52 protein-coding genes and 1 tRNA gene (1 of these 53 running past the window's edge) are annotated in these 57,671 nt (G+C 46.3%); 23 read left to right on the forward strand and 30 right to left on the reverse strand.

All coding sequences use genetic code 11. The features are described 5' to 3' along the window. Window positions 1-106: 106 nt before the first annotated feature. Window positions 107-183: transfer RNA gene (locus tag QMA41_RS23730), tRNA-Asp, on the forward strand. A gap of 552 nt (window positions 184-735) precedes the next feature. Here QMA41_RS23730 and QMA41_RS23735 read toward each other — a convergent pair. Then, window positions 736-2,052 (reverse strand): sodium:proton antiporter, encoded by a 1,317-nt coding sequence (locus QMA41_RS23735; protein WP_281630749.1) that lies wholly within the window; start codon window positions 2,050-2,052, stop codon window positions 736-738. A gap of 169 nt (window positions 2,053-2,221) precedes the next feature. On the opposite strand from QMA41_RS23735, the gene metH reads away from it, so the two are divergent. Then, window positions 2,222-5,899, forward strand: coding sequence for a methionine synthase (gene metH / locus QMA41_RS23740; RefSeq protein ID WP_281630750.1), 3,678 nt, complete (start codon window positions 2,222-2,224; stop codon window positions 5,897-5,899). 63 nt (window positions 5,900-5,962) lie between these two features. Here metH and mgtE read toward each other — a convergent pair whose 3' ends face one another. The 12 genes from mgtE to QMA41_RS23800 form a co-directional block, all read right to left on the reverse strand. After that, entirely contained in the window at window positions 5,963-7,318 is a 1,356-nt protein-coding gene (gene mgtE / locus QMA41_RS23745) for a magnesium transporter (RefSeq protein ID WP_281630751.1), read from the reverse strand. Window positions 7,319-7,428: 110 nt separating this feature from the next. After that, complete coding sequence (locus tag QMA41_RS23750; protein WP_281630752.1) at window positions 7,429-7,707, reverse strand: HPr family phosphocarrier protein; 279 nt, start codon at window positions 7,705-7,707, stop codon at window positions 7,429-7,431. A gap of 3 nt (window positions 7,708-7,710) precedes the next feature. Beyond that, a complete protein-coding gene (gene rapZ / locus QMA41_RS23755; RefSeq protein ID WP_019274209.1) occupies window positions 7,711-8,574 on the reverse strand; it encodes an RNase adapter RapZ in 864 nt (287 codons plus the stop codon). Beyond that, the gene (ptsN, locus tag QMA41_RS23760; protein ID WP_006963172.1) at window positions 8,574-9,020 is read right to left on the reverse strand and encodes a PTS IIA-like nitrogen regulatory protein PtsN; all 447 of its coding nucleotides are present in this window, start codon (window positions 9,018-9,020) and stop codon (window positions 8,574-8,576) included. The genes rapZ and ptsN overlap by 1 nt, the downstream gene beginning before the upstream one ends. 5 nt (window positions 9,021-9,025) lie before the next feature. After that, window positions 9,026-9,313: a ribosome hibernation promoting factor gene (hpf, locus tag QMA41_RS23765; protein WP_006963171.1), complete on the reverse strand. Its 288-nt coding sequence runs from the start codon at window positions 9,311-9,313 to the stop codon at window positions 9,026-9,028. Between the two features lie 24 nt (window positions 9,314-9,337). Further along, window positions 9,338-10,798, reverse strand: a complete 1,461-nt coding sequence (locus QMA41_RS23770) for an RNA polymerase factor sigma-54 (protein ID WP_281630753.1) — start codon at window positions 10,796-10,798, stop codon at window positions 9,338-9,340. A gap of 51 nt (window positions 10,799-10,849) precedes the next feature. After that, entirely contained in the window at window positions 10,850-11,575 is a 726-nt protein-coding gene (lptB, locus tag QMA41_RS23775) for an LPS export ABC transporter ATP-binding protein (RefSeq protein WP_006963168.1), read from the reverse strand. A 2-nt stretch (window positions 11,576-11,577) separates the two neighbouring features. Then, window positions 11,578-12,075 (reverse strand): lipopolysaccharide transport periplasmic protein LptA, encoded by a 498-nt coding sequence (gene lptA / locus QMA41_RS23780; RefSeq protein ID WP_006963166.1) that lies wholly within the window; start codon window positions 12,073-12,075, stop codon window positions 11,578-11,580. Next, window positions 12,056-12,619, reverse strand: a complete 564-nt coding sequence (gene lptC, locus QMA41_RS23785) for an LPS export ABC transporter periplasmic protein LptC (RefSeq protein ID WP_019274207.1) — start codon at window positions 12,617-12,619, stop codon at window positions 12,056-12,058. Before lptC ends, lptA begins: the two co-directional genes overlap by 20 nt. Further along, a complete protein-coding gene (kdsC, locus tag QMA41_RS23790; protein WP_006963163.1) occupies window positions 12,616-13,173 on the reverse strand; it encodes a 3-deoxy-manno-octulosonate-8-phosphatase KdsC in 558 nt (185 codons plus the stop codon). Before kdsC ends, lptC begins: the two co-directional genes overlap by 4 nt. Continuing rightward, window positions 13,173-14,138, reverse strand: coding sequence for a KpsF/GutQ family sugar-phosphate isomerase (locus tag QMA41_RS23795; protein WP_281630754.1), 966 nt, complete (start codon window positions 14,136-14,138; stop codon window positions 13,173-13,175). The genes kdsC and QMA41_RS23795 overlap by 1 nt, the downstream gene beginning before the upstream one ends. A gap of 27 nt (window positions 14,139-14,165) precedes the next feature. Further along, on the reverse strand, window positions 14,166-15,137 hold the full coding sequence (locus QMA41_RS23800; protein ID WP_281630755.1) for a calcium/sodium antiporter: 972 nt from the start codon (window positions 15,135-15,137) through the stop codon (window positions 14,166-14,168). Between the two features lie 235 nt (window positions 15,138-15,372). Here QMA41_RS23800 and mlaF point away from each other — a divergent pair, with 235 nt between their 5' ends. From mlaF to QMA41_RS23840, 8 genes are all read left to right on the forward strand, one after another. After that, window positions 15,373-16,167: a phospholipid ABC transporter ATP-binding protein MlaF gene (gene mlaF, locus QMA41_RS23805; protein ID WP_281630756.1), complete on the forward strand. Its 795-nt coding sequence runs from the start codon at window positions 15,373-15,375 to the stop codon at window positions 16,165-16,167. Beyond that, window positions 16,167-16,958 carry a lipid asymmetry maintenance ABC transporter permease subunit MlaE gene (mlaE, locus tag QMA41_RS23810; protein ID WP_006963153.1) on the forward strand — a complete coding sequence of 264 codons (792 nt, stop codon included), beginning with the start codon at window positions 16,167-16,169 and terminating at the stop codon, window positions 16,956-16,958. Before mlaF ends, mlaE begins: the two co-directional genes overlap by 1 nt. Before the next feature lie 2 nt (window positions 16,959-16,960). After that, on the forward strand, window positions 16,961-17,452 hold the full coding sequence (mlaD, locus tag QMA41_RS23815) for an outer membrane lipid asymmetry maintenance protein MlaD (RefSeq protein ID WP_006963152.1): 492 nt from the start codon (window positions 16,961-16,963) through the stop codon (window positions 17,450-17,452). A 2-nt stretch (window positions 17,453-17,454) separates the two neighbouring features. Then, window positions 17,455-18,096 carry a phospholipid-binding protein MlaC gene (locus tag QMA41_RS23820; protein WP_281630757.1) on the forward strand — a complete coding sequence of 214 codons (642 nt, stop codon included), beginning with the start codon at window positions 17,455-17,457 and terminating at the stop codon, window positions 18,094-18,096. Further along, complete coding sequence (locus tag QMA41_RS23825; RefSeq protein WP_281630758.1) at window positions 18,093-18,401, forward strand: lipid asymmetry maintenance protein MlaB; 309 nt, start codon at window positions 18,093-18,095, stop codon at window positions 18,399-18,401. Before QMA41_RS23820 ends, QMA41_RS23825 begins: the two co-directional genes overlap by 4 nt. A gap of 13 nt (window positions 18,402-18,414) precedes the next feature. After that, window positions 18,415-18,669, forward strand: coding sequence for a BolA family iron metabolism protein IbaG (gene ibaG / locus QMA41_RS23830; protein WP_006963149.1), 255 nt, complete (start codon window positions 18,415-18,417; stop codon window positions 18,667-18,669). 9 nt (window positions 18,670-18,678) lie between these two features. After that, on the forward strand, window positions 18,679-19,944 hold the full coding sequence (gene murA / locus QMA41_RS23835; protein ID WP_281630759.1) for a UDP-N-acetylglucosamine 1-carboxyvinyltransferase: 1,266 nt from the start codon (window positions 18,679-18,681) through the stop codon (window positions 19,942-19,944). 112 nt (window positions 19,945-20,056) lie between these two features. Continuing rightward, entirely contained in the window at window positions 20,057-20,797 is a 741-nt protein-coding gene (locus tag QMA41_RS23840; protein ID WP_281630760.1) for a 1-acylglycerol-3-phosphate O-acyltransferase, read from the forward strand. 142 nt (window positions 20,798-20,939) lie between these two features. Here the strand turns inward: QMA41_RS23840 and arcA are convergent, their stop codons facing one another. Further along, window positions 20,940-22,169, reverse strand: a complete 1,230-nt coding sequence (arcA, locus tag QMA41_RS23845) for an arginine deiminase (protein ID WP_281630761.1) — start codon at window positions 22,167-22,169, stop codon at window positions 20,940-20,942. Window positions 22,170-22,734: 565 nt separating this feature from the next. Between arcA and rraB the strand changes: the two genes are divergently transcribed. Beyond that, on the forward strand, window positions 22,735-23,148 hold the full coding sequence (gene rraB, locus QMA41_RS23850) for a ribonuclease E inhibitor RraB (protein WP_006963145.1): 414 nt from the start codon (window positions 22,735-22,737) through the stop codon (window positions 23,146-23,148). A 133-nt stretch (window positions 23,149-23,281) separates the two neighbouring features. Beyond that, complete coding sequence (locus tag QMA41_RS23855) at window positions 23,282-24,082, forward strand: hypothetical protein (RefSeq protein WP_006963144.1); 801 nt, start codon at window positions 23,282-23,284, stop codon at window positions 24,080-24,082. A gap of 6 nt (window positions 24,083-24,088) precedes the next feature. On the opposite strand, the gene QMA41_RS23860 is transcribed toward QMA41_RS23855, so the two are convergent. From QMA41_RS23860 to argR, 5 genes are all read right to left on the reverse strand, one after another. Continuing rightward, on the reverse strand, window positions 24,089-24,481 hold the full coding sequence (locus tag QMA41_RS23860) for a DUF2061 domain-containing protein (protein ID WP_281630762.1): 393 nt from the start codon (window positions 24,479-24,481) through the stop codon (window positions 24,089-24,091). 143 nt (window positions 24,482-24,624) lie between these two features. Further along, entirely contained in the window at window positions 24,625-25,062 is a 438-nt protein-coding gene (locus QMA41_RS23865) for a universal stress protein (RefSeq protein WP_006963142.1), read from the reverse strand. 134 nt (window positions 25,063-25,196) lie between these two features. After that, window positions 25,197-27,776, reverse strand: a complete 2,580-nt coding sequence (locus tag QMA41_RS23870) for a TRAP transporter permease (RefSeq protein WP_019274198.1) — start codon at window positions 27,774-27,776, stop codon at window positions 25,197-25,199. Between the two features lie 228 nt (window positions 27,777-28,004). Next, a complete protein-coding gene (locus tag QMA41_RS23875; protein WP_006963140.1) occupies window positions 28,005-28,973 on the reverse strand; it encodes a TAXI family TRAP transporter solute-binding subunit in 969 nt (322 codons plus the stop codon). Between the two features lie 335 nt (window positions 28,974-29,308). Further along, window positions 29,309-29,779, reverse strand: coding sequence for a transcriptional regulator ArgR (gene argR, locus QMA41_RS23880; RefSeq protein ID WP_006963138.1), 471 nt, complete (start codon window positions 29,777-29,779; stop codon window positions 29,309-29,311). 330 nt (window positions 29,780-30,109) lie between these two features. Here argR and mdh point away from each other — a divergent pair, with 330 nt between their 5' ends. Together mdh and QMA41_RS23890 are read left to right on the forward strand one after the other, a co-directional pair. Next, window positions 30,110-31,042: a malate dehydrogenase gene (gene mdh / locus QMA41_RS23885; protein ID WP_006963137.1), complete on the forward strand. Its 933-nt coding sequence runs from the start codon at window positions 30,110-30,112 to the stop codon at window positions 31,040-31,042. Between the two features lie 99 nt (window positions 31,043-31,141). Continuing rightward, window positions 31,142-31,333, forward strand: a complete 192-nt coding sequence (locus QMA41_RS23890) for a hypothetical protein (protein ID WP_006963136.1) — start codon at window positions 31,142-31,144, stop codon at window positions 31,331-31,333. 57 nt (window positions 31,334-31,390) lie between these two features. On the opposite strand, the gene QMA41_RS23895 is transcribed toward QMA41_RS23890, so the two are convergent. The 5 genes from QMA41_RS23895 to QMA41_RS23915 form a co-directional block, all read right to left on the reverse strand. Further along, window positions 31,391-31,780: a RidA family protein gene (locus QMA41_RS23895; protein ID WP_004747250.1), complete on the reverse strand. Its 390-nt coding sequence runs from the start codon at window positions 31,778-31,780 to the stop codon at window positions 31,391-31,393. Between the two features lie 127 nt (window positions 31,781-31,907). After that, window positions 31,908-32,369, reverse strand: coding sequence for an aspartate carbamoyltransferase regulatory subunit (gene pyrI, locus QMA41_RS23900; RefSeq protein WP_281630763.1), 462 nt, complete (start codon window positions 32,367-32,369; stop codon window positions 31,908-31,910). Between the two features lie 14 nt (window positions 32,370-32,383). Further along, the gene (pyrB, locus tag QMA41_RS23905; protein ID WP_029236336.1) at window positions 32,384-33,313 is read right to left on the reverse strand and encodes an aspartate carbamoyltransferase; all 930 of its coding nucleotides are present in this window, start codon (window positions 33,311-33,313) and stop codon (window positions 32,384-32,386) included. A gap of 247 nt (window positions 33,314-33,560) precedes the next feature. After that, window positions 33,561-34,565 (reverse strand): ornithine carbamoyltransferase, encoded by a 1,005-nt coding sequence (locus QMA41_RS23910; protein ID WP_281630764.1) that lies wholly within the window; start codon window positions 34,563-34,565, stop codon window positions 33,561-33,563. A 118-nt stretch (window positions 34,566-34,683) separates the two neighbouring features. Further along, on the reverse strand, window positions 34,684-36,060 hold the full coding sequence (locus tag QMA41_RS23915; protein ID WP_006963132.1) for a PhoH family protein: 1,377 nt from the start codon (window positions 36,058-36,060) through the stop codon (window positions 34,684-34,686). Window positions 36,061-36,533: 473 nt separating this feature from the next. Between QMA41_RS23915 and rapA the strand changes: the two genes are divergently transcribed. Then, window positions 36,534-39,443: an RNA polymerase-associated protein RapA gene (gene rapA, locus QMA41_RS23920; RefSeq protein WP_281630765.1), complete on the forward strand. Its 2,910-nt coding sequence runs from the start codon at window positions 36,534-36,536 to the stop codon at window positions 39,441-39,443. 62 nt (window positions 39,444-39,505) lie between these two features. Here the strand turns inward: rapA and QMA41_RS23925 are convergent, their stop codons facing one another. Next, window positions 39,506-40,777 (reverse strand): divalent metal cation transporter, encoded by a 1,272-nt coding sequence (locus tag QMA41_RS23925; RefSeq protein ID WP_281630766.1) that lies wholly within the window; start codon window positions 40,775-40,777, stop codon window positions 39,506-39,508. Window positions 40,778-40,964: 187 nt separating this feature from the next. Between QMA41_RS23925 and QMA41_RS23930 the strand changes: the two genes are divergently transcribed. Next, window positions 40,965-41,702: a pseudouridine synthase gene (locus QMA41_RS23930; RefSeq protein ID WP_281630767.1), complete on the forward strand. Its 738-nt coding sequence runs from the start codon at window positions 40,965-40,967 to the stop codon at window positions 41,700-41,702. Between the two features lie 29 nt (window positions 41,703-41,731). Continuing rightward, entirely contained in the window at window positions 41,732-42,694 is a 963-nt protein-coding gene (locus QMA41_RS23935; RefSeq protein WP_281630768.1) for a D-2-hydroxyacid dehydrogenase, read from the forward strand. Here the strand turns inward: QMA41_RS23935 and QMA41_RS23940 are convergent. After that, complete coding sequence (locus QMA41_RS23940) at window positions 42,691-43,428, reverse strand: transporter substrate-binding domain-containing protein (RefSeq protein WP_281630769.1); 738 nt, start codon at window positions 43,426-43,428, stop codon at window positions 42,691-42,693. The two genes, QMA41_RS23935 and QMA41_RS23940, sit on opposite strands and share 4 nt — an antisense overlap. Window positions 43,429-43,726: 298 nt before the next feature. On the opposite strand from QMA41_RS23940, the gene QMA41_RS23945 reads away from it, so the two are divergent. Next, on the forward strand, window positions 43,727-44,902 hold the full coding sequence (locus QMA41_RS23945) for a YjgN family protein (RefSeq protein ID WP_281630770.1): 1,176 nt from the start codon (window positions 43,727-43,729) through the stop codon (window positions 44,900-44,902). Further along, window positions 44,902-45,894 carry a M48 family metallopeptidase gene (locus QMA41_RS23950; RefSeq protein WP_281630771.1) on the forward strand — a complete coding sequence of 331 codons (993 nt, stop codon included), beginning with the start codon at window positions 44,902-44,904 and terminating at the stop codon, window positions 45,892-45,894. Before QMA41_RS23945 ends, QMA41_RS23950 begins: the two co-directional genes overlap by 1 nt. 61 nt (window positions 45,895-45,955) lie before the next feature. On the opposite strand, the gene QMA41_RS23955 is transcribed toward QMA41_RS23950, so the two are convergent. The 3 genes from QMA41_RS23955 to pepA all read right to left on the reverse strand — a co-directional run bounded on the left by QMA41_RS23955 (window position 45,956) and on the right by pepA (window position 50,936). Beyond that, window positions 45,956-48,829: a valine--tRNA ligase gene (locus QMA41_RS23955; protein WP_065740768.1), complete on the reverse strand. Its 2,874-nt coding sequence runs from the start codon at window positions 48,827-48,829 to the stop codon at window positions 45,956-45,958. A gap of 96 nt (window positions 48,830-48,925) precedes the next feature. Next, window positions 48,926-49,375 carry a DNA polymerase III subunit chi gene (locus QMA41_RS23960; RefSeq protein WP_006963123.1) on the reverse strand — a complete coding sequence of 150 codons (450 nt, stop codon included), beginning with the start codon at window positions 49,373-49,375 and terminating at the stop codon, window positions 48,926-48,928. A 52-nt stretch (window positions 49,376-49,427) separates the two neighbouring features. Beyond that, a complete protein-coding gene (gene pepA / locus QMA41_RS23965; RefSeq protein WP_019277979.1) occupies window positions 49,428-50,936 on the reverse strand; it encodes a leucyl aminopeptidase in 1,509 nt (502 codons plus the stop codon). Window positions 50,937-51,127: 191 nt separating this feature from the next. Between pepA and lptF the strand changes: the two genes are divergently transcribed. Next, window positions 51,128-52,231 (forward strand): LPS export ABC transporter permease LptF, encoded by a 1,104-nt coding sequence (gene lptF, locus QMA41_RS23970; RefSeq protein ID WP_006963121.1) that lies wholly within the window; start codon window positions 51,128-51,130, stop codon window positions 52,229-52,231. 3 nt (window positions 52,232-52,234) lie between these two features. Further along, window positions 52,235-53,305 (forward strand): LPS export ABC transporter permease LptG, encoded by a 1,071-nt coding sequence (lptG, locus tag QMA41_RS23975; protein WP_006963120.1) that lies wholly within the window; start codon window positions 52,235-52,237, stop codon window positions 53,303-53,305. A gap of 52 nt (window positions 53,306-53,357) precedes the next feature. Here lptG and mutS read toward each other — a convergent pair whose 3' ends face one another. Then, a complete protein-coding gene (gene mutS, locus QMA41_RS23980) occupies window positions 53,358-55,922 on the reverse strand; it encodes a DNA mismatch repair protein MutS (protein ID WP_281630772.1) in 2,565 nt (854 codons plus the stop codon). 84 nt (window positions 55,923-56,006) lie between these two features. On the opposite strand from mutS, the gene pncC reads away from it, so the two are divergent. Together pncC and recA are read left to right on the forward strand one after the other, a co-directional pair. Then, complete coding sequence (gene pncC / locus QMA41_RS23985; protein ID WP_281630773.1) at window positions 56,007-56,510, forward strand: nicotinamide-nucleotide amidase; 504 nt, start codon at window positions 56,007-56,009, stop codon at window positions 56,508-56,510. 180 nt (window positions 56,511-56,690) lie between these two features. Continuing rightward, window positions 56,691-57,671, forward strand: the 5' portion of a protein-coding gene (gene recA, locus QMA41_RS23990; protein WP_031343405.1) for a recombinase RecA. Its footprint extends 66 nt past the window's final position; only the first 981 of its 1,047 coding nucleotides appear in the window; it begins with the start codon at window positions 56,691-56,693; the stop codon falls past the right edge of the window.

Below are 57,671 nucleotides of genomic sequence, written 5' to 3' on the forward strand. Positions count from 1 at the left end.
GAACTCAGAAGTGAAACGCAATAGCGCCGATGGTAGTGTGGGGCTTCCCCATGTGAGAGTAGGACATCGCCAGGCTTTAAATTTAGACTTAGAGTCTAACCAGTGCGGAGCGGTAGTTCAGTTGGTTAGAATACCGGCCTGTCACGCCGGGGGTCGCGGGTTCGAGTCCCGTCCGCTCCGCCACTTATTCAGAGAAAGCCCTAACAGCGATGTTAGGGCTTTTTCGTATCTGCAGTATTATTTTTTGGTCTATGGCCAACGAGTCCAGTTTAAGTGCAAATCCGGACTCAGTTATCACTTATACGGTGTCTCCACCTTCTGCTACTTATTGAGAAAGCCAGTCTAAGGACTGGGTTTTGTTGTTTAGGAGCATTGGTATTCCTTGAAGGGAATAAATCTTTCTTGAGCGCAAACTCAGCCATCCGCACTTATTTTAGATCCCAGCAGGCACGCTTGTTTTTTTATATGCTAAGTTATTTTGCTCTTAGGCTAAGGAGTTTGTACCTACCGCGGACCTAATGATCTAACATTTAGCGAGAAGCTTAGGTTTTGCAGTTGATGTTTGAATAGTTTTCTCTCTACAGTGAAGTGCAATCTGGCAAAACAGCTTTCTAATCTATTGATTCCAAATTTGAAAATAAGCAAGCGAGCATCTCTAGATTTTCATTGTTTATCGCTGGACAACAAAAAAGCCGCTCATAGAGAGCGGCTTTGAAGTAATTAATTAGATACGGGTTATTCTTTCTCTAATGACTCCGCTGTTTCCGGCTCGAGCTGCATTTCTTTTTCTGCCTGCTTTGCTTTTTCTATCATAGGGGTAATCGTCGAACCTTGAACGAGGATCGAGAACACCACTACAGAATAAGTCATGACGAGAATGATCTCTTTCACGTCGATGAGCTTGTCTTGGATAACCCAAATTCCAGAAGGGATAGACAGCGCCATCGCCAAGGCTAGACCACCGCGTAATCCACCCCAAGTTAGGATTTTCACTGACCAAGGGTTGTATTTACGATGACGTTTAAACCCAATGTACGAACAGAACACGCTTAGATAGCGGGCAGCTAGTACCAGTGGTACCGAAAACGCCATTAGAATCCAATCTTCCTTATGGAATTCAAATAGCAACATCGACATACCGATTAATAGGAACAAAACGCCGTTGAGGAACTCATCGACTAGTTCCCAGAAGTGATCGAGGTGATCTTCACTTTCTTTAGAGAATCCGATAAATCGTGTCCAGTTCCCGATCATAATACCGGATACCACCATGGCTAATGGCCCAGAAACATGCAGAACTTCCGCAAACGCATAGCCAGCGGTCGGTATACCTATAGTTAGCAGTAACTCCATAGAGTGATCATCGGTCGCACTGATGAGGTAGTGGAACAGCAGACCAAGTGCAAAGCCATAAACGATGCCGCCAATAGCTTCCTGAATGAACAGCATCGTCACGCTACCAACCGTTGGTGCTTCAGTGCCAAAAGCGATTGTAAACAGGGTGACAAAAATGACTAGACCAAAACCGTCATTAAACAAGGACTCACCTTCGATTTGGGTTGAGATACGTTCCGGTGCATCCAGTTTTTTTACGATAGCCAATACTGCAATCGGGTCGGTTGGCGAGATCAATGCGCCAAACAATAAGCAGTAAACTAAGTCGAATTGCACACCTATCAGGTGGCAGAATCCGTAAAGTGCGAAACCAATAAAGAAGGTAGAGAACAGTGTCGCTCCGAGTGCGAGCACTGTAATTTCCCATTTTTGGTCTTTGAGGTGAGGCAGTTTAATCCCAAGACCACCTGCAAATAAGAGAAAGCCCAATATCCCCTTAAGCAGAAAATCTTCGAAGTTAATGCTCGACATTGTCTTCGAAGCAATTTCTGTTAAATGAAACCAGTTATTTTGACCTGCGATAAGGATAAGAAGGGATAAAACCATGGAACCAGCAGTGATGGCAATTGTAGTTTGCATCTTGCCTATCTTGCTGTTTACAAAAGCAATTAACATTGCCGCTGCAGATAGAAAACAGAGAGTATAGTAGACCGACATTGGATTCTCAGCATGTAACAAATTATGAATGAGAATTTTGTTCCTGACGTGATTAAATAGCAAACACTTTTTTGTCATGCAGAGGTGATTAATTTAGTCATTTAGACGTCTAGACTCCTTTTTAATGTGTGATAGGATGGAAACATAACTAAAGGAATGAGGCTGTACTGTGGGAAGTAATGTAAGGCAACAGATAGAAGCTCAACTAAGAAAACGCATCTTACTGATAGATGGCGGCATGGGGACTATGATCCAGGGCTATAAACTGGAAGAACCCGACTATCGAGGTGAACGTTTCGCCGACTGGCATTGTGACCTTAAAGGCAATAATGACCTTCTGGTTCTGACACAGCCCAAATTGATTAAAGATATTCATGCTGAGTACTTAGAAGCAGGCGCGGATATTCTTGAGACCAACACGTTTAATGCAACGACTATCGCAATGGCTGACTACGATATGGAAAGCCTGAGCGAAGAAATCAACTTTGAAGCTGCTAGGCTCGCTCGCGAAGTGGCAGACGAGTGGACGGCAAAAACACCAGATAAACCACGCTATGTGGCGGGTGTTCTCGGTCCAACTAACCGTACTTGTTCGATTTCGCCTGATGTGAATGATCCCGGCTATCGTAATGTCACGTTTGATGAGTTGGTTGCTGCGTATTCCGAATCGACGCGTGCCTTAATTAAAGGTGGCTCAGACCTCATTCTAATTGAAACGATTTTTGATACCTTGAATGCGAAGGCTTGTGCCTTTGCTGTCGACAGTGTTTTCGAAGAGATGGGTGTTAAATTACCGATCATGATTTCGGGAACGATCACTGATGCTTCAGGACGAACGCTTTCCGGCCAAACCACGGAAGCGTTTTACAATTCTTTGCGTCATGTTCAGCCGCTGTCATTTGGTTTGAACTGTGCTTTAGGTCCGGACGAGCTCCGTCCATACGTCGAAGAAATGTCGCGTATATCCGAAAGCTTTGTATCAGCGCACCCGAATGCGGGCTTACCGAATGCGTTTGGTGAATACGACCTTTCACCTGAAGATATGGCTACGCACGTTAAAGAATGGGCGGAAAGTGGCTTTCTGAATCTAATCGGTGGGTGTTGTGGTACCACACCAGAACATATTCGTCAGATGGCAGAGGCCGTTGAAGGCGTGACTCCTCGTCAACTACCAGACTTACATGTGGCGTGTCGTTTGTCTGGTCTAGAACCGTTGGCTATTGAAAAAGACACTTTGTTCGTCAACGTTGGTGAGCGAACTAACGTGACTGGCTCCGCTCGCTTCAAGCGATTGATTAAAGAAGAGCTTTACGATGAAGCGTTAGAGGTTGCTCGCCAGCAGGTTGAAAATGGCGCTCAGATCATCGATATCAATATGGATGAGGGCATGTTGGATGCCGAAGCATGCATGGTGCGCTTCCTCAACCTGTGTGCGTCTGAGCCAGAAATTTCTAAAGTGCCTATCATGGTTGACTCTTCAAAGTGGGAAGTCATTGAAGCAGGACTGAAATGCATTCAGGGTAAAGGCATTGTTAACTCTATCTCGCTTAAAGAAGGCAAAGAGAAGTTTGTTGAACAAGCTAAGCTAATCCGCCGCTATGGCGCTGCTGTCATTGTAATGGCCTTTGACGAGGTAGGGCAGGCAGAAACACGCGAGCGCAAACTTGAAATCTGTACCAACGCATATCGTATTCTGGTTGATGAAGTCGGCTTCCCACCAGAAGACATTATCTTTGACCCGAACATCTTTGCTGTGGCGACTGGTATTGAAGAGCACAACAATTATGCGGTCGATTTTATCGGAGCAGTTGCGGACATTAAACGAGATTTGCCGCATGCGATGATCTCTGGCGGTGTGTCAAACGTCTCGTTCTCGTTCCGTGGTAATAACTATGTACGTGAAGCGATTCACGCTGTATTCCTTTATCACTGTTTCAAAAATGGTATGGATATGGGGATCGTGAATGCAGGTCAGCTGGAGATTTACGATAACGTCCCTGAGAAACTGCGTGAAGCAGTAGAAGACGTGGTACTGAACCGTCGTGATGATGGTACTGAGCGCTTGCTTGATATTGCAGCTGAGTACGCAGGTAAAGGTGTCGGTAAGGAAGAAGATGCCTCTGCGCTTGAATGGCGTACTTGGTCAGTAGAGAAGCGATTAGAGCATGCATTAGTTAAAGGTATCACCGAGTTTATTGTTGAAGATACTGAAGAGGCACGTGTTAACGCCAGTAAACCATTGGAGGTGATTGAAGGGCCGCTAATGGATGGTATGAACGTGGTCGGTGACTTGTTTGGTGAAGGTAAAATGTTCCTTCCTCAGGTGGTGAAATCGGCACGTGTAATGAAGCAGGCCGTAGCGCACTTAGAGCCGTTCATTAACAAGGAAAAACAAGCGGGTTCTTCAAACGGTAAGATACTACTGGCAACAGTGAAAGGGGATGTTCACGATATTGGTAAGAATATCGTTGGTGTTGTGCTTCAATGTAACAACTACGAGATCATTGATCTTGGTGTGATGGTGCCATGTGAGCAGATCCTTAAAGTAGCGAAGGAAGAGAACGTTGATATCATCGGGCTTTCCGGCTTAATTACTCCATCGTTGGATGAAATGGTGCATGTGGCAAAAGAGATGGAGCGTCTTGATTTTGATCTGCCATTACTGATCGGTGGCGCGACAACGTCGAAAGCACACACTGCGGTTAAGATTGAGCAAAACTACAAGCACCCAGTGGTTTACGTCAATAATGCTTCAAGAGCCGTTGGGGTGTGTACTTCATTACTGTCTGATGAGCGTCGTCCTGAATTTGTTGAAAAACTTGATGCCGATTACGTACGTGTGCGCGACCAGCATAATCGCAAGAAACCGCGTACTAAACCTGTCACTTTAGAACAAGCTCGAGCAAATAAGGTCGCGATTGACTGGGAAGCTTATACTCCACCAGAGCCAGCCAAACCGGGTGTACATGTTTTCGACGACTTTGATGTAGCAACATTACGTGAATACATTGACTGGACTCCATTCTTTATGACTTGGTCTTTAGTTGGTAAGTACCCTGCCATTCTTGAGCACGAAGAAGTCGGAGAAGAAGCAAAGAGGCTGTTTGCTGATGCAAATGAGCTGCTTGATAGGGTCGAGCGAGAAGGTTTGCTTAAAGCACGTGGTATGTGTGCGCTATTCCCAGCAGCAAGTGTTGGAGATGATATCGAAGTGTACACCGATGAGTCGCGTACTGAAGTGGTTAAAGTATTACATAATCTACGTCAGCAGACTGAGAAGCCTAAAGGCTACAATTACTGTCTCTCTGATTACATAGCACCAAAATCTTCAGGTAAGGAAGACTGGATTGGCGCATTCGCAGTAACCGGTGGTATTGGAGAACGTGAACTCGCTGATGAATACAAAGCAGCGGGAGATGATTACAACGCGATTATGATTCAAGCTGTGGCGGATCGCTTGGCTGAGGCTTTTGCTGAATACCTGCATGAAAAAGTGCGTAAGGAAATTTGGGGCTATTCCGCGGATGAAGATCTCTCTAACGATGATCTGATACGTGAAAAATATCAAGGTATTCGCCCAGCTCCAGGTTATCCAGCTTGTCCAGAGCATACTGAGAAAGGCTCACTTTGGGAGTTGCTCAATGTGGAAGAGACGATTGAGATGTCTTTAACCAGCAGCTATGCAATGTGGCCAGGAGCGTCTGTATCAGGATGGTATTTCTCTCACCCAGATTCGCGTTACTTTGCGATCGCGCAGATTCAGCAGGATCAGGTCGAAAGTTACGCTGATCGTAAAGGTTGGGATATGTTAGAAGCTGAAAAATGGTTAGGGCCGAACATTAACTAATTTTCTGCAAGTTGGATCAAAAAAGCACAGCAAAAGCTGTGCTTTTTTATTGATGGCTACCTGTCAGATCATGATGGTAGCAAGACCAAGGAACACTGAGAGGCCAATTACATCGGTGACTGTGGTTAATGCCATCCCTCCGGCCAAAGCAGGGTCAATGTTCATTTTCTTCAATAAGATCGGGATGGTTACGCCCGCGATACCAGCGACCAAAAGGTTGGTTAGCATGGCTGCGGAAATAATGCCACCGAGCATCCAGTTACCTTTCCAAGCTATGACGATACCACCAATTATCAATGCCCACATGATACCGTTCAATAGGCCGATTGCTGCTTCTTTCATTAGTAGCTCTCGTTTGTTGGCATCACCTATATGACCTAAGGCTAGGCCCCGGATCACCAGAGCGACAGTTTGATTACCCGCAACTCCGCCCATTGAAGGAACGATAGTCATCAAGACAGCAATCGCCGCCATCTGATCTAAGGTCGCTTCAAACATGTTTGAGACTGATGCCGCAGCAAGTGCCGCCAGTACGTTCGCCCCCAACCATATGCTGCGTTTACGGGCAGATTTGACCACCGGAGCGAAGGTGTCTTCGTCATCGTCCATACCCGCCATACTCATCATGGAGTGTTCGGCGTCTTCACGAATTACATCAACCACGTCATCAATGGTAATACGACCGACTAGGTGCTGGTTTTCATCAATGACGGGAGCAGACACCCAATTTCGGCGCTCAAATAGGCTGGCAATATCGGAGTCGCTCATGGTGACTTCGATGGCTTCGTCTGAATCTTCCATCACTTCAGCGACTTTGATATCAGGTTGAGTAGTGATCAAAGTTGTGATCGGTAACTGGCCAATCAGCTGGCTGTTTTCATCTATCACATACAGTGCGTCGGTCGCTTCGGGAAGCTCCCCTTTCATACGCAAATAACGTAAGACAACATCGACATCGACATCACCACGAATGGTGATTACGTCGGTGTTCATCAATCCGCCAGCGGTATCCTCGGGGTAAGAAAGTGCGGTTTCCACTCGCAAGCGATCGGCGGTGTCCATTTGTGACAGAACTTCACGTGAGACATCGTCTGGCAGACTACGTAAGACATAAGCAACGTCATCTGTGTCCATGCCTTCGGTGGCTTCGGCCAGCATCTCGGGTTCCATTTTAGAAACCAGGGCATCTTTGACGTCTTCGTTCAGTTCGTCGAGGATCTCACCATAATCTTCTGGATCGGTGAGTTGCCAAAGGACTTCACGACTCTTTCGTGGTGAGGCTTCTAACAGATGGGCAATGTCTTCTGGCTCCATGTCCTGTAATTGGCGACGGACATGGACAAAGCGGCCATTTTCTAGAGCCTCGGTCACTTCTTGGAGGGCTTGGTGAGCTTGGTCGAATTCAATTTGCTCTGCCATTTCTTCCTCCTGACTCTAAATACTTACAATGCGTTGAATAGTAACTTAATTTTAGTGTTTATTTAATAAGTTAATATGAAGGTAATGATTTTTCTTATATGGGAGGAAAATTATTCCGCCTCTTCGAATTTATCTTCAATGAGGTGGCAGACGGCTTCCAGAGCTGGGCTTGCATCACTACCCTCAGCACTGATAGTGACATGCTCTCCCTGAGCAGACTCGAGCATGAGTAGTCCCATAACGCTATCAGCGGTCGCTTCTTTACCTTCATGGTTTTGGATAGTGAGAACCGCATCAAAAGACTGAGCGAGTTCGACAAGTTTAACGGCAGCACGAGCATGAAGGCCCAATCGGTTTTGGATGAGGACGGTTCGACTCTGTTGCTGCATGCGTTATTCCTTATGTTGTTTCTCGAGTGTCGCGTGGCGAATCTGAACCTGATGGCCCATTTGAGCGAAGTACTCGCCAATTTGTTGGGTAAGATAAACTGAACGGTGCTTACCGCCAGTACAACCTATTGCGACCGTTAGATAGCTGCGGTTGTTTTTTTCTAGTAATGGTAGCCAGTTTTCAATGAATTTCTGGATCTGCTGTTTAAGATCCAATACATCCTGATGGCTTTCCAGAAAAGATTTGATCGGTGTGTCGAGCCCCGTCATTGGGCGCAATGCGGGTTCCCAATGTGGATTCGGCAGAAAGCGTACATCAAACACATAGTCAGCATCACTTGGCAAGCCATACTTAAAGCCAAATGACTGAAATACCATCACTAAGTCTTTGCGCTCTCGACCTTCAACACGCATGCGAACCGTCTCACTTAAGTCATGCAGTGATTGGTTGCTACTATCGATGATCAGATCAGCGTGTTCTTTCAATGGAGAAAGAATACAGCGTTCTTTTTCAATGGCTTGTTCAAGAGACGTGTTTTCGAGACTGAGTGAAAGGGGGTGTATGCGCCTCGTTTCGCTGTAGCGTTTGAGTAACGTGTCTTTCTTGGCGTCCAGAAAAAGAACACTAACGTCGGAAGATTTTTTTAGCTTCGTCAGCACATCGGTCACGAGATTCGGTTCGGTAGGCAGATTCCGGATATCAATACTGACCGCTACATTTTGCTTACTTGATTTGACCGATTTGACGAAATTATCGAGTAAATCCACCGGAAGGTTATCGACGCAGTAGTAGCCAAGGTCTTCAAGTACGCGAAGCGCGACGCTTTTACCTGCACCTGATTGGCCACTAACGACGATAAGGCGCATTACTGATTCACCATGATGTCGTAAAGCTCCTCATCAGATTGCGCTTTACGCAGCTGTTTGAGGACTTGTTTGTTGTTTAATCGTTCTGCCATGCTGGAAAGCGTTTTAAGGTGCTCTTTACACTGCGCATCAGGCACAAGAAGAGCAAAAAGGAGATCGACAGGACGATTATCTATCGAGTCAAACTCGACAGGAGATTCACATTGTATGAGTACAGCAACGGCTTTGTCACTGGATTGCATACGAGCATGGGGAATGGCTATTCCATTTCCGATGCCAGTACTGCCCATTTTTTCGCGGCTGAGCATACACTCAAAAAGTTCAGTGGAGTTTTGACCAGTCTGCTCGGCGACGATCTCACTGATCATTTCTAGAGCGCGTTTTTTACTGGTGCATTGGACTGCACTTTTGGTGCAGTCCAATGAAAGGATTTCGCTTAGTTGCATGATGTTTAGTGCGTGTTTAGTTTTTCTTTATGCTTGTTGAGCTGTCTGACCAGCTTATCAACAAGAGAGTCGATAGCGGCATACATACTTTCTTCGTCTGCAGATGCATGGATTTCGCCCTGATTGACGTGAAGGGTAGCTTCAGCGATTTGACGGAGTTTTTCAACTTTTAAAACAACATGAACGTTATTTATGTGGTCAAAGAAACGCTCAAGCTTTTGAAACTTTTCGTTTACGTAGTCTTGCATTGAATCGGTGAGATCAACGTGGTGGCCATTAATATTGATTTGCATAGACTTTCCTTCTCGGTTAGATGCCTAAAGCAGGCGTTTGCGCTGACTCGAAGGGGCAATGCCTAGTGATTCTCGGTATTTAGCTATTGTTCGTCTAGCGACCTGAATCCCTTGGTCAGCGAGTAGAGCTGCAATTTTACTGTCACTCAGTGGTTTAGCACTGTTTTCAGCAGCAACGAGCTTTTTAATCAATGCTCGGATTGCAGTTGATGAACATTCTCCACCATTGTCGGTACTGACATGGCTGGAGAAGAAATACTTCAGTTCGAAAATACCACGAGGGGTATGCATGTATTTTTGGGTTGTGACACGTGAAATCGTGGATTCGTGCATATCGACATCTAAGGCGACGTCATTGAGAACCATCGGCTTCATCGCTTCTTCACCATACTCGAAGAAATCACGTTGATGTTCAACAATACACTTAGCAACTTTGAGTAGCGTCTCATTTCTACTTTCTAGGCTCTTAATCAGCCATTTTGCTTCCTGCAAGTTTGAGCGAATGTATTGGCTATCTGAACTGTTGCCTTTGCCAAGTGCTGCGTATTGTTGATTGACCTTAAGACGTGGTACTGAGTCTGGGTTGATAGTGACTACCCACTTACCATGATCTTTGAACACAGAAACATCGGGTATGACATATTCTGCGTGCTCTGCAGCGATTCGGCTGCCAGGCCGAGGATCGAGCTGCTGAATGAGTTTGAGAGCTTCTTTGAGCTCAGCTTCTTTAAGCTTCGCTTCTTTGATGATCAGCTTATAGTCGCGATTGCCCAGTTGGTCGATGTAGTCAGTTAGCACTAACTTGGCTTCTCTCAACCACGGTGTATCTTCTGGGAAGGTGGCCAATTGGAGCAGCAAGCAGTCTTGCAAGTTATTTGATGCGACACCCAGTGGGTCAAATTGCTGAACGCGTTTGCGCACGGCTTCGATTTCTTCGAGTTCTATTTCTTCATTATCAAAGCTTTCAAGAATATCTTCAGTAGAAATGGTCAGGTAACCATAGTCGTCTACAGCATCAATGATGGCCATTGCGATGGTGCGATCCGTTTCGCTAAAAGGAGTCAGGTCTAACTGCCAAGTCAGGTAGTCATGCAGGGATTGTGTGGTTTCACCTTGGTAGACGGGCGCATCATCATCTAACGCAATACCTGTACTGCCAGTGTTGGCGCTGTAGACATCTTCCCAGGTGGTATCAATCTCAAGTTCGTTGCTGATTTCAGATTTCTCGATCAGTTCTGAGCTGTCTTTGACTTCTGGCTCAGCAATTTCAGCGTTCGGCTCTTTTTCCTCACTCGCTGCTTTTTCTTCAACACTTGAGGTCTCTTCGCTGCCTTCTTCGACTTCTAGCAGAGGGTTAGAATCCAAGGCTTCCTGAATTTCCTGTTGAAGATCTAACGTTGACAACTGCAACAAGCGAATTGCTTGCTGAAGCTGCGGGGTCATCGCTAACTGCTGTCCTAGCTTGAGTTGTAATGAGGGTTTCATTCAGTATTACTTGCCTTAGATGCTATAGAATCTTACCGTTCTTCACTTTAATCATAGACGGAATTGTTCGCCGAGATAAACTTGTTTTACTTGTTCGTTGTTGAGTACTTGTTCTGGCGTACCTTCGGCGATCAAGTGCCCCTGACTCACAATGTAGGCTTTTTCACACACGTCTAATGTTTCACGTACGTTGTGGTCTGTGATCAAAACACCCAGCCCACGATCGCGCAGATGCTCTATGATCTTCTTGATATCAATGACCGAAATCGGGTCGACACCAGCGAAGGGTTCATCCAGCAAGATAAATTGAGGATTGGCAGCCAAAGCTCGGGCGATCTCTACACGACGGCGCTCACCCCCTGATAGTGCCATACCTGCACTGTGGCGAATGTGCTGAATGTGGAATTCTTCCAATAAGTCTTCCAACTTATCTTGGCGCTGTTCACGAGTGAGCTCTTCACGAGTCTCCAGAACCGCCATAATGTTATGTTCTACAGATAGCTTACGGAAGATGGATGCTTCCTGTGGTAGATAGCCAATCCCCATACGAGAGCGGCTATGCATAGGCAAGATACTGATATCCTGCCCGTCAATCGTAATTGAGCCTTCATCGCGAGCGACTAAGCCGACAATCATGTAAAACGACGTAGTTTTACCTGCACCGTTTGGACCAAGTAAACCGACGATCTGCCCTGAAGTGACTTCCAAGCTAACATCGGTCACCACTTTACGGTTACCGTAAGTTTTCGCTAAATGCTCTGCTTTGAGATTTGCCATAATTATTCTTGTACTGCTTGTGGCTGGAGAACCGTAGAGACGCGGTCGCCTTTTTCTTTGCCGTCAGCAATCAGCTTCTGAGAAGAGATTTTGTAACGGATTTTGGTACCGCGAATGACACTATCATCTTGAGACAGCATGGCCTCATCTATCATGGTGAGTTGGTCATCAACCATGACGTAGTACAGCTCTTTTGCTTCACCATAGAGGGTTTTACCGTCATCGGTGAGCTGAGAGAAAGTCGCCAAATCGCCGTATCCTTCGATCTCTTGAATGGAGCCGTCTTTCGGATCACGGGTTACAATGACTTTATCGGCGTTAATATTGATACTGCCTTGCTTGAGTTTTACGTCACCTAGGAAGGTTACTTTGTTGCTCTGCATATCAAGCTGCTGGCTGTCTGAATCAATATAAACAGGTTGATCCTGATCGGTAGACAGCGCCAGCGCTTGTCCTGAAATCAGCAAACAAGAAATTAGACTAAGGTGTGAGAGTTTCATATCTGCCTTGTACATGTTTGTATAGGATGGCGTTGTTTTCAGCAAAGTTGCCTTTCATCGCCTGACCTACTGTTTCAAACTGAGGGCCAACCAAGGTGACTTGGTTGTCCGCCCAAAAATCACGATTGTCCAACTGGATGCCAAGCACATCCGTCGACATGGTATCAAAGCCAGAATCTGGCAATAAGTTTTTCGCCAATACGTTGTCGTATAATGTCAGGACATGGTCTTGCCCGAGAATGCCTCGGTCTGCAGTAACCTCCCACTCTTGGGTTGTGCCTTCCTTGTAAACTTTTAAGACCGGTTGATCAAAAAAGGTATCACCGCTTTTTGCGTAGTGATCGAGTTTTACGGACGTAATGACATAGCTGCGAATCCCTTCTTCGTTGTAAGAGGTATTCACTAAATCTTCACCGCTAAACATAGGTAATTCAGTATCCGGTTCTACCTGAATGTCGAATGTCTTACCTTTATCAAACAGGTAATAAGCGGACCAACAAATAACAAATGCCAGTATCAGGTAACCGATACGGGATAAACTCATATACTTAGACCTTTGTGGACATCAAGTTCATTGCGCGCTTGTAAAATGAGGTCACACACTTCTCTGACTGCGCCGTGTCCGCCACGTATTGAAGTGACGTAATTTGCGCGTTGCGCCAGTAGTGGATGTCCGTCAGCGACGCAGACTTTTAAAGCTACTTTTTCCATGACAGGCCAGTCGATAAGATCATCACCGATATAACCGGTTTGTTCTGGCGCAATATTCAATTTGCTGCAAATGTCCTGATAAGCTTTTACTTTATCGTCTTGCCCTTGGTAAATCAGCGAGATTCCCAGAGCTTTCATGCGATTCTCAACAATGCGTGATTGTCGACCTGTGATGATAGCGATTTCAATGCCTGCATTCATTAAAGATTTTACGCCGTATCCATCTCGTGTATGGAATGTTTTCAGCTCTTCGCCATCATTACCCATATAGACTAGGCCGTCAGAAAAGACCCCATCAACGTCGCATATTAACAGTTTAATCTCTTTGGCAATGTTAAACGTGTTTTGTTCCACGGGTTTATACAGGGTTTCAATCAATTTTGACATCACATCACTCCCGCTTTTAATAAATCATGCATATTTAACGCACCGACAACTCTGCCGTCTAGGCATAGAATTAGGCCATTAATGCTTTTCTGCTGCATAAGGTTGAGACCTTCAGCTGCAAGAATATTAGGGCTGGCGGTCGTTGGATTGGTTGTCATGACTTCGCCAATTAAAGCACTGTGAATGTCAATTCTTTTGTCTAGGATACGGCGCAGGTCGCCGTCAGTGAAAATACCGACTAGGTGCTGGTGGCCATCAACGACGGCAGTCATGCCTAAGCCTTTCTGGCTAATCTCCAGCAACGCTTCTCGTACCACAGTATCTGGTGTTACTAGAGGAAGTTGCTCACCCGTGTGCATTATGTCCGATAGCTTAAGCAGCAATTTTCTACCCAATGCCCCACCGGGATGAGAGAGTGCAAAATCTTCAGCTGTGAAACCACGAGCTTGTAGTAAGGCTACCGCCAGTGCGTCGCCCATAGCTAATGTCGCAGTGGTACTGGCCGTTGGCGCTAAACCTAGTGGGCAAGCTTCTTTCGGAACCGTGATTTGTAAGTGATAGTCGGACAACTTAGCCATGTTAGATTCAGGCTTACCTGTCATGCTGATGATTTTGATATTGAGACGTTTAAGGACTGGGAATAGCCCCAAAATCTCAGAAGATTCGCCAGAGTTAGAAATCGCAAGGACAATGTCGCCAGGTTCGATCATCCCTAGGTCGCCGTGTGCGGCTTCACCGGGGTGAACGAAAAACGCTGAGGTTCCAGTGCTGGCTAGACTAGCAGCAATCTTGTTTCCAATATGTCCTGACTTTCCCATCCCCATGACGGCAACCTTGCCTTCTTTATTGGCAAGAATCAATTCACAGGCTTGGACAAAATCGTCGTTAATATACTGATCAAGCTGCTCAAGGGCTTCGATTTCTGTTTTTAATACATCAAGAGCAGCCGAGCGAAAATCAAACATGTCACTCTCCGGCAGGCAAAACTAAATTTAAGCTGTCATGTTAAGGATTAGGTATCCCTGATAAGCAATAAAACAGCAGAATAATACAGCACCTTCTATTCGGATGATACTGCGAGATTTACCTAATGCCATTGCAACCAACAGCAACGAAATACCTAGCATGATCCAGAAATCACGCCCCATGGCATATTCGCTGAGGACGGAAGGGTTAAGGATGCCTGGAATCCCCATCACAGCAAGAATGTTGAAAACGTTAGAACCAATGATGTTACCGACAGCCATGTCGTCTTCGCCTTTCATTACGCCCGCAAGCGAAGCGGCAAGTTCAGGTAGGCTGGTGCCAACCGCAATAATGGTCAAACCGATAACCAGATCGCTCATTCCGAAGTACTGCGCAATATATACAGCATTATTTACCAGTGTATCTGCAGCGATAGGTAGGATAATCAAGCCAACCACAACCCACATCGCCGCTTTGCCATTACTAACGCCTTCAGGTACTTCTGACTCTTGGTCCTCTAATAATGGATCAGGGCTGCCGCTGTCTTTCTCTTTTTTACTGATTCTAAGCATGGCAAGGATAAAGGCTGCAAACAGGACGAACAGCAGAACACCTTCATAGAAGCCCAAGTGGCTATCCCAAAGTAAAACACCCGCAAGGATAGTGACGCCGATCATTAACGGCAGCTCACGACGCAAAACCGCAGAACTGATAGAAAGTGGCTTTATCATCGCGGTAATACCGAGAATTAAGGCAATATTAGCGATATTAGAGCCTAAAACGTTACCGACAGCGGTATCCGTTTTACCGTCCAGCGCCGCAGTAGCTGACACCATCATTTCTGGCGCCGAAGAGCCCATCGCTAGGATGGTCATACCGATCACCAATGGAGAAATACCGATATTTCGGGCTAGAGCAGCGGCACCAAATACGAGCTTGTCTGCGCTCCAAACCAGAAAGATTAATCCAACGACGAGAAACGCTATGGCTTCAAACATGATGATCCTTAATTCAGTGTACAACGTGATAAATTTAACCGTTAATTTTGACGGTTTAGGTGCTAAAAGGGAAGCAATTAATTGTTAACCATTTAAATTGACGGACGTATTAGACTTTTAGAATGAAACAGACTTCATTTAAATAAATGTCAGCCATAATTAATTGAACAGTGCTTTTAATTTTCACACAATGTGCTTATGATTGCCCATTCAATAAGCTATGGCAGGGTTTACCATGTCCTCATCCGATCTCGTAACCGTTAATAATCTGACGTTTTCTCGTGGAGAAAGAAAGATCTTCGACGATGTCAGCTTGCATGTGCCGAAAGGTAAGATCACCGCCATTATGGGGCCTTCGGGCATAGGTAAGACGACTTTGCTGCGCCTGATTGGTGGTCAGCTATACCCTGAGCGAGGGGAAGTATTGTTTGATGGCAAGAATATTCCGTCACTCAGCCGCAAGCAGCTATATAAAGAACGTAAAAAGATGAGTATGTTGTTCCAGTCTGGAGCGCTATTTACTGATCTTAACGTTTTTGACAACGTAGCTTTCCCTCTTCATGAGCATACCGATTTAAACGAAGAGCTTATCCGAACCTTAGTGCTACTCAAATTAGAGGCGGTCGGGCTTCGTGGCGCTTCTCAGTTGATGCCAAGCGAATTGTCTGGCGGTATGGCTCGCCGAGCAGCATTAGCACGTGCTATCGCGCTTGATCCTGAACTCATTATGTACGATGAACCTTTTGTGGGGCAGGACCCGATTACCATGGGAGTGTTGGTGGAGCTTATACGTAACCTGAACCAAGCTCTCGATGTCACCTCTATTGTGGTCTCTCATGATGTCCCTGAAGTGATGAGTATCGCTGATTGGGTCTATATTCTGGCTAACGGTAAAATCATAGCCAAAGGCTCGCCACAAGAATTGCGTGATAACCCTGACCCTCAGGTCCAACAATTTCTTAAAGGAGATGCGGATGGCCCAGTACCATTTCGTTATCCTGCTCAACCTATTGCGAAGGAGTTATTCTGATGTTGTCTGACTTCGCGAATTTTGTCGCATCGACAGGGCGCAGAGCGATGGGTGTCTGCGAGTCGTTTGGCCGTGCCAGCTTAATGCTATTTGGTGCGCTGGCCTCTCGTCCACGCCCAATCCAAAATTTACCTTTGCTGGTGAAGCAACTCTACAGCGTTGGAGTTCAGTCCCTGATCATTATTGTGCTGTCCGGCTTATTTATTGGCATGGTATTGAGCCTGCAAGGTTATGTCATTCTGGTCGACTTCGGGGCAGAAGGCGCATTGGGTCAAATGGTCGCCTTGTCACTTTTACGTGAACTTGGACCTGTGGTGACAGCTTTGCTATTTGCTGGTCGTGCAGGTTCTGCGTTGACGGCTGAAATCGGTCTGATGAAAGCGACAGAGCAGCTATCGAGTATGGAAATGATGGCTGTCGACCCACTAAAACGAGTTATTGCGCCACGTTTCTGGGCTGGTGTGATTTCCATGCCAATGCTGGCCATGATTTTTATGGCTGTCGGCATTTGGGGAGGCCAGTTGGTTGGTGTGGATTGGAAAGGCATTGATCACGGTAGCTTCTGGTCCGCGATGCAAGCCTCCGTCGAATTGGGCCAAGATATTGGCAACAGCATGATTAAGAGCTTGGTGTTTGCCATTACTGTAACTTGGATAGCACTGTTTAATGGCTATGATGCGATTCCGACCTCGGAAGGTATCAGCCGGGCAACGACACGCACAGTCGTACACTCTTCATTGGCGGTACTTGGTTTAGACTTTGTACTGACTGCATTGATGTTTGGGAACTAAGTATGCAACAAACAAGAAAAATTGAATTATGGGTCGGCAGTTTTGTCCTTGCTGGAATTTGCGCAATTCTGGTGATGATTTTTCAAGTCGCTGACGTAAAGGGCATTGGCTCAAATGATACTTACTCACTGAAAGCAGAGTTCGATAACATCGGCAGCCTTAAAGTCCGCTCGCCAGTGAAAGTAGGCGGTGTCGTTGTTGGACGAGTGACGGATATTGGCTTGGATACAGAAAACTTGCTACCTGTCGTGACGATGGCGATTGGCAGTCAGTATGACCAATTTCCAGAAACCTCCAGTGTTAAGATCTTAACTTCTGGCCTTATTGGTGAGCAGTACATTGGCTTAACTCCGGGCTTTGTTTTTGATGATGAGCAAATGCTGGTGGAGGGTGACTATATTGAAGACACTAAATCCGCTCTCGTATTGGAAGATTTGATCGGTCAGGTGCTGTACAGCGTCGGCGGTTCTGATTCGGCTAAAGAAGAGGAATAATCATGTTGAAAAAGTTAGTACTCACTTTGGTGACATTTGCTCTGTCGTTTACCGCTTCTGCGGCTCAAATAGATAAAACCCAGCCTTACCAGATGATGAAGCAGGTGTCTGAACAGGCGTTTGCCAGATTGAAAGCTGAACAAGATAAAGTGCACCAGGACCCAGACTATCTCAAAGTGATTGTCGAAGAGGAGCTGATGCCATACGTCAATGAAAAATACGCGGCCCTTAAGCTATTAGGCCCTAACCTGAAAGGGGCAAAGCGAGAGGATGTTGGTAAGTTCATTGAAGCGTTTCGTGCTTATTTGGTGAGTTCTTATGCTCAGGTATTGACTCAATACACCAATCAGAACATTAAATTTGGTCCAGAGCCAAAATCCAGTCCTAAGAAAAGCATTACAGGCGTTAAGGTTGAAATCATCGATGCGCCACGCCCAAACATCAAACTTGAGTTTAAACTCCGTAAGGACAAAAAAAGTGGTGAGTGGAAGGCGTTTGATATGATTGCAGAGGGCATCAGCCTTTTATCAAGCAAACAGTCTGAATGGAGTGGCAAGTTACGTCAGGAAGGTATTCTTGCGGTAGCGAAAGATTTGGAAGATCTCGCTGCACAGCCAATTCGTTTTGAAGGTAAAGAGAAATGAGTGCCAAACAATGGCTAAGTGTGTCTGACGGCCACTACCAAATTACTGGCGCGCTGGATAGAGATTCGGTACCCGCCTTATGGCGCTCATTATGTAACTGGAAGGTGACCAGCTCGACGATTGAAATCAGCCTAGAACAGGTCGAAAGAGTCGATTCAGCAGGTATGGTTATGTTAATTCATCTATTAGAGCATGCAAAAAAGCAAAACTGTCATATAATGCTCAGCTTCGTGCCAAAACAACTGCTAACTTTATTTCAGTTGAGTAATGTCGAAGAGTTTATCGACGGGCATTTAAAGAATTAAACAGGGGTGAATTGTGGATAGCGCAAAAGTACAACAGATTTTAGAAGAAGCACTTAACCTGGAAGAGCTACACGTTAAAGGTGAAGGCAGCCATTATGAAGTGGTCGCTGTTGATGCTAGTTTCGAAGGAATGAGCCGCGTTAAGAAGCAACAACTGATTTACGCTCCATTGATGGAATATATCCAAAGAAATGACATCCATGCTGTGTCCATTAAAGCTTACTCTCCAGAAGAGTGGGCGCGTGATAAGAAGTTGATGTCACTGTAAGGGTTAATGATGGATAAGTTTCGAGTAAAAGGGTCAAAGCAACCTCTGGCTGGTGAAGTCACAATCTCTGGTGCGAAAAATGCAGCATTGCCAATTCTTTTCGCGTCTATTTTAGCGGAAGAGCCCGTTGAAGTAGCCAACGTGCCGCATCTGCGTGATATCGACACGACGATGGAATTGCTCAAGCGTCTAGGTGCCAAAGTAGAACGTAATGGTTCTGTACACGTTGACCCGAGCAGTATTAATGAATATTGCGCTCCTTATGATTTAGTTAAAACCATGCGTGCATCTATCTGGGCATTAGGTCCACTAGTAGCGCGTTTTGGTCAAGGTCAAGTCTCTTTACCTGGCGGTTGCGCCATCGGTGCGCGTCCTGTGGATCTACACATCCATGGCCTAGAACAGCTAGGTGCCACAATCACACTCGAAGATGGCTACGTTAAAGCTAACGTTGATGGTCGTCTGAAAGGTGCGCACATCGTAATGGATAAGGTCAGTGTAGGCGCAACGATTACAATTATGTGTGCTGCGACTTTGGCTGAAGGTAAGACAGTGCTGGATAACGCTGCGCGTGAGCCAGAAATTGTTGATACGGCGGAATTCCTGAATACGCTTGGTGCTAAGATTTCTGGTGCTGGGACGGACACTATCATCATCGAAGGCGTAGAGCGTCTTGGTGGTGGTCAACATGCTGTCGTTGCTGACCGCATTGAGACAGGGACTTTCCTTGTCGCTGCTGCCGTTTCTGGCGGTAAAGTTGTGTGTCGCAATACTAAGGCTCAACTCCTTGAAGCAGTGCTAGCTAAGCTGGAAGAAGCTGGTGCGAAAGTTGAGACAGGCGAAGACTGGATTTCTGTCGACATGACAGATCGCGAGCTGAAAGCGGTGACAGTGCGTACGGCGCCACACCCAGGATTCCCGACAGATATGCAGGCTCAGTTCACTCTGCTTAATCTGATGGCGAAAGGTGGTGGTGTGATCACCGAAACCATTTTCGAAAACCGTTTTATGCACGTACCTGAATTAATGCGTATGGGCGCTAAAGCTGAAATCGAAGGCAACACTGTGATTTGTGGTGACGTAGAAGAACTTAGCGGTGCCCAAGTGATGGCGACGGATCTACGTGCTTCAGCGAGCTTAGTTATTGCAGGCTGTATTGCGAATGGTGAGACAATTGTTGATCGTATTTACCACATTGATCGTGGCTACGATAAAATTGAAGACAAACTGTCGGCTCTCGGGGCCAATATAGAGCGCTTTCGAGACTCTCACTAACCTCAGCTAACATTTGTAAGCCGAAACGAGAGTTTCGGCTTTTTTATGAGCGCTAGATCAGTTAGAGTCTGGGGCATATGTTATTGACTGTTTTGTTCTTGGAGAACAACCAATGATTGCACTACTACGTGTATTAGCTGTCGCGATTTTTGCAATTGTGATGTTTGTGTTTGGATGCGGCTATTGTTTACTGAGTCCGCGTAACCCAAAACACGTTTTTACCTTTGGTCGCCTGTTTGGCAAGATGTCACGTGTATTTGGCATCACATTGGAACTGCGTTTACCAGAGGACGCATACAAACGTGGTCAGCATATTTATATTGCTAACCACCAGAACAACTGGGATTTGTTTACCGTTTCTTCTGCTGTGACGCCAAAAGTTGTCACGGTCGGTAAAAAGAGCTTGGCGTGGATGCCGCTGTTTGGTCAGCTTTACTGGCTGACGGGCAACATTCTGATTGATCGTGCTAACCGTTCTAAAGCGAAAGGGACGATTGATCAGGTGGTCGACAGCATGAATCAAAGTGACGTTTCTGTGTGGATGTTCCCAGAAGGAACCCGTTCACGTGGTCGTGGCTTATTGCCGTTTAAGACGGGCGCGTTCCATGCTGCGATTGGCGCTAAGCTGCCTGTCGTTCCTATTGTCTGCAGCTCAACCAGTGGGCTTAAGCTCAACCGCTGGAATAACGGCCATGTGATTGTCGAAATGCTGCCACCTATCAGTACCGAACAATACGGTAAGGAAAACATCCGCGAGCTGGCAAATTTATGTCGTGAACAGATGAAAGATAAGCTCGAATCTCTGGATAAAGAAGTAGCAATGCTCAATCAGCAAGCGGGCGTAAAAGCTTAACTTCTAGTAAATGAAATAACTAAATTGAGCCTCAGTATAGACTGGGGCTTTTTTGTCTCTGGTGATAATCATTTTTTAGATCAGAAAAAAGAGGGCTGGCGTAAAAACGCCAGCCCTCTCAGTATCTTTTTGTTATGTAGAACTAGATATCGTCACGCTCAATTGGGCAGCTCATACAACGAGCACCACCGCGCCCGCGGCCCAGTTCATTACCTGGAATGGTCAAAACCTCAATACCAGCTTTGTCGTACTTCTCGTTAGTGTAGACGTTGCGTTCATAACCAATCACTACACCTGGCTTCACAGTGAGGACATTGTTCGCATCATTCCACTGTTCGCGCTCTGCCTCATAGTTGTCACCGCCTGTTGTGATGATCTTGAGGTAATCGACACCAAGTGCTTCTTCAATCGCATGAGTATAGCTTGGGACTTGCTCGACTTTCATTTCACCGTCTTCGCTGTCTCCTTTAGGAGTCAGGCGCCATGTATCAAGGTCTTTACGCATGATCTCTGGGTAAACGGAGAAAGTGTCAATATCCATATGGGTCATGACCGTATCCAAGTGCATGCAAGAACGGTGTTTTGGCAAATCGATGGCAATCACTTCTTTTGCTTGACCATTCTTAAATAGGTTTGCCGCTAAGTTCTCAACACCTTGTGCCGTCGTACGTTCAGACATACCGACCAACACTGCACCTTTACCGATTACTAATACATCGCCACCTTCAATATTGGCATTGTCATAATGCAGGTCATCATCACCAAAGTATTTGATGAAATTTTGCCCTGCAAATACTGGGTGCCAGCGATAAATCGCTCGTAGATGGTTTGTCTCACGTTGACGTGCTGGTTTCATCATCGGGTTAAGAGAAACACCGCCGTAAACCCAACATGAAGTGTCACGAGTGAAGAGATGGTTTGGTAGTGGCTCGATAACAAAGTCTAGCGGACGATGCATCTTAGGTAACATTGACGAAGACTGTATTGGCAGCTCTGAATAAGCTAGGCCACCGAGCAAGATTGTTGCTAAATGCTCATTATCCATATCCGATAAGTAATGACGTAGGTCGCGAGCAAACGTCGGGCCGTAGCGGAAGTCAGAAATCTGAGTATCCAGTAACCACTCCTTGGCTTCTTTCACTGCCAAGGTCTCTACTAGGAGGTCGTGAAGTAGTAATACTTCGACGCCCTGATTTGTCAGAGTTTGTGCAAACTGATCATGTTCTTCACCTGCTGCTTCCACAGCAAGAACATCGTCAAACAGTAGCTCATGGCAGTTCGAAGGGGTGAGGTGGGTTAACGCTCGCTCTGGTCGGGCTAACAATACACGTCTTAACTGGCCTACTTCTGAGCCTACGTACAACTTACTCATTTTGCGTCCTTACAATAATATCCAGTGCGTATTTATGACAAGGTTGTTATCAAGATGCAAGCGATAATGTTGGGTTCAAAAACTGGTTTTTGTTATATTTGTGGTTTTAAATTCCATTAATTTAGTTTTTGGTAAATTTTATAACTGAAAATTCAACTGTAAAATATGTGCACTGACATTGCGACTCTATTCGCCACGCTATAAGAAGAATTTTGACAAATTAAAATTGAATTCAGCATAGCTATTCACAACTTTGCCAGCTGATGGCAGAAAGGTATATTTCTATGCAGATCTCATTTTTCCTAAGATATGCAGTGATGAAAAATAAAAACGCATAACTAAGGGGAGGAAACTGTGATCGACGACCACAGATAATTCTGAATCACGCTGATGATAAAAAAATGTTAAGTTTCCGATGTTGTGAGCTGGATCCGGTGAGATCGTTAATGATTGCCTCAATAAAGATGACGATCCGAATGGATTGCGGGTAGTAATTTCGCTGGATCCATGCGATATTCCGTTGCGGTAAAAATCGATCAATGTTGTCACTATCTGGAGCCGACTTATGTCTCATGAAGACGAATATCTATCAGTTGAAGAATTAATTGAGATTCAAAAGGAAGAGACTCGCGAGATCATCCAAGCCTTACGTGAAGATGGCAGTGATCCAGATGCGCTGTATGAAATTGAACATCACCTGTTTGCAGAAGATTTCGATACGCTGGAAAAAGCCGTTGTTGAAGCGTTTAAAATGGGCTTTGAAGTATTGGAAGCTGAAGAAACAGAAGATGAAGATGGCAACAAACTGCTGTGTTGTGACGCCACAATGGAATCCGCTCTTGATGCAGAAGCGATTGATGCTCAAGTAGAGAAGCTAATTCACCTTGCAGAGAAATACGACATCATCTACGACGGATGGGGTACTTACTACGAAGGCGAAGATGCGCTGTACCCAGAAGAAGATGACGACGAAGAGTAACGAGTTGTTGAAGAAACCAGCCCAAAGGCTGGTTTTTTTGTCGCTGTAATTCGTCGAGGGATAAGTATCTTTCATTCAGACGATTCTTTATAATCACCCAAACTTGATCTAGCGCAATTTTAATAAGGGAAACATGCAGCTATCACTCGCAGGCTTATGGCAGATCTCTCCGCTTACTGACCTTTCTGTTCCTCAGGATGACATTACTTTCCCTGCAGCGTTGAGCGCGCGGCTACCCGATACATTGTCCGAACAAGAGATTGCGGAGCAAGAGTGGCACTTGATGCATGATATTGAAGTTGACGAGGCGATGCTGGCGTTCCCAGCCGTTGACTTGGTGCTCGGTGGCGTAGATTACCATGCTGAAGTGCGACTTAATGGTATCGCGTTGTTTGATTGTGATGGCTCACAGGTGGAATACAAAAAGGACATTCGCCCTTACATGCAGTTAGGTCGAAATCGTTTTGAGATCCTATTTCTTGAAGAGGAAGAAGAACTTCTATTTGAAGAAGACAGGCTGGATATTTGTCCTTTAGGTGAACAACCTCACCAAAAGTTTGATTCACGAGTGGGTATCTGGAAAGAGCCTTACTTACAGTTTATTCGCCATGTGCGTTTAGATCATGTTGTAACCGAGCAGATCTGGCATCACGGCGGTGGTTGTGAGTTTATGGTCGATCTTCACTACAAAACATACTCACCTGGGCTGATTTCTGCTTCAGTTAAGTTTAATGGAATGACGTATCACCTGCCTATTGATGTACGAAATGATCATGCGAGCGCTCTATTCCAGGTCGAAGCGCCGATCTATTTCGATGCTAGTCAGCCTGATCCTAATGATCTGTATCAGCTAGAAGTGATGTTGGATGGTCAAACGCAGAAATTTAATATCGGGCTGAGTGAAGATCTCTGCGTGACCCATTTCCCGGTGTAGTGGTTTTCAAACATGAGCAGCTTGCTGTGGAAATAGCGGGCTTTGTTTACGCTGCCACACTCGCTCATGGAAATAGTAGGCGAGAGTATTGATACTTGGTTCAATCGCGGCCATAACGCCACCGACTAACCAGCTCCCTGTCAAAAGATAAGCCACACTGAACGCCACACTAAAGTGTACAACGGCAAAGCTAGTGGTTTTCAGGGCTGTAGCGTTCTCACGTTTTTTCAACTGGGGTGAGGCTTGCCAAACTCGTTCATGAAAATAAAACGCAACAGTGTTCACCATAGGTTCGATCATGGCAATCAGACTACCGATCAAGATATCACCCGTGAATAGATACGCGACCGTGAACGCGATTGTGAAGTGAATAGCAGCAAAGGTTAGTGTCTTTTTCATGATGTGATCCAGTCTTTGGTGTTAATAGGATCATTATTGATAATTATTATCATTAGTTAAATTCGATTGAAACTATAATATCAATCGTTAGTAACTATTAAAAAGGCGCTCAATTGAGCGCCTTTTGTCTTTATTCAATCCACTTAACCTTGCGGTTTTACCACCAGGACATTGATGGGTGAGTTCTGAACCACTTTACTGGCGACGGAACCTAATACCACTTTATCCAGTTTAGAACGTTTATGGCTTGGCATCACAATCAGGTCGGCACCAAGCTTTTCCGCATAGTCGAGAATAGTCGCGTACGCTTTGCCTTCGGCTACGTGCGCTTTATAGACGACTTCTTCAGGAATGTGCTGGACAGCGAACTGTTTCAGCTGATTCTCAACGTCGTTTTTCATTTTTGCTGCGGCATCCTTTGGAAAGTAGGTCGCAACCATTGACATGTGAATACCTGGTAATACGTTTAGAAGATGAACTTGAGCATTGGAGTGCTTGGCGTGCCAGACAGCCAGCTCAAGTGCTTTATCAGAAAAGCCTTTGTCGTTCAGATCGACAGGAACAAGAATTTGCTTATACATCGATAGCTCTCTATTCAGTCACAACCATGGAAATGGCTGAGATGTGCATCCTTAGTTAATACCAAATCCACTAGGTTTAAGTGGTTTAGTATAAGTGTAGCCTCACTTCCTTCTATGGAGCGAGGCTAACTAAGTTACGCGCTCAGTTCGTCCTTACGAGCTCGTCTTCTCTGGTTCATACCTAGACCGATGAGCAGTAACAGTGCAGGAACGAAGACCCACTCTTTCATTGGTCGATCTGCATCCACTACAACCGAGCGAATTTCCCAGTCGAAATCAACACCAGCTGCTTCTGCTGGGCTACCGAACTCGACCATATCTACCAACATACGGCCATTGCTGTTATTTAGCATCAGACCCATAGATGAGATACGATCTTCAGCGGACTTTGCGCTGTCCTCGAATGGCAGTCGGACGGTCTTCGAGATGAAATCGCCTTCAAGGTTTTCACCCGCAACAAGAAGCTCAATCTCTTGACCAACTGGCAGCTGTTCAGTGATTTGCGCGATCTCTGTACCTGGGTGAAGTACTTTGGCTGGGTAAATTTGATCCCACCAGAAACCAGGGCGGAAGAAAGTAAACGTCAGAACCAAGAGCAGAACCGTTTCCCACCACTTGTTCTTAGTAAACCACCAGCCTTGTGTTGCTGCAGAGAATATCAGCATTGCGATGACGGAAGATATGATCGTGAGCAACAAATGCCACCAACTATCAATACCCATCAAAAGAAGCTGAGTATTGAAGATGAACATAAATGGCAAGATGGCAGTACGAATATCGTAGGTGAAGCCTTGAATACCCGTTCGAATTGGGTCCGACTTTGCGATCGCCGCTGCTGCAAAAGCAGCCAAACCAACTGGAGGTGTATCGTCTGCCAGAATACCGAAGTAGAACACAAACAAGTGAACGGCGATTAGAGGGATAATCAAGCCGCTTTGTGCACCCAACGTCACGATAACGGGTGCCATCAGTGTAGATACTACGATGTAGTTTGCGGTTGTCGGCAGACCCATACCTAATATAAGACTGATCACAGCGGTAAACAGTAGCATCAGGATAATGTTACCGCCCGAGATAAACTCAACGAAGTCCGTCATCACTAGACCGATACCCGTGAGTGTGACAACGCCAACAACCGTACCAGCCGCCGCAGTGGCAACACCGATACCGATCATGTTACGTGCACCCGAGACTAGGCTTTCTAGCAAATCAACAAAGCCTTCTTTGGTTTGTTCAGCAATCGATCCTTGTTTAGAAAGTACGGCCATGAGAGGACGTTGAGTAATCAGGATAAAGATCATGAATACTGTTGCCCAGAACGCAGATAAACCTGGAGAAAAACGTTCGACGGTTAAACACCACACCAGTACCACGATTGGCAGCAGGTAGTGCAAGCCCGATTTAATTGTTGGACCTGGATCTGGTACTTCAGTCAGTTCAGCATCTATCTCAATCGCCCCTTCTTTGGCATATTTGGCCGAGATATTGACCAAACCGACGTAAGATAGAAGTAGCGCAACGGTGACGATTGGTGTAGCGGCATCACCGAAGACGTCTTTCGTCCAACCAATACCGTAGTACACCGCAGCACTAATGACACACAAGCCGAGAATGGTGCCAGTGAATGACAGCAAGCTCGCAATTAGTGTCGGATTATGACGACGCGGAAGGCCTGTCATACCCGCTTTACAGGCTTCTAAGTGGACGATGTAAATTAGCGCGATGTATGAAATTAGAGCTGGAAGAATCGCGGCTTTAATCACCTCTACATACGAGATACCCACATATTCAACCATCAGGAACGCTGCTGCGCCCATGATAGGTGGCGTTAACTGACCGTTGGTTGAAGCGGCAACTTCTACTGCACCTGCTTTTGTTCCTGGGAAACCGACACGTTTCATTAGTGGGATAGTGAAGGTACCAGTGGTCACAACGTTAGCAATTGAAGAGCCTGAAACCAGACCTGACAAACCTGATGCCACAACAGCCGCTTTCGCTGGGCCACCTTTCATATGGCCGAGTAGAGAGAAAGCGACTTTAATGAAGTACGCGCCTGCACCAGCACGTTCTAGCATTGCACCAAACAGTACAAACAGGAATACGAATGATGTCGAAACGCCTAATGCAACACCAAATACGCCTTCCGTTGTTAGCCATAGGTGAGACATTGCCTTGTTCAGACTTGCTCCTTTGTGTGCGATAACATCCGGCATGTACGGACCGCCAAAGGTGTACAGCAAGAATACTGCAGCAACAACCATCAGCGGTGGACCCAGTGCACGACGTGTAGCTTCCAGTAGGAGCACCATTCCTATAACTGCAACCACAATGTCAAATGTTGTTGGAGCACCTGAGCGGCCAGCCAGCTCGGTGTAGAAAATATAGATATAAGCAGCGGAGAAACTGCCGGCTAACGCCAGTAGCCAATCCAGAGCAGGGATTCGATCACGAGGAGAAGTTTTCAGAGCGGGGTAAGCGGTAAACGCTAGGAACACGGCAAACATCAAATGTATCGAACGTGCTTCAGTGTCGTTGAGTACGCCAAAATTAAATATGAACGGCAGAGGGGATGCGTACCAAAGTTGGAATAATGACCAACATAGGGGCACAAACCATAAGATGCGGCCAGGAATCCCCAACGGGGCACGGGCACCTGTGTCGGCTTGAGCTACCATTTCTTGCACGTCTTGAGACGGAGATGTTGTCTTCGACATGTACTTAATCCTTATTATAAATGGCCTGTCTTTTTATGATTGTCAGAACCTGATTTTGCATCTTTCAGTTTAGTGAAAGGATGAAATATTGCTCGGTCGTAAGTTTTTGATAGATAGAAATAAAGAGGAGTTTCAAAAATGTGAAACTCCAAATAATACGTTATTGCTCAATACCTTAGAGCTTGATGCACCAAGGAGATTGTGATCTCCCTGGTGAACAAAGAGAGGTTACTTAAGTAGACCTACTTCTTTGTAGTATTTCTCAGCACCTGGGTGTAGAGGGATAGAAAGACCAGCTTTCACCATGTCTTCTTTCTTAAGGTTTGCAAACGCAGGGTGCAGACGCTTAAAGGTATCGAAGTTCTCGAATACAGATTTTGCAACGTTGTAAGCAACTTCGTCAGAAACGTTTGTTGTAGTTACCATAGTAGCGGCAACACCAAAGCTGTTTACGTCTTTATCTGTACCACGGTACATGCCCGCTGGAACTGTACTGAATGCGTAGTATGGGTTGTCGGCAACGATTTCATCTATTTTCGCTCCAGTCGCTGATACTAGCTTCGCATCACATGAAGTGGTTGCTTCTTTGATTGATCCGTTTGGATGGCCAACAACATAAACGAACGCGTCGATTTTGTTGTCACACAAGGCTTGTGAACGCTCAGAACCTTTTAGCTCAGAAGCAAGCTTGAAGCTGTCGTTAGTCCAGCCCATTGCTTCCATTACTACACCCATAGTCGCACGGTCACCAGAACCTGGGTTACCGATGTTTACGCGCTTGCCTTTCAGGTCTGCAACGTTTTCGATACCAGAGTCAGAACGAGCGATGATGTTGAATGGTTCTGTGTGTAGAGAGAACATTGCGCGTAGCTCTTTGTACGGGCCTTGTTCAGCAAACTTACTTGTACCGTTGTAACCATGGTACTGCCAGTCAGACTGAACGATACCGAAGTCCAGTTCGCCCGCACGGATAGTGTTGACGTTGTAGATCGAACCACCTGTCGATTCTACAGAACAACGAATGTTGTGATCTTTACGGCCTTTGTTAACCAGCTTACAAATTGCACCACCAGTTGGGTAGTAAACACCAGTTACAGAACCTGTACCAATAGTGATGAACTCTTGAGCGTTAACCGCGCCAGCACCCATTACAGCAGCTGCAATAGCACCAACTTTAATAAGTTTGTTCAATGCCATGAATTTCCCTTCCTTTATTCATTATTAACCCCATAGCAAGTGTAGTCGCTACGGGAGTTTCCTATTATGGAAACGGCATCTTTTTCAATCCGTATGTTGAAAAAGTGGCTGAATAATACCAAAAAATTGGCACATAATTACACGATTGTTAAAAAATGTAGCGAAATTGGCTGGTTTTTGCGCGAAAATTTAACCTGAATTAGCAGGTTAAACCACTGGTGAATCAAGGGTTTAGCTTAGTGTGTATTTAGAAGAAGAGATTTATCTAAGATGTGATTTGAGTCACAAGAAGAATGCCATCGAGTGACTCAATAATAAGGGGTTATATCTGAAACTTATCCAGTATATTCAAATAGTTCGCAGACTGAATTGAACAATTGTTCCGTGGTCATATTCAGTGTCGGAGTGATGAAGATAGTATCGTCACCAGCCACTACACCTAAAATGCCTTCTGCTTTACCTAACGAGTCCAGCAAGCGAGCGATAAGCTGAGCAGCGCCCGGTCCAGTATGGATAACCACTAAAGCATTGTTTCGATCAATATCCAGTACCAGTTCACGCAAAGAACTGGATACTGTTGGTACACCCAATTCTGCAGGTAAGCAGTAGACCATCTCCATCTTAGCGTTGCGAGTACGCACTGCCCCGAATTTAGTCAACATACGGGAAACTTTAGACTGGTTGATGTTTTCGAAGCCTTCATTTTTCAGAGCCTCAACAATATCCCCCTGGGAGCCAAAACGTTCCTCTTTCAATAGCGCTTTGAAGGCACGGACGAGGTTATCTTGTTTTTCTGAATGACGCATGGTTCTCTCTCAACCGTAGTTTTATAAAAATCAAGTGAATATTCTCGCATAGCTATGCACATTGTGCCAATGCTATCCCTAAAATCTGTCTAACGTGTCACTGTAAACGGAGATGTAAGATTGCAATTTTTAATTACTTAACCCTTTGTCAATAAAGGTAAATGTAAGGATAATAAACACTTGTGTGTAGCACGTTGTTACTGAGTTGCGCAAGGTCGCAAAGCTGACGTTAATTGATTGTAATCAGTATGTGATTGCTATAGCTTTGGACAGCGTTGATTTCAAATCACCCCAAGACTTATAAAGAGATTCATCTCAAGGAGAACTACGATGAAAGTAGCCGTTATTGGTGCCGCTGGAGGCATCGGTCAAGCCCTAGCCCTTTTACTAAAAAACCGTCTTCCTGCTGGTTCAGATTTAGCACTTTACGACATCGCTCCGGTTACTCCGGGTGTTGCTGCTGATCTAAGCCACATCCCAACGCCTGTATCAATCAAAGGTTATGCGGGCGAAGATCCAACGCCAGCACTTGAAGGTGCGGATGTTGTTCTTATTTCAGCGGGTGTTGCACGTAAGCCTGGTATGGATCGTGCGGACCTATTTAACGTCAACGCTGGTATCGTTAAGTCTCTTGCTGAGAAAATCGCTCACGTTTGTCCTAAAGCGATGATCGGTATCATCACTAACCCAGTCAACACTACCGTGCCAATTGCGGCAGAAGTTCTTAAGAAAGCGGGCGTTTATGATAAGCGTCGCCTGTTTGGTGTAACAACTCTGGATGTTATCCGTTCTGAAACTTTCGTTGCGGATCTAAAAGATAAAGATCCAGGTGAAGTGCGTGTACCGGTTATCGGTGGTCACTCTGGCGTGACAATCCTTCCTCTGCTTTCTCAGGTAGAAGGTGTTGAGTTCACGGCAGAAGAAGTAGAAGCACTGACTAAGCGTATCCAGAATGCGGGTACTGAAGTGGTAGAGGCAAAAGCGGGTGGCGGTAGCGCAACTCTGTCTATGGGTCAGGCGGCTTGCCGATTCGGTCTTGCTCTAGTGAAAGCACTTCAAGGTGAAGATGTGGTTGAGTACGCTTACGTTGAAGGTAATGGTGAGCATGCACCGTTCTTCGCACAACCAGTGAAGCTGGGTAAAGATGGCGTTGAAGAGATCCTGAGCTACGGTGAACTGAGTGCATTCGAAAAATCAGCACTTGATGGCATGTTAGAAACACTGAACGGCGACATCCAAACGGGTGTGGATTTCGTTAAGTAAGCCATAAACTAATATTATAAAAAGCCGACTTTGAGTCGGCTTTTTTGATCCTTTTTATCCCTTAGGTTGTAAATAGATAAACAACAAGGGGAGAGGAATATGGATATTACTGAAATCGAAAAAGGTATGCTGGTGGAATGTAAACAGGGCGTCGGAAGAGTCTTGGCCGTTGATAAGAAGAACCATGCGATTCTTATTGAGGAGCGTGATTCTCATCAGCAGTTTGCCGCTGACATCAGCGAATTAATGGATGACCCACAACTGCATATAGGTTGTGACAAGTACTATTGATTCCTGACCATAAAAAAAAGCGAGCTCAATGCTCGCTTTTTTTATGGTATTTGCAAATTACTTACGAACAGCAATAGCTTCAATTTCGATACCCACATCTTTAGGTAGACGAGCCACTTCCACACATGAACGTGCAGGGTAGTTTGCTACGTTATGCTCATCGAAGAATTTACCGTACACTTCGTTAACTGTGCCGAAGTCATTAAGGTCTTTTACGAAAACTGTCATTTTAACGATGTCAGTAACAGACAAGCCAGATGCTTCAACCACCGCTTTTACGTTATCCAGAGACTGACGAGCTTGTTCAGCGATGTCTGCTGATACTTCACCTGTTGCAGGGTTTACTGGGATCTGACCTGAAGTCAGTACCATGTTACCTAGGTCTACACCTTGTACATATGGGCCAATAGCAGCAGGAGCGGATTCTGTATGAAGTACTTTAGTCATTATTATGTTCCATCTGTTGAGGGTTAACGTAATTAAGGGAAGTCAGTGTGCCGTGAAAGCAGAGCGGCGTAAAGAAAAATCCCTGCTATCAGAGAGCAGGGATTGATAATTTATGATTAAGCGACGATTAACGTTCAGTAACGATTTCTCGTGAGAAGACCTTCTCACAATACTTACATTTTAATCGCACGTTATCTTTTTTCTCGAACACTTTAAAGCTGGTTTCTACAGGTTCATCGTGGGTAATGCAGTTACTGTTTGGGCATTCAAAGACGTTGTTGATCTGTTCTGGTAAATCCAGTGCCAGTTTCTTCACAACCTCGTATTCTTCAATTTGGTTAACCGTGGCATGCGGTGCGTATAAGGCCAGCTTGCTTGCCTGCTCCTCACTAATAAAAACATTTTCAATCTTAAGCAGGTCTTTATGGCCGAGGGCCGAAGACGGCAAATTGAGGCCAACAGTTACGCGTTGCTCTGACTTATCCATTGAAAAGAGCTTGAGAACTTTAATACCAATCTGAGCTGGGATGTGGTCAATAACGGTGCCGTTTTTGATTGCTTCAACTTGCAATTGAGTTTCTTTAGCCATGATGATTCTCCCGATTACAGTGATTGGTTTAAAACAAGAGCAAGTAGGGCTTCACGCGCATAGACGCCATTTTCAGCCTGCTCAAAGTAATAGGCGTGTGGCGTTTTATCGACATCAACAGTGATTTCATCCACGCGAGGCAGCGGGTGTAGTACTTTTAGGTTGTCGCGCGCGCCTTCCAGCAGGGCTGCAGTAAGGATGTAGGCGGATTTGATGTGTGCGTATTCCGACTCGTCAAAGCGCTCTTTCTGAACACGGGTCATATACAGCACGTCCAGCTCAGGGATGACAGTTTCCATGTCCGTGTGCATGCTGTATTCAATGCCAGCTTCATCCAACTCTTCACAAATATAATCTGGCATCGCCAGTGCCTCTGGCGCGATGAAGTAGAAGCGAACATTGTTAAACTTCGCCAGAGCCTGCGTCAGAGAGTGAACGGTACGGCCGTATTTCAGGTCACCAACAAAGGCAACGTTGAGGTTATCCAAGCGGCCTTGCGTTTCGGCAATTGAGAACAGGTCGAGCAGAGTTTGGGTTGGGTGTTGGTTCGCTCCGTCACCCGCGTTGATGACTGGTACACCATTGGAGAATTCAGAAGCTAATCGTGCAGCGCCTTCTTGTGGATGACGCATAACAAATGCATCGACATAAGAAGAGATAACCTGAACCGAGTCCGATAAGGTTTCCCCTTTCTTGGCTAGCGAAGTGTTACCGCCATTATCAAAACCAATTACGCTGCCACCGACACGCTGGATAGCGGTTTCAAAAGACAGACGAGTACGGGTAGAAGGTTCAAAGAAGCAGCTGGCGATCACCTTATTCTTGATCAGCTCAGGATTAGGCTCTGCTTTGAGTTGACCTGCGGTTTTGACAATCAGTTCCAGCTCTTCACGAGAAAGCTCAGGAATTGAGATAATGTGCTTGTTATAAAGCGTGTTCGTCATAATCATCGTCCCATCTGCAATTTAGGCAATAAAAAAGCCTCCCAATAGGGAGGCTTTAAAAATCGGTGGAAATAGTAAAAAGACCAGCCAGTAAGCGTTTTGGCTTACCTAATGTAAATCGTTTTGTAGAACACGTTTTACGTGGCATTTGGTCACTACCTCCAGACAAATTGCCGAGCATTATACGCTGAAGATTTGTTAACGCAAGCGATTACATCGAAGCTTTATGGTGCAATTTTTGTTGGTGTCATGAACCGAGTGTTGCGACCATCACAGCTTTAATCGTGTGCATGCGGTTCTCTGCTTCATCAAACACAATTGAGTGGTCAGACTCGAACACCTCTTCAGTAACTTCCAGCCCATTCATACCGTATTTGTCGGCTACTTCCTTGCCTATGGTGGTTTCATCATTATGAAATGCTGGTAAGCAATGCATGAACTTGACTTGCGGGTTACCGGTTTTATCTAAGGTATCCATATTGACTTGATAAGGCTTCATTTGAGCAACTCGCTCATCCCAAGCCTCTAGGGCTTCGCCCATCGAAACCCACACGTCAGTATAAAGGAAGTCGCAATCTTTAACGCCTTCATCAACGCTTTCAGTCAGCGTGATTTTTGCCCCGGTTTGCAGAGCAATCAGTTGGCAGTTTGCCACCAGTTCCTCTTCTGGCCAGAAAGCTTTAGGAGCGACGAGACGAATGTCCATGCCCATTTTGGCAGCCCCCACCAATAGAGAGTTACCCATGTTGTTGCGTGCATCGCCTAAGTAAGCAAACTTGATTTCATGGAGCAGTTTACCGCGGCCGTGTTCAAGCATGGTGAGAAAATCGGCCAGTATTTGAGTGGGGTGAAACTCGTCGGTCAAACCGTTCCACACGGGGACACCAGCGTGCTGCCCCAATTCTTCGACGATCTCTTGGCCGAACCCTCGATATTCAATGCCGTCATACATTCTGCCTAATACACGCGCGGTGTCCTTCATCGACTCTTTATGACCAATCTGAGAACCAGATGGGCCGATGTAAGACACCTGTGCACCTTGGTCGAAGGCAGCTACTTCAAACGCGCATCGGGTGCGAGTCGAGGCTTTTTCAAAGATCAGGGCGATGTTTTTACCAACGAGCTTTTTCTGTTCTGTGCCCGCGTATTTTGCCTTCTTAAGATCCGCAGATAGATCGAGTAAAAACTGGATCTCTTTTGGGGTGAAATCGAGAAGCTTAAGGAAATTTCGGTTACGTAGATTGAAAGCCATGCTTCAGTCCTTCATTGCTCATTATTTTAATAGGACTAGTTAAACATAGTTATGTGATGCTTGTGAATAATTATTTTAAATTTGTAGCGGGATATAAATAATATCCCGCTTTTGGTGACTATAAATTCTCTTCTGCAAACTCAGCCAGACGACTGCGTACGACACCATTTAGGTGGACATTAGCGCTGCCTTCGAAGTTCTTGAAGCGTTCAACCATGTAGGTCAATCCTGAGGTAACAGGGGTGAGGTAGTGAGAGTCAATCTGCGCCAGGTTACCCGAGCAGACTATCTTAGTACCTTCACCACAGCGAGTAATGATGGTTTTGATTTGCGAAGCGGTCAGGTTCTGACATTCATCCAGCAACACAAACGCGTTCTGGATTGAGCGGCCACGCATAAAGTTTATCGACTTAAACTGTATATTGGCTTTGTCGCAGATGTACTTCAGCGAGCCTTCCGTACAGTGGTCGTGCTTATGCAGCGCTTCCAGTGTGTCCGTTACCGCCGCTAGCCAAGGCAGCATTTTTTCCTCCTCACTGCCGGGTAAGAAGCCAATCGATTCGCCGATATCTGGCGTGTTACGTGTAACGATGATCTTGTCGAACATACCGTGTTCAATGGTTTGCTCCAAAGCGGAAGCCATAGCAAGTAGCGTTTTACCACTGCCCGCAGCCCCGGTGAGAATCACCAAATCAATATCAGGATCGAGTAAGGCATCTAACGCCATGCCCTGATAAATGTTCTTCGGCGTGATGTCCCACGCTCGGCGATGCATCATACGCTCGCGGCTGAGATCTTTGAGTGTCACTTTTTCCGGGGTTATTTCTTCCACTCGTCCTGCAAAGTCACTTTCTTCATCAATAACATACTGATTGATGTACGTCGGCTCAAAAGGTTCTCGGTCTAGAGTGTGGAACGTGTGACCGCCAAGGTTCTTACTTTCGACTTCTTCGATATTACTCCAGAAGTCGCCTTCGATTTGTTGGAAGCCTTTAGTTAGGTACTGAACGTCATCAATCAATTGGTCCGTTCGGTAGTCTTCAACGAAGCGAACGCCAGCGCCTTTGGCACGCAAGCGCATATTAATATCTTTGGTGATCAGAACCACTTCACGTGGTGCACGTTTGTTTTGCAGATAAAGCACCGCATTAAGAATGCGATTATCGCCTGCTTTGTCTGCAAAAGCCTTAACGGTTTCTTGCAGCTCAAAATCGGCGAGAATAGAGATATGTCCGGTGTTTTCTTTATCGCGGTTAATCGGAATGCCTTCAGAGATTTCATCTGGTGTGGCGTCTTTGAACATGGCTTCCATTGCGCGGATGGCCACTCGGGCATCGCGGGCAACGTCGCGTTTGCTGTCTTTGATTCGGTCGAGTTCTTCGAGGACGGTCATTGGAATGACCACGTCGTGTTCTTGAAAGGAATAGATGGCTAAAGGTTCATGAAGAAGGATGTTGGTGTCTAGGACAAAAAGTTTCCGATCCGTGTCACCCATAAGCGTCTCCTTGCCGTGATGCGGCTTGTTTGCCATTCACAATCGCTTGTGATGATGGCCTACCTGCGGTTGCTTGCAGCATGTCGCTAAGTCGCTCAGAGATCGCTGTCGGTTAGCTGATATGCTACAAACCCGTGTTGATCGTCATCCGAAATAATGCATCTCTCGTGCCAGTCGAAAAATTGACACCATAGCTTGCATTCTCATTTGTGAGTATAAGTCAGATTTCCAACTCTCTTTTTTAGATTTGCCACTCTTTTCTTACACTTTGATGTCATGCAAAAGATAGAGAAAAATTTGTTGTTTTTTGAGGTGTTTGTGCGTGACCAATATCACAGCTTCGAGTAATATGAGCGACCTTTTTGGCGTGACTGCTGACCATTCACTTCCCCGTCAGTTGCCTTTCAAGTCACGCAAGAACAACTAAGATAAATAGACCCATTTTTGAATTAAACAGATGAGGTAGTCGATTCATGACATTTGCTTTGGGCCAGCGCTGGATCAGCGATACAGAAAGCGATTTAGGTTTAGGGACTGTAGTAGCACTGGATGCTCGCACTGTGACACTTATGTTTGCAGCTTCAGAAGAGAACCGAGTGTACGCTCGTAATGATGCGCCTGTTACCCGAGTAACCTTTAACGCTGGTGATGTCGTTGACAGTCAGCAAGGTTGGTCACTTAAGATTGAGCAAGTGGTCGAGGACCAAGGTCTATTTGCCTACATCGGTACCCGCGAAGACAGTGGAGAGCAAGAGGTGATGCTGCGCGAAATTATGCTCAGCAACCAAATCCGTTTTAACAAGCCGCAAGATAAATTGTTCGCTGGTCAGATTGATCGCATGGACAACTTTGTGCTCCGTTATCGTGCATTGATGAACCAATATGAACAGCATAAGAGCCCGATGCGCGGCCTTTGTGGTATGCGTGCTGGTTTGATTCCTCACCAGCTATACATTGCTCATGAAGTCGGTCGTCGTCATGCGCCTCGCGTTTTGTTAGCCGATGAAGTAGGTCTAGGCAAAACCATTGAAGCTGGGATGATCATCCACCAGCAGGTGTTAGCGGGCCGAGCGGAGCGTATCTTGATTGTGGTACCGGAAACGTTGCAGCATCAATGGTTAGTGGAGATGATGCGCCGCTTCAATCTACATTTCTCGATTTTTGATGAAGAGCGCTGTATTGAGGCGTTTGCTGATTCAGATAACCCGTTTGATACCCAGCAATATGTACTGTGTTCACTGGATTTCTTACGTAAGAGCCGCAAGCGTTTTGAGCAAGCACTTGAAGGTGAGTGGGATTTGTTGGTTGTCGATGAGGCGCACCATCTAGAATGGAGCCCAGAGCAGCCAAGCCGTGAATATCAGGTGATTGAAGGGCTGGCAGAGCGCACACCAGGGGTACTTCTTCTGACCGCAACCCCAGAACAACTAGGACGAGAGAGCCACTTTGCCCGTCTGCGTTTGCTGGACTCAGACCGCTTTTACGACTACCAGGCGTTTGTTGAAGAAGAAGAGCAATACGCGCCAGTAGCGGATTCGGTGAGTACGCTGTTCTCTGGTCAACAGCTTGAGAGTGACGCTAAAAATCAGATTACCGAGTTGTTGTCCGAGCAGGATGTTGAGCCGCTGTTCCGCATTATTGAAAGCGATAGCGAAGAAGAAGCTAAAGCCGCAGCTCGTCAGGAACTGATCGACAACCTGATGGACCGTCATGGTACAGGACGCGTGCTGTTCCGTAACACTCGTGCAGCGATTAAAGGCTTCCCGGTTCGTAACGTGAACCTATTGCCAATGTCGATCCCTCAGCAGTACACGACGTCTATGCGTGTATCGGGCATGATTGGTGGCAAAATCAGCCCTGAAGCACGTGCGCTGAAAAATCTTTATCCAGAAGAAATCTTCCAAGAGTTTGAAGGTGATGATGCTAGCTGGTGGCAGTTTGATTCACGTGTCAATTGGTTGATTGATAAGATCAAACAAAAGCGCAGTGACAAGATCTTGGTTATTGCTTCTCGTGCTAGCACAGCGCTACAGCTAGAGCAGGCGCTGCGTGAGCGTGAAGGTATCCGTGCCACCGTGTTCCACGAAGGTATGTCTATTCTGGAACGTGATAAAGCTGCTGCATACTTTGCGCAGGAAGAGGGTGGCGCTCAGGTCCTTATCTGTAGTGAAATTGGCTCAGAAGGTCGTAATTTCCAGTTTGCAAACCAACTGGTGATGTTCGATTTGCCGTTCAACCCTGACTTACTTGAGCAGCGTATTGGTCGTCTGGACCGTATTGGTCAGAGTCGTGATATTAATATTCACGTTCCTTATCTGGAGCAAACGTCACAGGCGATTCTGGCGCGTTGGTTCGATGAAGGTCTAAATGCTTTTGCTGAAACTTGCCCGACAGGTCGCGCGGTGTATGACAAGTTCTCTGATCGTTTGATTGAAATGCTGGCTTCAGGTGACGTGACTGAACTCGATGATGTGATCAGCGAGTCTGCTGCGCTGAACAAAGAGCTTAAGTCTCAACTTGAGCAAGGGCGTGACCGCTTACTGGAAATGCATTCCAATGGTGGCGAAAAAGCGCAGCAGATAGTCGATAAGATTGTGGCCACTGATGGTGATACCAATCTGGTGACCTTTGCGTTGGGTCTGTTTGATACCATTGGCCTTAATCAGGACGACAAAGGGGAAAATGCCTTGGTAGTGACGCCATCTGAACACATGATGGTGCCAAGTTACCCTGGTCTGCCTTATGAAGGTGCGACGATCACTTTTGATCGTGAAACGGCGTTGTCTCGTGAAGACATGAACTTCATCAGTTGGGAGCACCCGATGATTCAGGGTGGTATCGACTTATTGATGAGTGAAGGCGTCGGTGCAACGGCAGTATCTTTACTAAAGAACAAAGCGTTACCAGTAGGCACTATGCTGCTTGAGTTGGTATATAAAGTTGATGCTCAGGCGCCAAAGCGTAGTGGTATCAGCCGTTTCCTACCGACAACACCAATCCGTCTGATGTTGGATGGCAAAGGCAGTGACTTATCTCAGCAGGTTGAGTTTGAAAGTTTTAACCGCCAACTTAGCCCAGTAGGTCGTCATATGGCGACCAAACTGGTGTCGTCAGTTCAGGCTCAGGTTCATCAGATGATCACCGCTGGTGAAGCGTTGATTGTCGAAAAAGTCGAAGCCGTACGTGCAGAGGCACAACAGGAAATGCAGGCGAGCTTGAATGCGGAGTTAGAACGACTTCAAGCATTGAAAGCGGTTAACCCAAACATCCGTGATGAAGAACTTGCAGCGATTGAAGCGCAAATTAAAGAGCTGAATGGTTACATTGCTCAAGCTCAGTATCAACTGGACTCGCTGCGTATGATTGTTGTATCTCACAACTGATTTTACGCAACTTGCAGTAAAAGGCCTTCATTTGAAGGCCTTTTTTGTTGGTCGCTATGTGACTACATCAGCCACTTCCACCACACAAATACCGCCAAGAAACCAAACAGGTAGGCAAGGCCAGTGATAGAAAGCCATTTCAGTTTATTACTGAGCGCCAAAGGTTCTGGCAACTGAGATTTTGAAACCAGAATATAGTTAAGTAGCGCAAAAAACGGTGTGGTCATAAAGGCCAAAATCATCGCAAAATCAAGCATCGGCAGTAGTGCCGCTGCCCAGAATACGATGATCGACAGTGCTGCTGCGGAGATAAGTAACATCCAACCCTGAGTCACTTTAGGCTTCATCTCTTTTTGCTTACGCAGTAGGCGTTGAGATTCTGAAATCACTCGAGCGTAGCCATCAATCACCGTAATCGTACTGCCAAAAATACAGAAGAACGCAACGGCTGCAATTAGGTAACGTGACCATTCGCCAATAGTTGACGCGTAGAGCCCAACCAGCTGATGCGAAAAGCCCACACCCGATTGAGATAATTCAATATTGCTGCCGTGTAAGACCAAGGTGCCTAATGCAAGGAAGACAATCGCCAGAATCGCCGTACCGATGTAGCCCACATTGAAATCAAACAAAGCAGAACGAGCCGTTACCTTCTGGTGGCGTTGCTGACTTTTAAGCCACATTGATGTCAGGCTGGAAATTTCAATCGGTGCTGGCATCCAACCCATGGTTACAACAATAAAGCCGATAGCGGCAATGGACCAAGGTGAGGGCGCTTCAAAAGCAGGAACCGCTTCGACAGGGTTACCTGCGGCAATAGCGACCGCAGTCAGGGTTGCAATGGTCAGTACCGCCATAATGATTTTGGACAAGGAGTCGAGGGCTTTGTAGTGACCTGCAAATAGAATTGTTAAACAGGTGGCTAAGATGATTAAGCACAAGCTTGTGGTCGAGAGGTCGAAGGGAATGAAGTAACCCAGCAAGCTAGCACTGAAGAGCAGTAAGGCGGCTGTATTGACGATACCGGAAATAACGCTGAGTGCGACAAACAGCCATAGGTAAGGTCGGCCAAGCTTTGCATAACCTTCGACCAGACTTTCTCCGGTTCCCATTGTGTATTGGATACTGGCGCGGAAAAATGGATATTTAAAAAAGTTAACTAACAAAATGAGTGCGGCTAGCTGCCATCCGTAAATCGCCCCGGCTTTTGTTGAAGCCACCAGATGGGAGCCCCCTACCGCGGCAGCGGCCATCATGATCCCTGGGCCTAGCGAACGGACGAGTTGTGACAGAGAGTATTTGGGTTGGCTCTCTGAAGCGGAGATCGTTTCCATTTGTGTTCCTTGATGTTTTTGTTGTTAGTGATAGTGTCTTGTCAATGGCGGGTATGAATATCATATGCAACCAAGGCGTTAAATATTATTTACATGAAAAAAGCTAAAACATACTAGGATGTGGAAACGCCGTCACAGGCATGACTCTGATATACTGGCTGAGTTATAAATCTGATTGAGATGTTTTATGGCTATGCAGCAATACCATCCTCCCACCGAGCCATGGGTTGAGCGAGTATTTGAAGATGAAGGCATCCTTGTGGTGAATAAACCGTCGGGTCTTTTGTCTGTGCCAGGCAGGGCTGAAGAGCATTACGACAGCATGTGGAGCCGCTTGAAAGACATCTATCCTGACATCCAACCGGTTCATCGTCTTGACATGTCAACTTCAGGTTTGATGCTGTTTGCTAAGAACAAACCCACAGAATCGGCGTTAAAAAAGCAGTTTCAGTTTCGCCTCACGCATAAGGTTTACTATGCTCGTGTATGGGGACACGTTGAACAACAAGAGGGAGAAGTGGATCTTCCACTGATTTGTGATTGGCCAAATCGGCCGAAGCAGAAAGTCTGTTTTGAACAGGGTAAGCCATCAAAAACCTTATTTGAGGTGGCGAAGCGGGAAGAGCAGACCACCATCGTCAGGTTACTGCCTATAACTGGGCGTTCACATCAGCTGCGTGTGCATATGCAGGCGTTAGGACATCCGATTGTCGGAGATGAGTTCTATTCACAGGGAGAAGCCTTTGAATTCTCCAACCGCCTTGAATTGCATGCGGCTGAATTGAGTTTTTACCATCCTCAAGATGAACGTCTACGCAGTATTTTTGTTCCTTGTGATTTCTATCCTGAAGCGGAGGCGTTGATCTTTAACTATTTCGATCCTGTGCGAGAATTGCCGGACTATAAAACGCTGCCGCGTCCATGATTTCATTATAGGCAGCGAAAGGAGAAACCATGTCGCTGCCTAATATTGTGTTCTTGGATCGTGCGACGATCCCAACTCATATCGAATTACCTCATCTTCCTTTTGATCACCAATGGATTGAATATGATTTCACCAGCCCTGAGCTGGTGGTAGAACGGCTGAAAAACGCTCATATCGTCATCACGAATAAAGTCGTATTAGATGCGGCAGTGTTGCGCCAACTACCGGATCTCAAACTGATCGCTGTCTCGGCTACTGGCTTCAACAACATCGACATTGATTACTGCCGTGAGCAAAACATAGCTGTCACAAACGTGCAGGGCTACGCCACTCAATCGGTGCCTGAGCATGTGATTGGGATGATATTCGCTCTTAAGCGCAATTTGATGGGCTACCACAATGATATTGCCAAAGGGGAATGGCAACGCAATAAACAGTTTTGTTTCTTTACTCACCCAATTGGTGACGTAGCAGGCTCGACGCTGGGCGTTGTCGGCTCTGGAGCTTTGGGTCAGGCTACTGCCGCGCTGGCGAAGGCGATTGGTATGCAAGTCATTTATGCAGAACATAAAGGTGCGCATCATTGCCGAAAAGGTTACCTGCCATTTGAGCAGGTGTTGATGATGGTTGATGTCTTGACGCTACATTGTCCGTTGAATGAACAGACTCATAACTTGATTGGGCGTCATGAACTGGCTCAAATGAAGCCTGGCAGTGTGCTGATCAATACTGGTCGAGGTGGGTTGGTTGATGAAGCGGCTCTGGTTGAGGCCTTAAAACGAGGCACGATTGCTGGTGCTGGTGTCGATGTATTTAGCCAAGAACCAGCGGACGACAGCAACCCGTTGCTCGCTAATATGAGTCTGCCTAATTTGCTCCTGACTCCACATGTTGCGTGGGGCAGTGATTCATCGATTCAGAATCTAGCTAACATCCTGATGGATAACATCACTGCCTTTCATCAAGGGCAGGAACAAAACCGTGTCGTTTAGTGGCCTTTAGATTGTTGTTGGTGCCACTTGATAAGCCCTTGGTTAAAGATCTCTAATAGCTCTTTTCCTCTAGGGCTTTGTTTGGAGAACATCACGAAACCGTCGTTATTAAGAAAGGGTTTCGGGTGATAGGTAATGTTATTTTGAATCTCTTCTGGTTGCTGGCTCAGGTGATACATGCCGATTTGACGTTCTTCTGGATAGACTTGGATACGTTTATGATTAAGGCGCAGCAGATTCTGGCTAGGGTTGTTGACTCGGCTTATGCTGACCTCTTTTGCATCGATTAAGGCGTCCAAAGCTTCCCCATAGCTGTAACCTAACCCTCCACCTATCTTGTATCCCTTGAGATCGTCTATCTTAGACCAATCAAACGCTAAGTCTTTGTGATGAAAGAAGACAAATTGCTCTTGCGAGACTGGTTTACTGTAATAGAAATGCTCCGTCCGCTCTTCATCAAACATCCATACCGCAGTGGCATCATACTCTCCACTTTGAGCTTTCTCATAAGCTCTAGCCCAAGGATAAAAAGCGAAAGTCACCTCATAGCCTTGCAACGCGAAAACCTGTTCGATGGTTTGTGCTACGACACCATAGCCCTCAAGGTTCTGGCCAATAAACGGTGGCCAATCTCCGGCTGTGATCTTGACGGTTTGAGGTGTGCTTTCGGCGTAGGCTGACAAGACAAACAAGCATTGAAGCAGGGGAATAACTAACAAGGATTTCTTCAACATCTTGGCTCCTTATTTGGTGACCTCTAAGTAATTCTAGAAGAGACAGGCTCAATTGGATCATTACTGCTCAAAAGCGAAGTGAAACAAGGTCAGATTCAATTAATAAGCGTTTGATATTTCTTAGGCAAATGTTTTTTAACGTCCACTATATGTAAAATTATTGTGCTAATACTCCATATTATTTGTGATGTACATCAACTGGTTGCATTTTCTTGTTATTAAGACATAGACGCTAAGAATGAAATGTAAGAAATTATTTGCCTTGTGTTTTAGTCAACTACGTCAGGAAATGTAATAAATGGAACAAAAACATATAACAAATCCCGTTGAGTTTAAGGGAAAGGGAGGCGAATTCTTTGGCATTTGGATAGTCAATGTTCTGCTGACCATCATCACTTTAGGTATCTATTCGGCTTGGGCGAAGGTCAGAACTAAGCGTTATTTCTACGGCAATACTTATGTCGATAGCGATAACTTTGAGTATCATGCTGAACCTATGCAAATCCTCAAAGGTCGTTTAGTTGCTGTTGCAGTTCTAGTGATTTGGGCCGTGGCGAACGCCTTTTTCCCAGCAGCGAGCGCCGCTCTATTACTGGTTTTTTACATTGCTTTACCTTGGTTGTTATGGAGCAATGCCCGCTTTGATGCCGCAATGACGAGTTACCGCAATGTTCATTTCTCTTTTGACTCTTCATTGAAAGATGCCTATGTAGCGCTTATGGGGCGCGGTTTAGGTGCTTTGCTAGCGATGGCTATCTATATTGGCGTGGTCGTGGCGGTATCCAGTGTTTCTGCAGTCGCTGCAACGGTATTAGGTATTGCGTCTTTGGTGTTCATGGCTGTGTTGTATGCATGGGTTGTGGCTGGCGCGCATAAGTATTTTTCTAATGGCTATCGATACGGAGATTGGAAGTTCAGTGCGGAACTGGAAACTGGCTTCTTTTTCAAAACTTATCTAAAAGCGATAGGCTTAGGTATTGTCGCGTCGATTGTTCTTTTGATTGCGATGTCTTTGACGGTATTTAGCGGTTTCGATTTTACCGCGCTTCAGAATGGAGACTTCAGCTCGTTGATGGGCGTATCTCAGGTTACGGTGTTTATTGTGGCTTACCTAGCCATCATTACACTGACTATCGGCCTGACAGCCTACACCACAACGCGATTGCGTAATTACATCTTTGATCAGCTACAAGCGAAGTTAGAGCAAGAGTCAGACGATCGATACACCTTTAAGTCATCACTGACTGCGAGAGGGTACACTTGGTTGGTGATCTCTAACTTCTTACTACAGGTGGTGACGCTAAGTATTGCCAGACCTTGGGTTATGGTCAGAACATCCCGCTATGTTGCTGATAACACGGTGGTGTTTGGCGGTATGAGTGTGCTGAAGGCGACAGACCAAGATTCAAATGTCAAATCTGCAGTATCGGATGAAGTGGCACAGGCCTTTGATCTAGGTATCGGAATCAGCTAATGCTATTTGACGGGGTGGCGTTTCCGCCACGCAGCTCGGAGCGTCATCCTGCCAAGTTGGATGTCACTCAAGCTAATGCATTAAGTTTGCGTGTTGACGGGAAAATCATTAGTTGTGACCAGCAATACGCCGATATTAGTGTCCCTGTTGGTAATCTGCCCGTGCGTTTTAAGTTCCCCGATGGCTGGGTATTTGTGGTTGAAAGAACGGCAGAAGTCAGCCACTGGCTGGAGCGAAATCGCAGAAGCAGTACCATTGATAAAATGGAAGCTAACTGGTTAGCGTGGTTGTTGTCAGCGGTAGTGTGTATCGGAGTGGTATTAGGCAGTTATTTTTATGTCTTGCCATGGACCAGTGAGAAGGTCGCCAATGCTATCCCTGATTACGTTGCTGTGGCGCTGGGCGATAAAGTGCTCGAAAGCTTTGATAACAGCTGGCAAGAGAGTGAGTTGGGTTCGCAAGAGCAGCAAGCGATCCGCCAACGTGTGGCTCAGCATGTCACACAGTTGGAAGCGTTACCTTATCCCATTGAGGTGGTGTTTCGCTCCTCAGAGCTTGGCGCTAATGCATTTGCATTGCCGGGTGGGAAAATCGTATTACTCGACGATTTGGTTACTCTGGCTGAGAATGAACAACAGCTCGATAGCATTATCCTTCACGAGCTAGGTCATGTTCATCATCGCCATATGATCAAAAGGTTAGTCCATTCGAGTTTACTTTCAGTTGGAGTTGCAGTGTTAACCGGTGAAAGCTCGGGAGTGGTGGATAACTTGGCCGGGCTAGGGGTTTTCTTCCTTTCCAATGGTCACTCTCGTGACGCTGAACTGGAAGCTGACGCTTATGCTCGACAAGCGATGGTGGATATATACGGCAGTAGTGAACCGATGGCAGAGATGTTTGAGTTGTTCAGACAACAAGAAAGGTTGGAAATGCCAGAATGGATGAACAGTCACCCTGATTTTGAGCTGCGCATTCAGGCCGCGCGCGAATAACGAATCACAGAGATAAAAAAGGCAGCGAATTCGCTGCCTTTTCTTTATCTATGGTACTGGTTTACAGTGCCGCGATGGTTGTCTTCTGCTCTTCAAGCTTGATTAAGGTTTCTTGGTAACCTTCTAGCTTTTCACGTTCTTTCGCAACAACCGCTTCTGGCGCTTTAGCAACGAAACCTTCGTTACCTAGTTTACCTTCGATACGTTTGATTTCGCCGTGCGTTTTCTTGATTTCGCCATCAAGACGAGCAAGCTCTGCATCTTTGTCGATCAGACCCGCCATTGGGATCATCAGCTCAGACTTCTCAACCAATTTAGTTGCACAAGCTGGGGTCTCTTCACCTTCAGCCAGTACTTTGATTTCATCTAGTTTAGCCAGTGAGCTCAGTACTGTCTTGTTTGCTTCGATACGAGCCGCATCTTTCTCATCAGCGACCTTAACCATTACCGACAGACCTTTGCTAGGTGCAATGTCGTACTCGGCACGTAGGTTACGGATCGCGGTGATGAAGGTTTTAACCCATTCGATATCTTCTACGATTTCAGCGTTGAAGTTCTCTTGGTTAAACTGAGGCAGCGCTTGAGTCATGATAGTGTCGCCCTCAACACCGTCTACTAGAGGCTTCACGCTCTGCCAGATAGATTCAGTGATGTAAGGAAGCACTGGATGAGCTAGACGAAGCGTTTTCTCAAGTACCGTGATCAGCATGTGGCGAGTCGCAACTTGCTGAGCTTCAGTGCCTTTCCAAAGAACTGGCTTAGTCAGCTCCAGGTACCAGTCACAGAATTGGTTCCAGATGAATTCGTAAAGCGTGTTTGCTGCCATGTCTAGACGGAAGTTATCTAGGTGAGCGTTAAACTCTTTCGCAGCCAGCTCAAACTGAGATTCAATCCATTTGTCCGCTAGAGAGAACTCTAGGTTAGCGCGTTCTTCAGCAGACAGTGACATGCCACAATCGTGCTCTTCTGTATTCATCAGTACGTAACGACTCGCGTTCCATAGCTTGTTACAGAAGTTGCGGTAGCCTTCAAGACGTTTCATGTCCCAGTTGATGTCACGGCCAGTAGAAGCCATAGCAGCAAGAGTGAAACGCAGTGCGTCAGTACCGTATGGTTCGATACCGTTCTCGAACGTCTTACGCGTGTTCTTCTCGATCTTCTTCGCTAGCTGAGGTTGCATCATGTTGCCACAACGCTTCTCTACTAGAGACTCAAGGTCGATACCATCGATCATGTCGATAGGGTCAAGTACGTTACCCTTCGACTTAGACATCTTGTCGCCGTTTTCGTCACGGATTAGGCCCGTTACGTAAACAGTCTTAAATGGTACTTGTGACTTACCGTTTTCATCTTTGTTGAAGTGCATGGTCATCATGATCATACGCGCAACCCAGAAGAAGATGATGTCGAAGCCCGTTACTAGCACATCTGAAGGGTGGAATGTCTTCAGGTCTTCAGTTTGCTCTGGCCAGCCTTGAGTACCGAACGTCCAAAGCGCAGAAGAGAACCATGTATCAAGTACGTCGTCGTCTTGGCGAAGAACTACAACAGGTGCAAGGTTGTTGTTTGCACGTACTTCTTCTTCAGTACGACCTACATAGACGTTGCCGTCGTTGTCGTACCAAGCTGGGATACGGTGACCCCACCAAAGCTGACGAGAGATACACCAGTCTTGAATGTCACGCATCCAAGAGAAGTACATGTTTTCGTACTGTTTAGGAACGAATTGGATTTCACCGTCTTCAACCGCTTTAACTGCAGGCTCAGCAAGAGGTGCAGCGCGCACGTACCATTGGTCAGTTAGCATTGGTTCGATAACCACACCGCCACGGTCGCCGTAAGGAACCGTTAGGTCGTGATCTTTAATTTCGTCTAGTAGACCAAGCTCTTCAAACTCTGCAACGATCGCTTTACGTGCAGCAAAGCGCTCCATGCCGTGGTATTTCGCTGGTAGCTCAGTTGAGTACACATCACTTGCTTCACCGTTAGTGGTGAATACTTCCGCAGCATCACGAATGTCAGCGTTGAAAGTTAGGATGTTGATCATTGGTAGCTGGTGACGTTTACCTACTTCATAGTCATTGAAGTCGTGTGCAGGAGTGATCTTCACACAACCAGTACCTTTCTCCATATCAGCGTGCTCGTCACCCACAATAGGGATGCGACGATCAACGACAGGAAGAAGAATTTCTTTGCCGATCAGATCTTTGTAACGTGGATCTTCTGGGTTTACAGCAACACCCGTATCACCAAGCATGGTTTCAGGACGAGTCGTCGCAACAACAATGTAGTCTTTACCTTCTGCTGTCTTCACGCCATCCGCTAGAGGGTAGCGGAAGTGCCACATGTGGCCTTTTTTGTCTTTGTTTTCAACTTCAAGATCAGAAATTGCAGTGTGCAGTTTAGGATCCCAGTTTACTAGACGCTTACCACGGTAGATCAGGTCTTCTTCGTACAGGCGAACGAATACTTCTTGAACTGCGTTAGATAGACCGTCATCCATTGTGAAACGCTCACGGTCCCAGTCTACTGATGCACCTAGACGACGAAGCTGCTTAGTGATTGTGCCACCAGATTCGTTTTTCCATTCCCAGATCTTGTCGATGAAGGCATCACGACCGTAGTCATGTTTGGTTTTGCCTTCTTCTGCTGCGATTTTACGCTCAACAACCATCTGAGTAGCGATACCAGCGTGGTCAGTACCTACCTGCCAAAGGGTGTTTTTGCCCTTCATACGTTCAGCACGGATCAGAGTATCCATGATTGTATCTTGGAACGCGTGGCCCATGTGTAGGCTACCAGTGACGTTCGGTGGCGGGATCATGATGCTGTATGATTCTTTCGTCGTGTCACCGTGTGGCTTAAAGTAGCCTTTCTCTTCCCAAGCTTGGTATAACGCTTGTTCGATTGAAGTTGGGTTGTATGTCTTTTCCATAGCTATAGATATTCTGCAGATAGGTCTGGTTTAATTCTAAGTCAATCTTTATAAGTGAACTCTCTAGAAGGAGAGCTTAGCTATAAGGATTGACCATTAGTTGTGTGCGATGTCGATCGTTTGTAGCTGATAACCCGCTTGGCGATAGATTTTATATCGTTCTCGCGCCAGTTGCTTGGCTTTTTCTTCGCAAGGGACGAAGTCTACCACCTCTGCAAACTTGTTCGCAAAGGTTGTCTCATTTTCCGCCAAATTTATTACCAGCTGACGGTTCCATGAGGGCTTAACACCTTGGTATCCGATTTCAATGCCTGTGCCATATTTCGGCCCTTCACCAGTGAGGTTATGAGCCAGATATTGTTCGGCATCGACTTGCCAGAAACATTCCGCTAACTGCTCAGCATGCTGCTTATCATGGCAATGGAGATACACCTTAGCGCCTTGTTTGGCAAAGTGACCAGCAAGAAACAAAACATATTGTTCAAAGCCTTGTCGATTGGCTTGCGGTGAATCGGGCTTAATGATGTAAAACGTCGCGTTTGGCATAATCATTCCGAATAAAAAAGGGCCTTTCGGCCCTTTAGAATTTGTTCATAAATTACTCTTCTGTCTCTTGGCCACTGCGGTTCAGCAAGAACTGGACAAGCATTGAGACTGGGCGGCCTGTTGAGCCTTTAGCTGCACCAGACTTCCACGCAGTACCTGCGATGTCGACGTGTGCCCAGTTGTATTTCTTAGCAAACTTAGACAGGAAGCAACCTGCTGTAATCGTACCGCCAGGGCGACCACCGATGTTTGCCATGTCAGCAAACGGGCTCTTCAGCTGCTCATGGTATTCGTCTGCCATTGGTAGACGCCATGCGCGGTCACTGGCTTGCTCAGAAGCATTAACCAATTCATGAGACAGTGGATTGTGGTTAGAGATAACGCCGCTAATGTGGTGACCCAGTGCAATCACACAAGCACCTGTTAGCGTAGCTACGTCTACAACACAATCTGGTTCGAAGCGCTCAACATAAGTCAGTGCATCACAAAGAACCAAACGGCCTTCAGCGTCAGTATTAAGTACTTCAACAGTTTGGCCTGACATCGTTGTCAGAATGTCACCTGGACGGTAAGCATTGCTGCCCGGCATGTTTTCACAGCCAGCAAGAACACCAATGACGTTGATTGGTAGGTTCAGTTTCGCCAGAGACTTCATGGTACCGAAAACAGATGCCGCACCACACATGTCGTACTTCATCTCATCCATGCCTTCACCAGGCTTAAGTGAGATACCGCCTGAATCAAAAGTCAGACCTTTACCAACCAGCACGATTGGTTTCGCTTCTGGATCTGGGTTGCCCTTGTACTCCATGATAGACATCATAGATTCATTCTTAGAGCCGCGGCCTACTGCTAGGTATGATGTCATACCTAGTTTTTCCATCTCTTGCTCACCAATAATCTTGGTTGTGATGGTGTCATAGTCATCAGCCAGACGACGAGCCTGAGAAGCAAGGTAAGCAGGGTTGGCGATGTTTGGCGGCATGTTGCCAAGATCTTTCGATGCTTTTACACCAGAAGAGATCGCTAGACCGTGTGTGATCGCTTTTTCACCTAGGTTCAGCTCACGACGTGTTGGTACGTTAAAGACCAGCTTACGTAGCGGGCGACGAGTTTCCGGCTTAACGCTCTTAAACTGATCGAAAGTGTACAGACCATCTTTGGTTGCTTCGACTGCTTGACGTACTTTCCAGTATGTGTCACGACCTTTCACGTGCAGCTCTGTCAGGAAGCATACCGCTTCCATTGAACCTGTCTCGTTCAAGGTGTTGATGGTTTTCTGAATAATTTCTTTGTACTGACGTTCGCCCAGTTCACGTTCCTTGCCACAACCGACAAGCAAAACGCGCTCAGACAAAACACCTGGTACTTGATGCAGCAGTAGCATCTGCCCTGGTTTACCTTCCAGATCACCACGGCGAAGTAGTGAACTGATATAGCCGTCGCTGATTTTATCGAGCTGTTCAGCAACTGGAGAAAGGCGACGTGGTTCGAATACACCCACAACGATACATGCACTACGTTGCTTTTCCGGGCTACCACTCTTTACACTGAACTCCATGCGTACTCCTACATCCTGAAGACAAATAGAACTAAATGTTAGATAATGGCGTCTTACTTGTTGATTCCTTAATCGGAACTACTTTTAAATAAGCGCGTTAACAGTTAGCCAAAAAATTTAAAAATAAAAGGTTCAACGGGAAATTATAGTGATTCAATTAAAAAAACAAGTTTTGTATAGGTAATTTCAGCGTGATTATTGTTAGATATTTGATCCGCGAGACACTCAAGAGCCAGTTAGCGATATTTTTTATCCTGTTTTTAGTGTTTTTAAGCCAAAAATTGATCAAAGTTTTAGCGGATGCTTCGGATGGAGATATTCCTGCCAGTCTGGTTATGCACTATGTGAGTTTGAGCATGCCGTCAATGGGGCTTTTGATGCTGCCATTGAGTCTTTTCCTCGGTATTTTGCTGACTTTTGGCCGACTGTATGCAGAAAGTGAAATAACCGTCATGAATGCGACCGGAATAGGAAATAAGTTTCTAATCCGCGCCGCACTTTATCTTGCGGTGATCACTGGCGTGATTGCTGCAGCCAATGCGTTTGTATTTTCTCCGATGAGTCAGGAAAAGCTGATTCAGCTACAGGAAGAAGTGGAAGCGGAGAACAGTGTTGACCTATTGCAGAAAGGTCAGTTCCAGGGCACTCCAGACGGTTCCTCTGTAGTCTTTATCGACGATATTGAAGGCAAGCAGCTCAAGCATGTGTTTGTGGCTCAGATGCGCCCACGTGATTCAATTCTACCAAGTGTCTCCTTCTCGCAATCTGGTGAGGTGAAAGAACTGAGTGATGGGCGTCAGGTTATTCGCATGTACGATGGTACGCGTTATGAAGGTGTACCAACGCGCGTTGATTACATGGTGACCGATTTTGACCAGTATGAAGGCCTGATTGGCCAGCGAGATGTCAAGCCGAAAGGGCGTGACTGGGAAGCTATCCCGACGATGCAGTTGGTATCTAACCCAGATCCGCGTGCTCAGGCCGAATTGCAATGGCGTATTTCTCTGGTTGTCTGTATTCCGCTTCTGACTATGTTGGTCGTCCCGTTGTCAGCAGTTAACCCGCGTCAGGGCCGCTTCGCCAAAATGGGCCCAGCGATTCTCATCTATTTGGCATATTTCCTTTCGATCAGTGCCACTAAATCGGCACTAGAAGATGGTTCTATTCCGTCGTTCATCGGTATGTGGCCGATTAACGCGGCCTTGCTGCTGACCGCAATAGGGATCAATTCGATGGACAGCATTCCAATGCGACGCTTTAAAGACAAACTAAGACAAAGAAAGAAGGCAGCATAAGCCGTGTTTAAAATTCTCGATCTTTATATTGGCAGAACCATTATCGCCACGACGTCGCTCGTATTGGCGACCTTTGTTGGCCTGTCTGCCATCATCAAATACGTTGAACAGCTACGCAAAGTGGGTCAGGGTAGTTATGACTTGCTGCAAGCCTTGTTTTACGTGTTACTGAGTATTCCTCGTGATATCGAAATGTTCTTCCCAATGGCAGCATTACTGGGGGCTTTGATCGGCTTAGGTATGCTGGCGTCAAGTTCCGAGTTGGTAGTGATGCAGGCCGCTGGCTATTCTAAGCTGGATATCGGCCTGTCGGTTCTAAAAACGGCGGTTCCTCTGATGGTTCTGGTGACTTTACTTGGTCAGTGGGGGGCACCTCAGGCACAGAAAATGGCGCGCGATCTGCGTGCGTTTACCACATCTGGTGGTGCGATAATGTCAGTACGAACTGGTGTGTGGGCCCGGGATGCCAACGACTTTATCTTCATCGGTAAAGTTGAAGACGACAAGCTATACGGTTTGAGCATGTGGCGCTACAACGACGATAAACAGTTGGAAAGCGTGGTGCACGCGGCCGAAGTGGATTACTTATCTGACAACACTTGGGTGATGAAAGATGTTCAGTTGACTGAAATGGCGGATGAAGTGGAAATCACCAAAACCAGTTTACCTGAGTATCGTTGGACGACCTCTTTAGCACCCGACAAGCTCGCTGTCGTGACAGTGAAACCCGAAGAGTTATCACTCAGTGGTCTTTATGATTACGTGACTTATTTGAAAGCTTCAGAGCAGGATGCTTCGCGTTATGAACTGGCCCTGTGGCGGAAAGTGACTCAGCCGTTTTCCATTGCCGTTATGATGTTGATGGCGCTGTCGTTTATCTTTGGGCCACTGCGTAGTGTTACCATGGGAGCTCGTATTCTATCTGGTGTAGTGGCAGGTTTTACTTTCTATATCTCCAGTGAGTTCTTTGGCCCACTCAGTCTGGTTTACAGTATCCCGCCAGTTTTTGGTGCTGTGATGCCAAGTATTGTCTTTCTGACAGTGGCTTTAGCCCTCTTGAGAAGAAAGCTCTAAACACTGCATCTGAAATAAAAACGGCTGCCAATGGCAGCCGTTTTACTGTTTATCAAAGCAACTTTTTCAGTCGGTACAACTCTTCCAGTGCCTGACGTGGCGTTAGATCGTCAGGGTCGATGCCAGAAAGAGCTTCTTCCACTTCGCTTGGCTCCGGAATAAGACTCAGTTGATTAGCAATATCGACCGCACTGCTGGTGGCGCTGCTGCTTTCTCCTTGACTGAGTTGCTCAAGCTGAGTCAGTTTTGCTCGGGCATTTTTAATGACACTCTTTGGCACACCAGCCAGCCCAGCTACAGCAAGGCCGTACGATTTGCTCGCTGCACCTTCTTGAACGGCGTGCATGAAGGCTATCGTATCGCCGTGTTCCACTGCATCTAAGTGAACGTTCGCTAAATGAGGAATCTGGTTTGGCAGCTCGGTCAACTCAAAGTAGTGGGTGGCAAACAAGGTCATTGAACCAAGCTCTTTTGCCAACCATTCAGCACTCGCCCAAGCAAGTGAGAGACCATCGTAAGTACTGGTGCCTCGACCGATTTCATCCATCAGCACTAGGCTATTGGTGGTCGCATTATGGAGAATGTTGGCAGTTTCCGTCATCTCTACCATGAAGGTAGAACGGCCAGAGGCGAGATCATCGGATGCGCCAATACGGGTAAAGATGCGATCGATAGAGCCAATTTGAGCCGATTCAGCCGGTACGTAAGAACCGATATGGGCCATTAGCGCAATCAAGGCAGTTTGGCGCATGTAGGTCGATTTACCGCCCATGTTCGGGCCGGTGATGATCAGCATCTTACGCTGTGGGTTGAGCTCTATCGGATTGGCAATAAATGGCTCATCCATTACTTGTTCGACGACAGGGTGGCGCCCTGACTGAATGTGAATACCAGGTTCTTGGCTCATCACTGGTCGGCAGTAATCTAAGCTATCCGCCCGCTCTGCAAGGTTTTGCAGCACATCTATTTGGGAAATAGCTGAAGCCAAATTCTGCAGTTTTTCTAGGTGGGGCATTAAAAGGTCAAACAGCTCTTCCCACAACTGCTTCTCAAGCGCCAGTGCCTTCGATTTGGAATTAAGAACCTTGTCTTCATGCTCTTTCAGCTCAGGAATGATGTAGCGCTCTGCATTTTTCAACGTTTGACGGCGCACATAGTGCGGAGGTACTAGGTGGCTTTGTCCGCGGCTTACTTGGATGAAGAATCCGTGAACATTGTTGTAGCCGACTTTGAGCGTATCGATGCCATGGCGTTCACGTTCATCTTGTTCCATCTTTTCCAGATACTCAGTCGCACCATCAGCGAGTTTTCGCCATTCGTCGAGCTCGGCATTGTACCCTTCAGCAATCACGCCACCGTCTCGGATCACCACCGGTGGGTTCTCTTTAATGGCACGTTCAAGCAGCTCACAAACGGCTTCTTGTGGCGCCGCATATTGCCCTAGCTTGGTGAGATAAGGATGAGCAAGCGTGCCCATTGTCTCTGCCAACTCAGGCAATTGCTGCATAGCATGGCGTAAGCGCGCCATGTCACGAGGGCGGGCGCTGCGCAAAGCAAGACGCGCCAAGATACGTTCGATGTCGCCAATCTGTTTGAGGGTTGGGTGTAAGTCAGCAAACAGAGTCAGTTCTTTCAGTTCACTGATCGCATCTAGGCGGTGGTTGAGTGTATTGATGTCACGCATTGGCTGATGAAGCCAACGTTTCAACATTCGGCTACCCATAGGCGTCGCAGTATGATCAATGACTTCTGCGAGTGTATTGTCAGTCCCGCCAGCTAAGTTCTGAGTGATCTCCAGATTGCGACGAGTGGCGGCATCGAGAATAACGGAATGATCCTGACGATCATAAGTTAGGGAGCGGATATGTGGTAGAGCGGTACGTTGAGTGTCTTTCACGTACTGAATCAGACAGCCAGCGGCGCATAGCCCGAGATGTGCTTGTTCCACGCCGAAACCAACCAAATCACGAGTACCAAACTGTTGGTTTAACTGCTGTTTAGCGGTATCCAGTTCGAACTCCCACACCGGGCGACGACGATTACCGTTGCGCGCGGCCATCAATTCTACAGGTTCGAAGTCTTCTGGAAAGAGCAGTTCACGAGGGGCAGTTCGTTGCAGTTCGGCCGCCATCGCTTCTTCGGTTTCCGGTTCCATCAGTTGGAAGCGGCCAGAGGTCACATCCAGCGTGGCATAGCCAAATTTACCATCGTGGTGATAAATCGCTGCGATGAGGTTATCAATCCGTTCTGAAAGCAGCGCTTCATCAGTGACTGTTCCCGGAGTCACGATACGAACGACTTGGCGCTCCACCGGTCCTTTACTGGTGGCTGGGTCACCAATCTGCTCACAGATAGCCACTGATTCACCGAGCTGAACGAGCTTAGCCAGATACCCTTCTACCGCATGAAATGGGACACCAGCCATAGGAATGGGTTCTCCAGCGGAGGCTCCACGTTTGGTCAGCGAGATATCAAGTAACTGAGATGCACGCTTGGCATCGTCATAAAAAAGCTCATAGAAATCTCCCATTCGATAGAACAGCAATATATCCGGATTCTCAGCCTTCAATTTGAGGTACTGCTGCATCATGGGAGTGTGTTTTTGTTCAGCTTTCACGGTTAAAATCTTTTGTTTATTTCTATTGCGGCTTAGGATACGTGAATCACTGATTGGCGAAAAGTCACAATGAGAGTTTTAAATATGAAGGCATTGCAAAAACTATCTCAAAAACTAGGTGAACACCTAAATCATCATAATTTAATCCTTACCACAGCAGAGTCTTGCACTGGTGGTGGTGTATCAGCCGCAATTACCGATATTGCGGGCAGTTCGGCCTGGTTTGACCGTGCTTTTATTACATACAGTAATGAAGCGAAAATGGAGATGTTAGGCGTAACGGAGCCGACGCTTGTTTCTCATGGCGCTGTCAGCGAAGAGACTGTGATTGAAATGGTACGAGGTGCGATTGAACATTCTAATGCCAACATTGGTGTTTCAATCAGTGGTATTGCGGGGCCAGGAGGTGGTAGCACTGAAAAGCCAGTAGGAACGGTTTGTTTTGCTTGGGCCGATGAAAACAGTTGGCTGAAAGTTGCCACTTATCACTTTGATGGTGATCGAGCTGAGGTTCGCCAGCAGGCCGTTGAAGTGGCGATGACAGTACTGTACGAAGAGTTGGAACAACGCAGCACATATTCTGGCTGAGAATTTAAAAGTGAATAAAATTAAAGAGATATGATCTAAATCTAAAAAAAATTCACACAGCTATAGACACTGTATGAATCAACAGTATAATAATTTTCGTTGATTGCCTCAGAGGATTCTGGGGAAGAAGAGAAGAATTCAAAGATCATCAATGCGTTGATGAACAAATCGGAGAAAGTGATGGACGATAACAAACAGAAAGCGCTCGCCGCTGCGCTCGGTCAGATTGAAAAGCAATTCGGTAAAGGCTCTATTATGCGTCTTGGTGATAACCGCGCTATGGATGTTGAAACCATCTCGACAGGTTCACTTTCTCTTGATATCGCATTGGGTGCTGGTGGTCTGCCAATGGGTCGTATCGTTGAAGTTTATGGCCCAGAGTCATCAGGTAAGACGACACTAACTCTTGAGCTGATTGCTGCTGCACAACGTGAAGGTAAAACATGTGCTTTTATTGATGCAGAACACGCTCTTGATCCTGTCTACGCTAAGAAGCTAGGCGTAGATATTGATGCACTGTTGGTTTCTCAGCCAGACACGGGTGAGCAAGCGTTAGAAATCTGTGACGCTCTGGCGCGCTCTGGCGCGATTGACGTTATGGTTGTCGACTCTGTGGCTGCATTGACACCGAAAGCGGAAATCGAAGGCGAAATGGGCGATAGCCACATGGGTCTTCAGGCGCGTATGCTTTCTCAGGCAATGCGTAAGCTGACAGGTAACCTGAAGCAGTCAAACTGTATGTGTATCTTCATCAACCAGATCCGTATGAAGATCGGTGTGATGTTTGGTAACCCTGAAACGACCACAGGTGGTAATGCACTAAAATTCTACGCTTCTGTTCGTCTTGATATCCGCCGCACAGGCTCTATCAAGGAAGGCGACGAAGTGGTGGGTAACGAAACTCGCATTAAAGTGGTTAAGAACAAGATCGCAGCACCGTTTAAACAAGCGGAAACGCAAATCATGTACGGCGCGGGCTTTAACCGTGAAGGTGAGCTGATTGACCTGGGCGTGAAGAATAAGTTGGTTGAAAAAGCGGGCGCTTGGTATAGCTACAATGGCGATAAGATTGGCCAAGGTAAAGCAAATGCATGCAAGTACCTACGTGAAAACCCAGCGGCGGCTCAGCAAATCGATACGAAATTGCGTGAGTTGTTGCTA

Origin of the sequence: Vibrio sp. St2, from assembly GCF_947311885.1 — a bacterium.
Taxonomy (GTDB): Bacteria; Pseudomonadota; Gammaproteobacteria; order Enterobacterales; family Vibrionaceae; genus Vibrio; species Vibrio coralliilyticus.

Bases quoted from the DNA above. Each gene is read 5' to 3' on its own strand.
- QMA41_RS23915 (WP_006963132.1), bottom strand. From the start codon at position 36,060: ATGGGTGACACGGATCGGAAACTTTTTGTCCTAGACACCAACATCCTT.
- QMA41_RS23890 (WP_006963136.1), top strand. From the start codon at position 31,142: ATGGATATTACTGAAATCGAAAAAGGTATGCTGGTGGAATGTAAACAG.
- pyrB (WP_029236336.1), bottom strand. From the start codon at position 33,313: ATGACGAACACGCTTTATAACAAGCACATTATCTCAATTCCTGAGCTT.
- QMA41_RS23820 (WP_281630757.1), top strand. From the start codon at position 17,455: ATGTTGAAAAAGTTAGTACTCACTTTGGTGACATTTGCTCTGTCGTTT.
- QMA41_RS23770 (WP_281630753.1), bottom strand. From the start codon at position 10,798: ATGAAACCCTCATTACAACTCAAGCTAGGACAGCAGTTAGCGATGACC.
- QMA41_RS23930 (WP_281630767.1), top strand. From the start codon at position 40,965: ATGGCTATGCAGCAATACCATCCTCCCACCGAGCCATGGGTTGAGCGA.
- QMA41_RS23855 (WP_006963144.1), top strand. From the start codon at position 23,282: ATGCAGCTATCACTCGCAGGCTTATGGCAGATCTCTCCGCTTACTGAC.
- ptsN (WP_006963172.1), bottom strand. From the start codon at position 9,020: ATGCAACTAAGCGAAATCCTTTCATTGGACTGCACCAAAAGTGCAGTC.
- mgtE (WP_281630751.1), bottom strand. From the start codon at position 7,318: ATGGCAGAGCAAATTGAATTCGACCAAGCTCACCAAGCCCTCCAAGAA.
- QMA41_RS23875 (WP_006963140.1), bottom strand. From the start codon at position 28,973: ATGGCATTGAACAAACTTATTAAAGTTGGTGCTATTGCAGCTGCTGTA.
- QMA41_RS23840 (WP_281630760.1), top strand. From the start codon at position 20,057: ATGATTGCACTACTACGTGTATTAGCTGTCGCGATTTTTGCAATTGTG.
- QMA41_RS23860 (WP_281630762.1), bottom strand. From the start codon at position 24,481: ATGAAAAAGACACTAACCTTTGCTGCTATTCACTTCACAATCGCGTTC.
- rapA (WP_281630765.1), top strand. From the start codon at position 36,534: ATGACATTTGCTTTGGGCCAGCGCTGGATCAGCGATACAGAAAGCGAT.
- mlaE (WP_006963153.1), top strand. From the start codon at position 16,167: ATGTTGTCTGACTTCGCGAATTTTGTCGCATCGACAGGGCGCAGAGCG.
- hpf (WP_006963171.1), bottom strand. From the start codon at position 9,313: ATGCAAATCAATATTAATGGCCACCACGTTGATCTCACCGATTCAATG.
- pncC (WP_281630773.1), top strand. From the start codon at position 56,007: ATGAAGGCATTGCAAAAACTATCTCAAAAACTAGGTGAACACCTAAAT.
- mdh (WP_006963137.1), top strand. From the start codon at position 30,110: ATGAAAGTAGCCGTTATTGGTGCCGCTGGAGGCATCGGTCAAGCCCTA.
- QMA41_RS23895 (WP_004747250.1), bottom strand. From the start codon at position 31,780: ATGACTAAAGTACTTCATACAGAATCCGCTCCTGCTGCTATTGGCCCA.
- pepA (WP_019277979.1), bottom strand. From the start codon at position 50,936: ATGGAGTTCAGTGTAAAGAGTGGTAGCCCGGAAAAGCAACGTAGTGCA.
- QMA41_RS23960 (WP_006963123.1), bottom strand. From the start codon at position 49,375: ATGCCAAACGCGACGTTTTACATCATTAAGCCCGATTCACCGCAAGCC.
- QMA41_RS23750 (WP_281630752.1), bottom strand. From the start codon at position 7,707: ATGCAGCAACAGAGTCGAACCGTCCTCATCCAAAACCGATTGGGCCTT.
- lptA (WP_006963166.1), bottom strand. From the start codon at position 12,075: ATGAAACTCTCACACCTTAGTCTAATTTCTTGTTTGCTGATTTCAGGA.
- lptC (WP_019274207.1), bottom strand. From the start codon at position 12,619: ATGAGTTTATCCCGTATCGGTTACCTGATACTGGCATTTGTTATTTGT.
- QMA41_RS23940 (WP_281630769.1), bottom strand. From the start codon at position 43,428: ATGTTGAAGAAATCCTTGTTAGTTATTCCCCTGCTTCAATGCTTGTTT.
- QMA41_RS23910 (WP_281630764.1), bottom strand. From the start codon at position 34,565: ATGGCTTTCAATCTACGTAACCGAAATTTCCTTAAGCTTCTCGATTTC.
- mlaD (WP_006963152.1), top strand. From the start codon at position 16,961: ATGCAACAAACAAGAAAAATTGAATTATGGGTCGGCAGTTTTGTCCTT.
- QMA41_RS23945 (WP_281630770.1), top strand. From the start codon at position 43,727: ATGGAACAAAAACATATAACAAATCCCGTTGAGTTTAAGGGAAAGGGA.
- rapZ (WP_019274209.1), bottom strand. From the start codon at position 8,574: ATGCGCCTTATCGTCGTTAGTGGCCAATCAGGTGCAGGTAAAAGCGTC.
- rraB (WP_006963145.1), top strand. From the start codon at position 22,735: ATGTCTCATGAAGACGAATATCTATCAGTTGAAGAATTAATTGAGATT.
- QMA41_RS23935 (WP_281630768.1), top strand. From the start codon at position 41,732: ATGTCGCTGCCTAATATTGTGTTCTTGGATCGTGCGACGATCCCAACT.
- pyrI (WP_281630763.1), bottom strand. From the start codon at position 32,369: ATGGCTAAAGAAACTCAATTGCAAGTTGAAGCAATCAAAAACGGCACC.
- kdsC (WP_006963163.1), bottom strand. From the start codon at position 13,173: ATGTCAAAATTGATTGAAACCCTGTATAAACCCGTGGAACAAAACACG.
- lptB (WP_006963168.1), bottom strand. From the start codon at position 11,575: ATGGCAAATCTCAAAGCAGAGCATTTAGCGAAAACTTACGGTAACCGT.
- murA (WP_281630759.1), top strand. From the start codon at position 18,679: ATGGATAAGTTTCGAGTAAAAGGGTCAAAGCAACCTCTGGCTGGTGAA.
- QMA41_RS23865 (WP_006963142.1), bottom strand. From the start codon at position 25,062: ATGTATAAGCAAATTCTTGTTCCTGTCGATCTGAACGACAAAGGCTTT.
- argR (WP_006963138.1), bottom strand. From the start codon at position 29,779: ATGCGTCATTCAGAAAAACAAGATAACCTCGTCCGTGCCTTCAAAGCG.
- QMA41_RS23925 (WP_281630766.1), bottom strand. From the start codon at position 40,777: ATGGAAACGATCTCCGCTTCAGAGAGCCAACCCAAATACTCTCTGTCA.
- QMA41_RS23735 (WP_281630749.1), bottom strand. From the start codon at position 2,052: ATGTCGGTCTACTATACTCTCTGTTTTCTATCTGCAGCGGCAATGTTA.
- QMA41_RS23800 (WP_281630755.1), bottom strand. From the start codon at position 15,137: ATGTTTGAAGCCATAGCGTTTCTCGTCGTTGGATTAATCTTTCTGGTT.
- QMA41_RS23950 (WP_281630771.1), top strand. From the start codon at position 44,902: ATGCTATTTGACGGGGTGGCGTTTCCGCCACGCAGCTCGGAGCGTCAT.
- QMA41_RS23795 (WP_281630754.1), bottom strand. From the start codon at position 14,138: ATGTTTGATTTTCGCTCGGCTGCTCTTGATGTATTAAAAACAGAAATC.
- QMA41_RS23955 (WP_065740768.1), bottom strand. From the start codon at position 48,829: ATGGAAAAGACATACAACCCAACTTCAATCGAACAAGCGTTATACCAA.
- QMA41_RS23825 (WP_281630758.1), top strand. From the start codon at position 18,093: ATGAGTGCCAAACAATGGCTAAGTGTGTCTGACGGCCACTACCAAATT.
- QMA41_RS23870 (WP_019274198.1), bottom strand. From the start codon at position 27,776: ATGTCGAAGACAACATCTCCGTCTCAAGACGTGCAAGAAATGGTAGCT.
- mlaF (WP_281630756.1), top strand. From the start codon at position 15,373: ATGTCCTCATCCGATCTCGTAACCGTTAATAATCTGACGTTTTCTCGT.
- arcA (WP_281630761.1), bottom strand. From the start codon at position 22,169: ATGAGTAAGTTGTACGTAGGCTCAGAAGTAGGCCAGTTAAGACGTGTA.